Annotated in this window: 61 protein-coding genes and 1 riboswitch (2 of these 62 only partly in view); of the genes, 14 read left to right on the plus strand and 47 right to left on the minus strand. The window is 52.4% G+C overall.

Features of this window, described 5'->3' with window-relative positions; all coding sequences use genetic code 11:
• The 4 genes from Q8O77_RS17765 to Q8O77_RS17780 form a co-directional block, all read right to left on the minus strand.
• On the minus strand, positions 1–189 hold the beginning of the coding sequence (locus Q8O77_RS17765; protein ID WP_305556449.1) for a TonB-dependent receptor. Its footprint begins 2,850 nt before the window's first position; 189 of the gene's 3,039 nt are visible here — the first part of the coding sequence; the start codon lies at positions 187–189; the stop codon falls past the left edge of the window.
• 14 nt (positions 190–203) lie between these two features.
• Positions 204–1,184 carry a FecR domain-containing protein gene (locus Q8O77_RS17770; protein WP_305556451.1) on the minus strand — a complete coding sequence of 327 codons (981 nt, stop codon included), beginning with the start codon at positions 1,182–1,184 and terminating at the stop codon, positions 204–206.
• An 18-nt stretch (positions 1,185–1,202) separates the two neighbouring features.
• Complete coding sequence (locus tag Q8O77_RS17775; RefSeq protein WP_305556453.1) at positions 1,203–1,694, minus strand: RNA polymerase sigma factor; 492 nt, start codon at positions 1,692–1,694, stop codon at positions 1,203–1,205.
• Positions 1,695–1,828: 134 nt separating this feature from the next.
• A complete protein-coding gene (locus tag Q8O77_RS17780; protein WP_305556455.1) occupies positions 1,829–2,161 on the minus strand; it encodes a hypothetical protein in 333 nt (110 codons plus the stop codon).
• 247 nt (positions 2,162–2,408) lie between these two features.
• Between Q8O77_RS17780 and Q8O77_RS17785 the strand changes: the two genes are divergently transcribed.
• Both Q8O77_RS17785 and Q8O77_RS17790 read left to right on the plus strand, forming a co-directional pair.
• Positions 2,409–3,689 carry a hypothetical protein gene (locus tag Q8O77_RS17785; RefSeq protein WP_305556457.1) on the plus strand — a complete coding sequence of 427 codons (1,281 nt, stop codon included), beginning with the start codon at positions 2,409–2,411 and terminating at the stop codon, positions 3,687–3,689.
• Positions 3,690–3,697: 8 nt separating this feature from the next.
• Complete coding sequence (locus Q8O77_RS17790; RefSeq protein ID WP_305556459.1) at positions 3,698–4,171, plus strand: hypothetical protein; 474 nt, start codon at positions 3,698–3,700, stop codon at positions 4,169–4,171.
• A gap of 101 nt (positions 4,172–4,272) precedes the next feature.
• On the opposite strand, the gene Q8O77_RS17795 is transcribed toward Q8O77_RS17790, so the two are convergent.
• Entirely contained in the window at positions 4,273–5,697 is a 1,425-nt protein-coding gene (locus tag Q8O77_RS17795; protein WP_305556462.1) for a M14 metallopeptidase family protein, read from the minus strand.
• 214 nt (positions 5,698–5,911) lie between these two features.
• On the opposite strand from Q8O77_RS17795, the gene Q8O77_RS17800 reads away from it, so the two are divergent.
• Together Q8O77_RS17800 and Q8O77_RS17805 are read left to right on the plus strand one after the other, a co-directional pair.
• The gene (locus Q8O77_RS17800; RefSeq protein WP_305556464.1) at positions 5,912–7,300 is read left to right on the plus strand and encodes a Na+/H+ antiporter NhaC family protein; all 1,389 of its coding nucleotides are present in this window, start codon (positions 5,912–5,914) and stop codon (positions 7,298–7,300) included.
• Complete coding sequence (locus tag Q8O77_RS17805; protein ID WP_305556466.1) at positions 7,297–7,998, plus strand: M15 family metallopeptidase; 702 nt, start codon at positions 7,297–7,299, stop codon at positions 7,996–7,998. Before Q8O77_RS17800 ends, Q8O77_RS17805 begins: the two co-directional genes overlap by 4 nt.
• Before the next feature lie 22 nt (positions 7,999–8,020).
• Here Q8O77_RS17805 and Q8O77_RS17810 read toward each other — a convergent pair whose 3' ends face one another.
• The 39 genes from Q8O77_RS17810 to flgB form a co-directional block, all read right to left on the minus strand.
• A complete protein-coding gene (locus tag Q8O77_RS17810; protein WP_305556468.1) occupies positions 8,021–8,440 on the minus strand; it encodes a hypothetical protein in 420 nt (139 codons plus the stop codon).
• Positions 8,433–9,761 carry a FliI/YscN family ATPase gene (locus Q8O77_RS17815; protein ID WP_305556471.1) on the minus strand — a complete coding sequence of 443 codons (1,329 nt, stop codon included), beginning with the start codon at positions 9,759–9,761 and terminating at the stop codon, positions 8,433–8,435. The genes Q8O77_RS17810 and Q8O77_RS17815 overlap by 8 nt, the downstream gene beginning before the upstream one ends.
• The gene (locus Q8O77_RS17820) at positions 9,748–10,386 is read right to left on the minus strand and encodes a FliH/SctL family protein (RefSeq protein WP_305556474.1); all 639 of its coding nucleotides are present in this window, start codon (positions 10,384–10,386) and stop codon (positions 9,748–9,750) included. The genes Q8O77_RS17815 and Q8O77_RS17820 overlap by 14 nt, the downstream gene beginning before the upstream one ends.
• Positions 10,387–10,389: 3 nt before the next feature.
• Positions 10,390–11,409 carry a FliG C-terminal domain-containing protein gene (locus Q8O77_RS17825; RefSeq protein ID WP_305556477.1) on the minus strand — a complete coding sequence of 340 codons (1,020 nt, stop codon included), beginning with the start codon at positions 11,407–11,409 and terminating at the stop codon, positions 10,390–10,392.
• Positions 11,390–13,123, minus strand: a complete 1,734-nt coding sequence (fliF, locus tag Q8O77_RS17830) for a flagellar basal-body MS-ring/collar protein FliF (protein WP_305556479.1) — start codon at positions 13,121–13,123, stop codon at positions 11,390–11,392. Before fliF ends, Q8O77_RS17825 begins: the two co-directional genes overlap by 20 nt.
• Before the next feature lie 10 nt (positions 13,124–13,133).
• A complete protein-coding gene (locus tag Q8O77_RS17835) occupies positions 13,134–13,451 on the minus strand; it encodes a flagellar hook-basal body complex protein FliE (protein ID WP_305556481.1) in 318 nt (105 codons plus the stop codon).
• Between the two features lie 11 nt (positions 13,452–13,462).
• Entirely contained in the window at positions 13,463–14,779 is a 1,317-nt protein-coding gene (locus tag Q8O77_RS17840) for a sigma-54 dependent transcriptional regulator (protein ID WP_305556483.1), read from the minus strand.
• Positions 14,779–15,651, minus strand: a complete 873-nt coding sequence (locus tag Q8O77_RS17845; RefSeq protein ID WP_305556485.1) for an OmpA family protein — start codon at positions 15,649–15,651, stop codon at positions 14,779–14,781. The genes Q8O77_RS17840 and Q8O77_RS17845 overlap by 1 nt, the downstream gene beginning before the upstream one ends.
• 149 nt (positions 15,652–15,800) lie before the next feature.
• Positions 15,801–15,895, minus strand: a riboswitch (cyclic di-GMP riboswitch).
• A 338-nt stretch (positions 15,896–16,233) separates the two neighbouring features.
• Positions 16,234–18,306 carry a flagellar biosynthesis protein FlhA gene (gene flhA, locus Q8O77_RS17850; protein WP_305556487.1) on the minus strand — a complete coding sequence of 691 codons (2,073 nt, stop codon included), beginning with the start codon at positions 18,304–18,306 and terminating at the stop codon, positions 16,234–16,236.
• Positions 18,307–18,309: 3 nt separating this feature from the next.
• The gene (gene flhB / locus Q8O77_RS17855; RefSeq protein WP_305556489.1) at positions 18,310–19,461 is read right to left on the minus strand and encodes a flagellar biosynthesis protein FlhB; all 1,152 of its coding nucleotides are present in this window, start codon (positions 19,459–19,461) and stop codon (positions 18,310–18,312) included.
• Between the two features lie 3 nt (positions 19,462–19,464).
• A complete protein-coding gene (gene fliR / locus Q8O77_RS17860; protein ID WP_305556491.1) occupies positions 19,465–20,244 on the minus strand; it encodes a flagellar biosynthetic protein FliR in 780 nt (259 codons plus the stop codon).
• Positions 20,241–20,510, minus strand: coding sequence for a flagellar biosynthetic protein FliQ (locus Q8O77_RS17865; RefSeq protein ID WP_305556494.1), 270 nt, complete (start codon positions 20,508–20,510; stop codon positions 20,241–20,243). Before Q8O77_RS17865 ends, fliR begins: the two co-directional genes overlap by 4 nt.
• Positions 20,507–21,265, minus strand: coding sequence for a flagellar type III secretion system pore protein FliP (gene fliP / locus Q8O77_RS17870; RefSeq protein WP_305556496.1), 759 nt, complete (start codon positions 21,263–21,265; stop codon positions 20,507–20,509). Before fliP ends, Q8O77_RS17865 begins: the two co-directional genes overlap by 4 nt.
• Positions 21,258–21,620, minus strand: a complete 363-nt coding sequence (locus Q8O77_RS17875) for a FliM/FliN family flagellar motor switch protein (protein ID WP_305556498.1) — start codon at positions 21,618–21,620, stop codon at positions 21,258–21,260. Before Q8O77_RS17875 ends, fliP begins: the two co-directional genes overlap by 8 nt.
• Positions 21,621–21,625: 5 nt before the next feature.
• A complete protein-coding gene (locus Q8O77_RS17880; protein ID WP_305556501.1) occupies positions 21,626–22,495 on the minus strand; it encodes a FliM/FliN family flagellar motor switch protein in 870 nt (289 codons plus the stop codon).
• A gap of 1 nt (position 22,496) precedes the next feature.
• Positions 22,497–22,916, minus strand: a complete 420-nt coding sequence (locus Q8O77_RS17885) for a PilZ domain-containing protein (protein WP_305556503.1) — start codon at positions 22,914–22,916, stop codon at positions 22,497–22,499.
• Positions 22,903–23,904 (minus strand): flagellar motor protein MotB, encoded by a 1,002-nt coding sequence (locus Q8O77_RS17890; protein WP_305556506.1) that lies wholly within the window; start codon positions 23,902–23,904, stop codon positions 22,903–22,905. Before Q8O77_RS17890 ends, Q8O77_RS17885 begins: the two co-directional genes overlap by 14 nt.
• Positions 23,904–24,761, minus strand: coding sequence for a flagellar motor stator protein MotA (gene motA / locus Q8O77_RS17895; RefSeq protein ID WP_305556508.1), 858 nt, complete (start codon positions 24,759–24,761; stop codon positions 23,904–23,906). Before motA ends, Q8O77_RS17890 begins: the two co-directional genes overlap by 1 nt.
• Before the next feature lie 19 nt (positions 24,762–24,780).
• Positions 24,781–25,500 carry a FliA/WhiG family RNA polymerase sigma factor gene (locus Q8O77_RS17900; RefSeq protein ID WP_305556510.1) on the minus strand — a complete coding sequence of 240 codons (720 nt, stop codon included), beginning with the start codon at positions 25,498–25,500 and terminating at the stop codon, positions 24,781–24,783.
• A gap of 10 nt (positions 25,501–25,510) precedes the next feature.
• Complete coding sequence (fliL, locus tag Q8O77_RS17905; RefSeq protein ID WP_305556512.1) at positions 25,511–25,933, minus strand: flagellar basal body-associated protein FliL; 423 nt, start codon at positions 25,931–25,933, stop codon at positions 25,511–25,513.
• Between the two features lie 14 nt (positions 25,934–25,947).
• Positions 25,948–27,150: a flagellar hook-length control protein FliK gene (locus tag Q8O77_RS17910; RefSeq protein WP_305556514.1), complete on the minus strand. Its 1,203-nt coding sequence runs from the start codon at positions 27,148–27,150 to the stop codon at positions 25,948–25,950.
• Complete coding sequence (locus tag Q8O77_RS17915; protein WP_305556516.1) at positions 27,147–27,443, minus strand: hypothetical protein; 297 nt, start codon at positions 27,441–27,443, stop codon at positions 27,147–27,149. Before Q8O77_RS17915 ends, Q8O77_RS17910 begins: the two co-directional genes overlap by 4 nt.
• Positions 27,444–27,780: 337 nt before the next feature.
• Positions 27,781–28,173 (minus strand): flagellar export chaperone FliS, encoded by a 393-nt coding sequence (gene fliS, locus Q8O77_RS17920; protein ID WP_305556518.1) that lies wholly within the window; start codon positions 28,171–28,173, stop codon positions 27,781–27,783.
• A gap of 17 nt (positions 28,174–28,190) precedes the next feature.
• Entirely contained in the window at positions 28,191–29,483 is a 1,293-nt protein-coding gene (gene fliD / locus Q8O77_RS17925; RefSeq protein WP_305556521.1) for a flagellar filament capping protein FliD, read from the minus strand.
• A gap of 89 nt (positions 29,484–29,572) precedes the next feature.
• A complete protein-coding gene (locus tag Q8O77_RS17930) occupies positions 29,573–30,412 on the minus strand; it encodes a flagellin (RefSeq protein ID WP_305556523.1) in 840 nt (279 codons plus the stop codon).
• An 89-nt stretch (positions 30,413–30,501) separates the two neighbouring features.
• Complete coding sequence (locus Q8O77_RS17935) at positions 30,502–30,756, minus strand: hypothetical protein (RefSeq protein WP_305556525.1); 255 nt, start codon at positions 30,754–30,756, stop codon at positions 30,502–30,504.
• Complete coding sequence (locus Q8O77_RS17940) at positions 30,756–32,066, minus strand: motility associated factor glycosyltransferase family protein (protein ID WP_305556527.1); 1,311 nt, start codon at positions 32,064–32,066, stop codon at positions 30,756–30,758. The genes Q8O77_RS17935 and Q8O77_RS17940 overlap by 1 nt, the downstream gene beginning before the upstream one ends.
• A gap of 4 nt (positions 32,067–32,070) precedes the next feature.
• Positions 32,071–33,096, minus strand: coding sequence for a hypothetical protein (locus tag Q8O77_RS17945; RefSeq protein WP_305556529.1), 1,026 nt, complete (start codon positions 33,094–33,096; stop codon positions 32,071–32,073).
• A 13-nt stretch (positions 33,097–33,109) separates the two neighbouring features.
• On the minus strand, positions 33,110–34,006 hold the full coding sequence (gene flgL / locus Q8O77_RS17950; protein WP_305556532.1) for a flagellar hook-associated protein FlgL: 897 nt from the start codon (positions 34,004–34,006) through the stop codon (positions 33,110–33,112).
• 10 nt (positions 34,007–34,016) lie between these two features.
• Positions 34,017–35,339, minus strand: coding sequence for a flagellar hook-associated protein FlgK (gene flgK, locus Q8O77_RS17955; protein WP_305556535.1), 1,323 nt, complete (start codon positions 35,337–35,339; stop codon positions 34,017–34,019).
• The gene (locus tag Q8O77_RS17960; protein WP_305556538.1) at positions 35,336–35,827 is read right to left on the minus strand and encodes a rod-binding protein; all 492 of its coding nucleotides are present in this window, start codon (positions 35,825–35,827) and stop codon (positions 35,336–35,338) included. The genes flgK and Q8O77_RS17960 overlap by 4 nt, the downstream gene beginning before the upstream one ends.
• Positions 35,828–36,916 carry a flagellar basal body P-ring protein FlgI gene (locus Q8O77_RS17965; RefSeq protein ID WP_305556540.1) on the minus strand — a complete coding sequence of 363 codons (1,089 nt, stop codon included), beginning with the start codon at positions 36,914–36,916 and terminating at the stop codon, positions 35,828–35,830.
• Between the two features lie 15 nt (positions 36,917–36,931).
• Positions 36,932–37,609, minus strand: a complete 678-nt coding sequence (flgH, locus tag Q8O77_RS17970) for a flagellar basal body L-ring protein FlgH (protein ID WP_305556542.1) — start codon at positions 37,607–37,609, stop codon at positions 36,932–36,934.
• A 4-nt stretch (positions 37,610–37,613) separates the two neighbouring features.
• Positions 37,614–38,393, minus strand: coding sequence for a flagellar basal-body rod protein FlgG (gene flgG, locus Q8O77_RS17975; RefSeq protein WP_305556545.1), 780 nt, complete (start codon positions 38,391–38,393; stop codon positions 37,614–37,616).
• Positions 38,394–38,406: 13 nt separating this feature from the next.
• On the minus strand, positions 38,407–39,141 hold the full coding sequence (locus Q8O77_RS17980) for a flagellar basal body rod protein FlgF (protein ID WP_305556547.1): 735 nt from the start codon (positions 39,139–39,141) through the stop codon (positions 38,407–38,409).
• A gap of 11 nt (positions 39,142–39,152) precedes the next feature.
• Positions 39,153–40,349: a flagellar hook protein FlgE gene (gene flgE / locus Q8O77_RS17985; protein ID WP_305556549.1), complete on the minus strand. Its 1,197-nt coding sequence runs from the start codon at positions 40,347–40,349 to the stop codon at positions 39,153–39,155.
• 12 nt (positions 40,350–40,361) lie between these two features.
• Positions 40,362–41,033: a flagellar hook assembly protein FlgD gene (locus Q8O77_RS17990; protein ID WP_305556552.1), complete on the minus strand. Its 672-nt coding sequence runs from the start codon at positions 41,031–41,033 to the stop codon at positions 40,362–40,364.
• Between the two features lie 12 nt (positions 41,034–41,045).
• Positions 41,046–41,462, minus strand: a complete 417-nt coding sequence (flgC, locus tag Q8O77_RS17995; protein WP_305556554.1) for a flagellar basal body rod protein FlgC — start codon at positions 41,460–41,462, stop codon at positions 41,046–41,048.
• 2 nt (positions 41,463–41,464) lie between these two features.
• Positions 41,465–41,833 (minus strand): flagellar basal body rod protein FlgB, encoded by a 369-nt coding sequence (gene flgB, locus Q8O77_RS18000; protein ID WP_305556556.1) that lies wholly within the window; start codon positions 41,831–41,833, stop codon positions 41,465–41,467.
• An 87-nt stretch (positions 41,834–41,920) separates the two neighbouring features.
• Between flgB and flgA the strand changes: the two genes are divergently transcribed.
• From flgA to Q8O77_RS18035, 7 genes are all read left to right on the plus strand, one after another.
• Complete coding sequence (gene flgA, locus Q8O77_RS18005; RefSeq protein ID WP_305556558.1) at positions 41,921–42,694, plus strand: flagellar basal body P-ring formation chaperone FlgA; 774 nt, start codon at positions 41,921–41,923, stop codon at positions 42,692–42,694.
• A 64-nt stretch (positions 42,695–42,758) separates the two neighbouring features.
• Positions 42,759–43,052: a flagellar biosynthesis anti-sigma factor FlgM gene (gene flgM / locus Q8O77_RS18010; protein ID WP_305556560.1), complete on the plus strand. Its 294-nt coding sequence runs from the start codon at positions 42,759–42,761 to the stop codon at positions 43,050–43,052.
• Positions 43,049–43,480 carry a flagellar export chaperone FlgN gene (flgN, locus tag Q8O77_RS18015; protein WP_305556563.1) on the plus strand — a complete coding sequence of 144 codons (432 nt, stop codon included), beginning with the start codon at positions 43,049–43,051 and terminating at the stop codon, positions 43,478–43,480. Before flgM ends, flgN begins: the two co-directional genes overlap by 4 nt.
• A gap of 36 nt (positions 43,481–43,516) precedes the next feature.
• Complete coding sequence (locus Q8O77_RS18020) at positions 43,517–43,966, plus strand: polymer-forming cytoskeletal protein (RefSeq protein ID WP_305556566.1); 450 nt, start codon at positions 43,517–43,519, stop codon at positions 43,964–43,966.
• Positions 43,967–43,990: 24 nt separating this feature from the next.
• Complete coding sequence (locus tag Q8O77_RS18025) at positions 43,991–45,190, plus strand: diguanylate cyclase (RefSeq protein WP_305556568.1); 1,200 nt, start codon at positions 43,991–43,993, stop codon at positions 45,188–45,190.
• A 101-nt stretch (positions 45,191–45,291) separates the two neighbouring features.
• Entirely contained in the window at positions 45,292–45,909 is a 618-nt protein-coding gene (locus Q8O77_RS18030; protein WP_305556570.1) for a TetR family transcriptional regulator, read from the plus strand.
• 182 nt (positions 45,910–46,091) lie between these two features.
• Positions 46,092–48,779, plus strand: coding sequence for an Ig-like domain-containing protein (locus Q8O77_RS18035; RefSeq protein WP_305556572.1), 2,688 nt, complete (start codon positions 46,092–46,094; stop codon positions 48,777–48,779).
• A gap of 102 nt (positions 48,780–48,881) precedes the next feature.
• Here the strand turns inward: Q8O77_RS18035 and Q8O77_RS18040 are convergent, their stop codons facing one another.
• Together Q8O77_RS18040 and Q8O77_RS18045 are read right to left on the minus strand one after the other, a co-directional pair.
• Positions 48,882–51,998, minus strand: a complete 3,117-nt coding sequence (locus Q8O77_RS18040) for an efflux RND transporter permease subunit (RefSeq protein ID WP_305556574.1) — start codon at positions 51,996–51,998, stop codon at positions 48,882–48,884.
• 12 nt (positions 51,999–52,010) lie between these two features.
• Positions 52,011–53,156 carry an efflux RND transporter periplasmic adaptor subunit gene (locus Q8O77_RS18045; RefSeq protein ID WP_305556577.1) on the minus strand — a complete coding sequence of 382 codons (1,146 nt, stop codon included), beginning with the start codon at positions 53,154–53,156 and terminating at the stop codon, positions 52,011–52,013.
• Between the two features lie 201 nt (positions 53,157–53,357).
• On the opposite strand from Q8O77_RS18045, the gene Q8O77_RS18050 reads away from it, so the two are divergent.
• Complete coding sequence (locus tag Q8O77_RS18050; protein WP_305556579.1) at positions 53,358–53,756, plus strand: OsmC family protein; 399 nt, start codon at positions 53,358–53,360, stop codon at positions 53,754–53,756.
• Here Q8O77_RS18050 and Q8O77_RS18055 read toward each other — a convergent pair.
• Positions 53,753–54,391, minus strand: coding sequence for a DUF642 domain-containing protein (locus Q8O77_RS18055; RefSeq protein ID WP_305556581.1), 639 nt, complete (start codon positions 54,389–54,391; stop codon positions 53,753–53,755). The genes Q8O77_RS18050 and Q8O77_RS18055 overlap by 4 nt on opposite strands.
• A gap of 390 nt (positions 54,392–54,781) precedes the next feature.
• On the opposite strand from Q8O77_RS18055, the gene Q8O77_RS18060 reads away from it, so the two are divergent.
• Together Q8O77_RS18060 and Q8O77_RS18065 are read left to right on the plus strand one after the other, a co-directional pair.
• Positions 54,782–55,378: a bifunctional 2-polyprenyl-6-hydroxyphenol methylase/3-demethylubiquinol 3-O-methyltransferase UbiG gene (locus Q8O77_RS18060; RefSeq protein WP_305556583.1), complete on the plus strand. Its 597-nt coding sequence runs from the start codon at positions 54,782–54,784 to the stop codon at positions 55,376–55,378.
• 2 nt (positions 55,379–55,380) lie between these two features.
• Positions 55,381–56,482, plus strand: the 5' portion of a protein-coding gene (locus Q8O77_RS18065) for an HNH endonuclease (RefSeq protein WP_305556585.1). The gene runs 431 nt beyond the window's last position; 1,102 of the gene's 1,533 nt are visible here — the first part of the coding sequence; the start codon lies at positions 55,381–55,383; the stop codon falls past the right edge of the window.

The following is a 56,482-nucleotide window of genomic DNA, read 5'->3' on the forward strand; positions in this document are numbered from 1 at the left end:
CAGCTTTGCCGGGTCGTACAATATGGGTTGATTAACTTGACGGGCAAACTGCAACAAAGCATCAGCCAGCGGCTGTTTGGGCAAGCTGTAAAACTGACGCGGCAGCGCGTCAGCTTGCTGCGCCGTAGCCCGGCTACAGCAAACTGCCAGCAGTAAACACACTATACAAAGCTCAGGTCGTAACAACACAACCTGCACCGCTGTTAAGGTGCCCGGCTAAGCCGGATACCGCTGCTGTCTTGCTGCAGCGTTAAATTATAAGCGTCACTTAATGCCTGTACTGTTTGTTGCGTATTGGCCAGCTCAAAACGGCCGGCCACTCTTAATTGCGCGACTTCTGCACTGGCAGTCACCGGTAACGCCGCCGAGCGGTTTAACCGGTGCAGCAAATAGGCTAAAGGTTCGTTTTCAATTTCAATCCAGCCGGAGCGCCAATCAACCAATTGCTGTAAATCAACTTTTTCTACCGCCGATAACCTGTTTTGTACAATACGCACCCGCTCACCGGCTTTAAGCAGCTGGCGTGGCCCGGTAGCGCTCGCCTGCACCTGCACCGCCCCTTCGTACACGGTGATATCTATCAGATCCGGGTCGCGGTCAATATTAAATTCGGTGCCTACCGCCACTACTGTTGCTTGATCAAGCCGCACTTCAAACGGCCGTTGTTTATCTTTTGCCACCGCAAAATAGGCCGCGCCCTGGCCCTGTACCACCTGGCGTTTATTGGCGCTGAATAATACCGTTAGTTGGCTGGCGGCAGCGATATCGACCACAGAGCCATCATCCAGCGCCTTGTGCATAGTGCTGGCGCGGGCAGTTTTCAACTCGTAGGCCGCCGTCGGCTGAAACATACTGCTGTTGCCCAGATACAGTGCTACTGCCAACACGGCACTGCAGGCCACCGCGGTTAACGATACTGCGGCAGTGGCAAAACGCCAACGCGGCAGTGAAAGCTGCCAGCGTTTTAACGGATGAGGCTGATACGCCGCCAGCGCCTGAGTTAATGCCGGGTCTTGCCAGGTTTGCAGCATCGACGACAGCACCGTGCAGTGCCTGGGATCAGCCTCCAGCCAATGACTGAAGCGCCTTTTGCTCAGGCTGTCCAGCTCACCGGCGGCGAGTTTTTCCACCCAGGCCGCGGCTTGTATATACAGATCCTGCTCTGCTTGTTCTGCTGTACTCAACGTATTTTGTCCACTCAATTACCCGGCCCGCTGCCGGTCCAGCCGGCGCTGAATATCTGCCAGCGCCCTGCTGACATGCTTAGCTACGGCCTCTTCACTGATTTGCAGTAAGGCCGCTATGCTGCTGCGGCTTTTGCCTTCCATGCGGTATAACACAAACACCTGACGGCGTAACGCCGGCATAGCGGCCAGCGTCTGGCTAACCAGCTCCACCGTTTGCTGCATACTGGCCATTTCTTCCGGATTGGCGCTTTGGCAGGCTAACTCGTCCGGCTGTTCTGCCGGCAGCGCTTTTAGCCGCAGCAACATATGCCGCGCTACGGTAAAGGCATACGCCAGCGGGTTAAGCACAGGTTTTTGCCTGGCCTGCTCCAGTACCCTGACAATAGATTCCTGAAAAATATCAGCTGCATCGGCACTGCTGGCGTTCTTTTGCAGATAACGGGCCAGCGGCGCAGCATTTTTCAGCAGATGGTGCAGCTTGTGCTCCGGCTTTTCCAGGCTAGACATAATGCCTCGTTGCTTAGGGTTAAGCCAAAAGCATAAGGCAAACATATGACACTGTGTTGACAGGGAAATGCGGGGGCGTAAACAGCCGGATGCGGTATTAGCCCGGCATCAGCAGCTGTTACGCTAACGGCAGCTTAGTTCTGCGGCTGATCTTCTGTCTCAGGCTGATCGTCTGTATCGGTTTGAGCTTTACCGGCGGTAGCAACACATTGCCAACCCCAGCCACGCTGCTTTTCGGCAAACTGTGCCGCTTTATCTTCACAGTAACCGGCTTCTGCGCTGGCACGCCACAGCACCTGGGTTGCACCGTCTTTGGTGTACTGTACTTCGCACGGCAGTTCGGTACCCTGCGGATAGGCGACTTCGATTACCCGTACCGCCTCGCCTGATTGGCAATGTATTACCTGATTATCCGCTGCCAGCAGCGAAACAGGCAGTAACGTTAGCAACAATGCAGCAAATTTCATGTTGTTCTCCAAAGTGTTAGTGTAAAGCTTGCTCAGTATAGCAAAGTAGCCGGACTCGTATAGCCCGTACAATATTTCAGCAGTAATTACTGCTGCAAACAGCAAAACAATAATAAAAAAATCAATATATGCAGCATTAAATTGACAATATATTTACCGGCGATAGAATCCTTATTTTCTGAGTTTTTAAACTTTTCGGTACTGAGAAGGTGGCAGGATGCTGGACAGACACTACGACGGCGTAATATTGGCAGACAAATGGGGCAAAACCTATTTGTGCAGTAATTGTTTACTGGCTTACGCTGATTTGGGTGAAGATTGCCTCAGTGAAGTAAAAGATATGCAGTTTGGCCGCTATTTTCTGCACGACCTGGAACCGCATTGGAACCACCGTGCAATTTGGGCGCAAATGTATCAACACGCCAAGCCGTGGCAGTTTGATTTATCCAAACTAAGCAATTTCCAACTACGCGATGCGTTAATAAAAATGTTCGCCGCCGATGAAATGCGCATCTGGCAACTCACCGAAGGCTGGGGCCAGCCACCGGAAGATAACGGCATAGGCGAAGGCGGCTTAGCCGCAGAAACCGGCGGCGCTGGCACCGCTCCTGCACCGGTAACCAGAACGGCCAAACCAGGCGGTGGCGCAGCGCCAGAGGAAACCACAACAGCCAAAGCAGCAACGCATGAGGCGAAAAGCCCGCCAGCTAAGAAACCTGCCAGCCCGCCGCAGAGTTTGGAAGATTGCGAAACTTTGCTGAAAAAGGCCGCTGACGATTTAGCCGTTAACGGTTATGTGCCTAAGTACTCAGATGCTGAGCTTCGCGCTATGGCTGCAGCGGGAACATTACCAAATGACCGTTTCATGGTGCGCTTTAGTCCTTCAGCAGACTCTATTGATAAACCTATCGGACATATGCGCTCATCTGGTCGCCATCCTTTATGGATGTCGACTTTTGATATGATTGAGCGTGCTGATACCGACCCAGCTTTGATTGCTGATCTATTTGGTACTAAATACGATCCAAACAAAGAGTACACTCTATATATCGTCGACCGCGGAGAGAATTATTTGACCGATGGGCCAGATACATTTGTGCCAACTTTCGACAATATGCAGTCAAAACTAAAAGATGAATTTTCTGGCGACATCAGGCCTGAATTGATTGAACAAGTCATGACGCCAGAATATTCCGAAGAGTTTAGAGCACACTGGGATGCATTTAATAAAGATGTGGTTGGTAACGGACAGGATTGGCGCGATACGTTCGAAACAAAGGAAGCCGAGAGATTTGCATCCGAGTATTTTTCTGACAAGGCTGAGCAGGATAAATTTATAGCTCGGCAAAAAATCCTATCAGAAATAGGCGCTTGGGAAGTATTTACAGGTGACGGACTGACTGAAAGATATAGCAAGAAAGGCTCGCCAGGAGCACTGGAAGTGTTGGAAATTCAACACAAACCGGAGTCTCTTAGAGAACTGGAGTCTCGTAAATCAGTTAAAGCAATTAAGCTTTCAGGGAAATAATTAGCATCATGAAAGACATAAATCTTTTAAACAATGCAACTGAAATGGCATTGTACAAATTTTTGGGTAACGAATTACTCGATGAAACAGGTAGCAAAGAAGTTAAGTATTTCTGTAGCGACAAGTTGCTGATAATTTATGAGATTTCCCGTGGGAAAATTAGAAATACCGAGTATCAGACCGAACTACCACTGTCTGCTTTGAGTTGGCTTAAAGACACTATTTTAAACGGGTTTTGGAAGTTACCTTCTGAAGGAGGTTTACCTAAAGACCAGCATCGGTGCATGGCGCATTTTAACAATGAAGAAATTATTATCGGTAGAAGTATGAATGCCGGTAACTACGACAAATCGGGGTTTAAGATCGTAAACAAGTCCCGAAAGTCTCACATCTTATCTTCCTGGCCACAAGAGTTTCAAATAACTGACGAGCGTGTCGAGAAGGTATTATTGCCATTGTTTGAACGATTAGGTGCTAATTAATGTTAGTTTTAGTTACTGCCGGACTGGGTTAACTCTGACCAGCTCATTGACTACAAATCCCGGATAACGGCGGCAGATAACGTTATTGCCGCCTATTCGTCTTAAATCTTCGCCGGCTGTAGTAACTTGCCGCTGCGTAAATCCAGCAATTGGCCGTTTAATACGGCTATTTGCACGCCCTGGTCATTGGCCAGCAAAAAAGTAGCGTTGCGGTATCGGGCCGGGGTTGGCCCGGTTAAACCTTGTGGATTAACTAACAGCGGTAAATCGCTGTGGTTGCTTAGCAGGCTCTCGTCACCGCTGAAGTGGCTGTAGCCTTCGCGCAGCAGCGCCAGGTAGCCGGCGTTATCCAGCGTGAGCGGTTTGGTTAGCGCGTAGGCTTTGGCCGCCTGATACTGCAGGCCGCCGGCGTCAAATTTGTGGTAGGCAGCATAAATAGATAGATCGCCGATATCACGAATACGCGCCCGGCGGTTGCCGTCGATATCCAAATCCAGCGCTACATCAATCAGCGCCTGATTGCCGTTTACATTAAGGCTAATATTATCCAGCAGCAAATCTTTAATGCCGTCATCGCGGTTAAAAGGTATTGCCTGATAGGCGCTGAGCGGCTGTTGCTGATAGGCGCCACTGCCAATACTTTCAATGCTCATTATCAGCAGTTGGGTATTCAGCCGCCGTGCCACCTGGCGGGTATCGTCGAGTGGGTGGCCGCCGGATTCAATTAATACCGTACTGATGCCCATGCCGGCGAAGGTATCGCCAAAAGAGCGCCAGGAAAAGGTATCATCGTACTTTGCCAGGTAGCCCGGTAATTCAGTTTCCAGCAGATCGCGCATGTCACCAATAAGCTGCATGGCTTTTTTACGCGCGGCATCAATATCTTTTGCCTCGTTAAAGGCCGGTGCCAGCAGTGAAATAGTCGCAGGTTTGGCGCTGTCGCCAACGGTATAAAAGCGGTTTTGGTCGTGCAGGTTTAAGCCAAAATCCGGTTTAAATGCTTTGGCCACCTGCATCAGCACGCGCCCTTCCGGCGTCTGTAAGGCTTTGGCGTCACGGTTAATATCAATGCCCATACTGTTAAAGCGTGAATGCGCGGCCGCACCATCCGGGTTAACCATCGGCAACAGCCGCAGTGTTACCTTGCTTAACCATTTTTCGCGCCAGCTGCGGTTTTGCTCAGCAGCAATAAAATTCAGCAAATCCATCAAGGCGGCAGTGGCGGTAGATTCATCACCGTGCATTTGCGACCAGGCCAGTATTTTTACCGGCCCGCGGCCAATATCAATTTGCCAAATGGCCGTACCTTGCGCCGACTCGCCGGCCCGGGTAAAGCGGAATAACGGATTTTGCTGATGCTGTTGCAGCACAGGGGCAATGTCGCTGTGCACCAGTTGCAGCTTATCCAGCCCGGCTTGTTTAATGTTGTTATACTGCTGTGCCGATAAACTGCTGAATGTCATTGCTTGTACCACCGTGGATAAACTGAAGAAACCGGCCAGAAACCAGATTACTATGCGCTGCATACTGCACCTTTACGCTAACATCTTGTGTGACTAAGCATGGCGCAACTTTGTTAACAAAAGCAAGTTATTCAGCCACGGCCAAACCTGTTGCCGGCCCCATCCAACGCAAGCGCCGCTTTATCGCAAAAGCGACAGCAAGGCTTGCGGCAAAACCTGACAACCGGTATAAATTATTCAGCTGTAACGCAAACAATAATAATAACAGGAGGCCATTTTGGCTGATTGGTTAACCCTGGTACCGGCGCTGGTAGCCATTATCATCGTACTGTGGCGCAAAGAAGTGATCCTCGCGCTATTGCTGTCATTATGCAGTGCGGAATTACTGATTTTTTTGCAGGCCGGTGGCGCAGGCCCGGGTTTGCTGCTCGATGGCAGCATTAACACGCTGGAGCGCATAGTGGCGGTGACCAAAGACGGTGATAACGCCCGTATTTTAATGTTTTCCTTGTTAGTCGGCGGCTTGCTGGCCTATATGCGCGACTCCGGCGGCGTGTCGGCCACAGTAAAAATGCTGGTGGAAAAAGGCATTGCCAAAACGCCGCGTCAGGCCGGTTTGCTGACCTTCTTTATCAGCTCAGTGACTTTTATTGAATCTAACCTCAGCTCGCTTACTGCCGGTATCAGCTCACGCGGTTTATTCGACAAGTTTAAAATGAGCCGCGCCCGGCTGGCCTATATTATCGACAGTACCAGCGCGCCTATCTGCATCATTATTCTGCTTAACGGCTGGGGCGCTTATATTCTGGGCCTGCTTAGCACTTACTCATTGGGCGATAACGCGGTATCGGTGCTGATTGGCACTATACCGCTGAACTTTTATGCGTTGTTTACGCTAACAGTAGTGTTGTACACCATTATAACCGGCAAGGTGTATGGCCCGATGCGTAATTCCGAACAACAACTGCATACGCTGGCCGCCCATACCGAAATTGACGTTAAACCCAGCCATCCGTCTTTTATGCTGGTGCCGCTGCTAACCCTGGTAGCGTCGATGCTGGGCTTTATGCTGATGACCGGTAATGGCCGGCTGGTAGAAGGCTCCGGTTCGCAATCGGTGCTGTATGCCACTACGCTGGCCTGTTTAGTCGCCTATTGCATGATGTTACTGAGCAAACGTTTTAAACATCAGCAACTGGTGGATATCGGCTTTAAAGGTATGAGCGAACTGCTGCCGCTGGTTACCATAGTGCTGTTATCGCTGGCGCTGGGCAGCAGTTTAAAACTGCTGGGCACCGGCACTTTTATTGCGTCTATTGTTAATGACAGCCTGCCGCTGGTGTTGATCCCGGCCTTGCTGTTTTTGGCCGGCGCGCTGATTTCCTTTACCACCGGCACCAGTTGGGGCACCTTTGCTATTTTGATCCCCATCGGCATGCCGATGGTTGAGCTGCTCGGCCTGCCGCCTTCGTTGGTGCTGGCCGCCATTTTAAGCGGCGGCGTGTTCGGCGATCACTGCTCACCAATATCCGACAGCACCGCGGTCAGCTCAGTCGCCTCCGGCTGCGACTTACTCGAACACGTAAAAACCCAGCTACCCTATGCGCTGTTTTGCGGTGTGTTGGCGCTGCTGGCATTCCTGCTGGCCGGAGTGCTGATGATATGAAAATATTACCACTAACGGCCCTGCTGCTAAGCGGTTGCGCGGCTGTAACACCAGCAACGGTTACACCAACACCGGCGTCAGAAGTTCCGGCTGATTTTATTGATATTGCCACCCTGGTGCCGCAGGCTCAGGTGCGTATGGCCTACCTTGCTTCAGAGAATTTTGTTGGCAGTAAAGTAGACGGTTATGAAGCGAATAAATGCTATCTGCAACAGAATGCGGCTCAGGCGCTGGTACAGGTACAGCAAGCCGCTGCGGCTCAAGGCTATACGTTGTGGATTTTTGATTGTTACCGGCCACAGCGGGCGGTAAACCATTTTATGCGCTGGGCCGGTGATTTAAGCGATACCGGCACTAAAGCGCAGTACTACCCTAACCTGGGCAAAGATAAACTGGTGGGCGAATATATTGCCGAAAAGTCCGGCCACAGCCGTGGCAGCACTATAGATTTAACCCTGGCAGCGCAAGATAACAGTGGCAACTGGCGGCCGCTTGATATGGGCTCACCCTTTGATATGTTTGACCCGGTATCTAACGTGGGCGCGCCCGGCATCAGCGCAGCGCAACAGGCCAACCGGCAACTGCTGGAAAGCCTGATGCACTCAGCCGGCTTTAAGGTATACAACATGGAATGGTGGCATTTTACCCACCAGCCGCCGGTATACACCGACCGCTATTTTGATTTTATTGTGCGCTAACGCCCGGCCAACGTAACGCCGTTTAACTGCCGGTACGGCGGCGCAAATGCATTTGCATCGCCAACTCGTCCTGTTGCTTTTGTTCGCGGCGCTGCTGTTGTAACTGCTGACGCTGCTGGCGCTGTTGCAGCAACTGTTCTATCGCCAGATTGTAGGCAGCCTGCTTATTACAGGCCTGTTGCTGCGTCGCCGCTTCCTGCTCTGCCAGCGCACTGCGCTGCTGCTGCTCTGCTGCCAGGTCATGCATAATATGCTTTAAGCCGGATAAGTTCTGCAGGCTTAAACTGCAGAGCATTTGCTGATTATTCTCCAGGCTGCCGATATGCTGTGCCAGTAAATGGCTGCGCTGCTGCTCCTGCCCGGCCAGTTGTTGCAACCGGCTGTGCCGGCTGCGCATCGCATCGAAGTTATCTTGTTGTGTTTGCAGATATTTTTTAAGCATGCTGCGTCACCAAAGTTGCTAACTGTTGTTCGGTTTCGGCAAAATCAACTTGCTGATTTAAGCCCTGACAAAGAAATTGCTCAATTTTCGGATACAGCGCTACCGCCCTGTCCAGCTCGGTATCACGCCCGGCCTGGTAAGCGCCAAGCGGGATCAGCTCCTGCACCTGCTGATAACGGCTATACAAGCGCTTTAAGCTGTAACAGCTTTTCAGCTGCTGCTCAGAGACAATATTCGGCATCACCCGGCTGATAGAAGCGCCGATATCAATCGCCGGATAATGGCCACGCTCGGCCAGCTCGCGGCTTAATACCACGTGGCCGTCTAAAATAGCGCGGGCAGCGTCGGCTATCGGGTCCTGCTGATCGTCACCTTCGGCCAGTACGGTATAAATGGCGGTCATGCTGCCACTGCTGTCATTGCTGTTGCCGGCACGCTCTACTAACTGGGTTAACTTGCTGAACACCGACGGCGGATAACCGCGGGTGGCCGGCGGCTCGCCGACCGACAGCGCAATTTCGCGTTGCGCCTGAGCATAGCGGGTTAGCGAGTCAACCAGTAACAACACATGCAGGCCCTGGTCACGAAACCAGGCGGCCAAACGGTGCGCCAGCTCTGCACTGCGCATCCGCAGCAGCGGTGATTGATCCGCCGGTGCCGCTACCACTATGGCTTTTTTCATGCCATCCGGGCCCAGGCTGTGTTCTATAAAATCTTTTACTTCCCAGCCGCGCTCGCCTACCAGGCCAACTATCACCACGTCTGCCGCAGTAAAGCGTGTCATCATGCCAAGCAGTTTACTTTTACCCACGCCGGAGCCGGCAAATAGCCCCAGCCGCTGGCCCCGGCCGACAGTAAATAAGCCGTTGATGGCTTTAATACCGACATCCAGCGGCGTGGTAACGCCTTTTTTCTGCATTGGATTCACCGCCGCCAGTTGCGCGGAAATATGCTCACCTTTGACTAAGGCCGGACCACCATCCAGCGGCTGCATTAAGCCATCCACCACGCGGCCGAGTAAGGCATGGCTCACGGTTAACGCCTGATCATGGGTTAACGGCCGCACTTTGGCGCCGGTGGTCAGGGCGCTGGCATCCGTTAACGGCATTAAAAACGCCTGGTCGCGATCAAAGCCGACGACTTCGGCTTCAATCCAGCGGCCATTGTGACCTTCCACCTGATAACGCTGGCCCAGCGTGTACTGGCCACCGGCCACGGTTAAGATCATGCCGTTTACCCGCACCAGGGTGCCAAAGCTCTGGCACAGCGGGCCGGGCTGCAGTTGCTCTGCCGCCTGCTGCAGACGCTTAAGCACTGACATCGTCGGCGGCCTGTAATTGCTGTTGCACCTGCGGCAACATGGCGGTTAAACGCTGGCGAAAATCCACCAGATGCAGTTGCGCCGCGCCAACAAAGGCTGCACTACCCGGTGCCAGGCCGTGGTCTGCCTGGAGTTGCACTTCGCCCAGCGCGATAACATCTAACTGTTGCCACACTGCCCAGTCTTGTGGCGCTAAGCGCACTGCGCTTATCTGCTCATTAACCTGCAGCAGCGGTAGCAGGCTGTTGACCGCCTGCTGCAAATGCGCTGGCTGCAAGCTGAGTTCGGCTTCCAGCGTGCTTTGTGCCAGTTGGCTTACCAGCTCGAATACACCCAGCGCCAATTGTTGTTCCTGTTGCTGCTGTTGCCCGGTCAGTTGCTGCTGTAACTGCGTTAACTGCTGCTCAAACTGCTGGCGCAATGCGCGTACCGCCTGCTTTAACTGTTCTTCGGCCCCGGCCTGCGCTTGCTGCTGAGCAAGTTGCTGCGCCTGTTGTTTGCCCTCTTCAGCGCCCAGCCGCTTGCCATCCGTTAAGCCACGCTCATACGCCAGCTGCAGTTGCTGTTCAATGCTCTGCTGTGACAGATCACGCTGTACACCGGGAAAACGATACGGGTCCGCCATAAATTACCCCAGGGTCGCCTCTTCGTATAAGCGGTAGTCCACTTCACCTTTGGCCATCATCTGGCGGATCATTTGCATAATCTCAGCGCGGGCTGATTCTACCTTGGTGACGGTTTGCGCCTTGGTGCCTTCAATTTGCTGGCGGTAAACCTGGGCCAGACGTTTTGGTAACGCAGCCATAATGTTGTTCAGCAGTTCCGGCTCGCAGCCTTTTAATGCCACTACCCAGAGCTCGTCCGGAATTTCGTTCAGCAGATAAGCCAGTACATCTTCGCTTTGCCGTGCCAGCGAGCCAAAATCGTACATTTTGTCCTGTACCGCTTCGGCCGTTACCGCATTGTGCTGCTTTAACAAATCCATAATCTCGGCTTTATTACCGCTGTAACGGTTCATGATTTCCGCCACTTTTTCCACGCCGTTAACCCGGGCGCCTACCTGCTCGCCAACAAAGGCAATACAGGCTTCCAACGTGTGGCGTAAATCGTCCATCACGTGCTCGCTGACTTCGCGCAGGCTGGCAATACGGTACAAAATGTCGTCATGCTTCTGCTTGGGAAACAACGAAATAACCGCGGATGCCTGCTCTGCCGGTAAAAACGCCAGCAGCAAGGCCTGCATCTGAATATGTTCCTGCTCTAAAAAGCGCGCCAGCAGTTCTGCCGGTACCCATTCCAGCCGGCGAATGTCATCGGCCAGGGCGCCGCCGTAGATATCGTCCAGCATGCCGCGCGCTAGTTTGCGGCCTACGGCCCGGTCCAGTGCCCGCTCCAGATAAACCCGCGATGCACCACTAACGCCGCTTTCGTTGCGGTAGCAGTCAAAAAAATCCTGCAGGATCAGCGCGACATCGTCCTGGGTAACATTGGCAATTTTTGCCATCCGCTCAGACAGCGCCTTTACCTCCTGCCGGTTTAATTTTTTAATGATGCCGGCGGCGTTCTCTTCGCCCATGCTCAGCAACAAAATGGCCGCCCGATCCAGGTCGGTAATGGTGCGGCCGGCTTCAGACCTTAGTTGATTCAATGCTGACTCCCCGCTCTACCCAATATTTAATCACTGCCGTTACCCGCTCAGATTCTTTGCTGGCTAACAGCTGCATATGCGTAATTTGCTCGGCAAACTCAGAGCCAACCTGGGGTAAATTAATGGCATTAAAGCCCGGCTGCGGCATGGCGCTGCTGTCTGCAGCGACAATGTCATCTGCATCAGCACTGCGCTTAGTTGTGCTTTGCGCTGACAGCGCGGCTACCGCGGCATCGCTATCTTCGCCATACAGCGCATCCGGCTCTGCAGCGCGCTGCTTTTTGCCGCTAACCAGGTGATTAACCAGCGGCCGCACACCAAACAGGATCAACGCCAAACCAATTAAGCTGGCAAACAGGTAACGGGCATACTCTTTGACTTCCGGCAGTTGCCACCATGGCAAGCCGGCCAGCGGTGCACCAACCGGCGCGGCCGCAACAAAACCAAAGCTGGTGATATTAAACTGATCGCCGCGCTCAGCCTGAAAGCCGGTGGCGGTTTTGACCATGTCACCCAGTTGCTGCAATTGCGCCTGAGTCCAGCCGGCGTCACCGGCAGCACCTTCGTTTACCAGTACCGACACACTCATCGACTTTAACCGGCCCACTTCAAACCGCGTGTGGGTAACGGCACGGCCGCTATCAAACTGCCGGCTGCTTTCATTGCGCTCTGAGGTACGCTGATTATTGTCTTCGGCTTGTTGATCGGCCGGTAACGGTGGTTGGTTGGCCAATGCGCCCGGAATACCCATCGCCAGTTGGTCCAGCATGGTATCGGTTTTGATGGATTCAGACCGCACCACAGAGTCCGGGTCTATTGCCTCGCGGGTTTCTTCTACCACACTGAAATCAACATCTGATGACACCTGAATGCGGTAGTTACCATCACCTAAAATCGGCAACAGCATAATAGAAGCGCGCTGTTCGATATTGCGTTCCAGCTTTTGCACAAAGGCCAGCTTTTTATCGGTTTCTTTACCTACCGGTGTCTCGTCGTACAATTCACCGGTCAGCAGTTTACCGCGCTGGTCCACTACCGATATTTTGCGCGGGTCTAAACCCGGCACACTGCCGGCAATCAGGCTGACAATGGCTTCTACCTGGTTTGGCTTTAGCTCGTAGCCCGGGGCTAAATCAACCATCACTGAAGCGGCAGATTTCTCTTCCTGGCGGCCAACAAATAAATTGCGTTTTGGCACTGCCAAATGCACGCGGCTGTTGCGAATGCCGTCCATGGTAATAATGGTGCGGGCCAGCTCACCTTCCAGCGCATGCTGGTACTGCATAGACTCCATAAACTGGCTGGTACCCATAGTGACTTTTTCACCTATGGTTGACAGCCCTTCCGGCATCGCCGCTTTAATGCCGCGCGCGGCCAGCGTAATACGCGCATCCGCTAAACGGTCTTGCGGCACCATAATGTTGCCGCTGTCGGTGTCGATACGAAACGCCACCTTTTCTTTATCCAGGATCTCCAGAATACCGGCTTTGTCGTAGTGCTCCTGGTTGCCATACAACGGCACATAGTTTTTTGCCGAGGTCCACAGGATCAGCACTATAGTCGCCGCCACCAGGGTTGCCAGCAGCGCAATAGACGCTATGCTGCGATCACCGCCCGGTAACCAGCTGAACCGGTTAGACAAATTAATGACTTTCTCCCGAAAGTTGCCCTCGATACTGACCGGGGGCATAGTTTTAACCACTTCGCCTTTCATTGCATTGTCCTTACAGTGACATTCGCATCACGTCATCAATGCCGCTCAGTACCTTGTTGCGTACCTGCATCAGCATGGAGAAACTTAAATCCGCTTTCTGGCTGGCTACCATGGCGCCAACCACATCGTCACTACGGCCGGTATCGACTGCCGTCATCAGATCGGCAGAGATATTTTGCTGCTGGTTCACCGAGCGGATAACCTGGCTAAAATCACTGCTGATGCCGCTATCGTTGCTGGCCGGAGCAATCTGTTCGCTGCCGGCAACCTGTTGCATCCGGGTCATCATTTGCAGCATCTGGCTCTGACTGTCTATTGGTGAAATCATACTGGTTATCCTTAAGAAGCTAATGCGTCTATGTCGACACCATGCTCGCGCATGGCAGCTATTTTGTAACGCAAAGCGCGGGTGCTGACACCCAACGCCTGCGCCGTGCGGGTACGGTGGCCGTTAAACTTATTCAGTACATTTAAAATGTAATCAAATTCGGCATCTTTCTTACTTTGCTTGAGCAAGCTGGCGCAAATTGCCGCCGCTTGCGGGTGGCACTGCGGTAAATTTAAATCGGCTATTTGCAGTTCAATACCACGCGCCATCACTAAAGCACGCTGCATAATGTTTTCCAGCTCGCGTACATTGCCCGGCCAGTTGTATTGCAACATCACATCGGCCGCACCACGGCTTAAGCGGTATTTGCCGTTGCCGTACTTATTAATAAAGAACTCTGCCAGTGGCAAAATATCGTCGCGCCGCTCGCGCAGCGCCGGCCAGCTCAGTGGCAACACATCCAGCCGGTAGAATAAATCTTCGCGGAACTGGCCTTGCTCTACCTGGCTGCGCAGGTTCTTGTTGCTGGCAGCAATCACGCGAATATCCAGCTTAATGCGGCTGTTGCTGCCCAGTCGTTCTACTTCACGCTCCTGCAATACCCGCAGCAATTTGGCCTGCAGCGCCAGTGGCAACTCAGATATTTCATCGAGCAAAATAGTGCCGCCGTTGGCCGCTTCAAACTTACCAATCTGTTGGTTTACCGCACCGGTAAAAGCACCTTTGTTGTGGCCAAATAACATGGCCTCCAGCATATGCTCCGGAATAGCGGCACAGTTCACGGCAATAAACGGCTTGTCAGCACGATCTGAGGCCTGATGAATAAACTGCGCCAGCCGCTCTTTGCCGGTGCCCGACTCACCGAGGATCAGCACGCTGGCTTCGGTTTGCGCAGCGCGGTTAGCCAACTGCAGGATCTGCCGGCTGGCGTGCGATACCGCTACCAAATCTTTTAAGCCGCGGCTCATCGCACTGGCATTACGGATTGAAGTTTTTAACTGCGAGCAGAAAAAAGGCTTTAGTAAATAATCAATTGCGCCGCTTTGTAAGGTATCGGACGCCAACGCGCTTTGATCGTTACCGACCATACTGATAATTTGCGCTGCCGGCAGCTTGCGGCACACCAGGCTAACCAGGTCCGGTAACGCCATTTGCGGCAGGTCGCAGTCAATAAAGGCCAGCGCCGGTTGGTAGTCATGGCACAGGCCGACAATCCCGGTAACATCGGCAGTGTGCAGCAGCTGATAACCTTCGCTTTGGATACATTGGCGTACTTCAGCATCAGGCTGTTGCGGCGCTATCCACAGTACATAAGCAGCATTTTTCATTATTCGGCCTCCTGCTGAGTGCCGCTACGGACTAACCGCACTGATACGCGGCGGTTAGCTTGCTCCGGCTTACCCTGGCTGTTCAACAGCGGATAACGGTTACCATGAGCACGGATTTCTAACTTAGACGCACTCACGCCCAACTCAATTAACTGCGCGGCAACTTCATCAGCCCTCTCCTGCGACAGCAGGCGGTTAGCCAATACAGTGCCGACATCATCGGTATGACCATCAATAAGAATTTTGCTGACAGAGCTATCCAGTTGCAGATAGCGCGCCAGTTTTTGCAGCTGTGGCAGCTGTTGCCGTGTCAGGGTGCGCTGGCCATCAGCAAACTGAATTTCACTGTCTCTGGCCTGTTGCCAGGATAACGGTGACATTTGTGCCACACAGCCACGAAACTGCTCAACCGCGCCGGAACCGCTGACACTGGTAAGCAGTATTTGTTGCTTATGTTGTTTGTCACTCAGCTCAAATTGCAGCCAGTTACCAAACTGAATTTGCTGTAGTAAAGGCAAGGCACCTGCGATAAAGCTTACTTTGCTATCGTGATATAGCTCGGCGCTGTAGGGGAAATCTGCTGTGGCTGTCGCGGCGCCGGGTTGCCAATCGGCAGGTCGGGCGGCCACATTGGCTTGCGCTAAGGCATAGTAAGGTTGGGCTAATGCCAGATCCAAGCGCAGTGAATGGCCCGGTTCTGCCAGAAAGCTGACATCACCCACGCCATTAACCACCTGCTGTAACCGACAATGAAAAGCGCTGCTGTGCAACTGCCAGTCTGCCTGTTCTGCCGGTTGCACCAGCAACGCAGCCGCCAGTGCACCGCCGGCGGCAGAGGCACTAAGCCAGAGACTCAGAGATAACAATGACACATCAATATCCTTTTAATTAACCACAACCGTTACTGCCGGGCAGTAACACCAAAAGTTGAAGAAAATAAAAGGAAAACCGCATAGAAAGCGCTCTGTTCTGACACGGACAGCCGTGCAGGCAGAGGCATACCCGAAGGATGCCGCTAAGCTAATGCAACCCCGCTATCGTAGCGTTTTTTAACAAAACGTCGTAGACCGGAGGCTTTGCGTCCTGCCCTTTCGGTGCAGTTTGCCTTTTAATTGTCTTAACCTGTTCATAAAAAGCTATGCTATTTATGAACTGAAACTGAATAAATTAAAAGATAACTAAATTAGCACTGCAAGGCAAGCATCTTTTTTCACAAGATCTTATTAGATCTTTAGGATCATCAACTTGCAACTGCATATTTTTGCGCCAATCGTTACATTACACTTACAACTGCTCTGACCAGCCAGGCTGATTTTTGACTAACTATGTACAATTAACTGCACAACTATCTAAACAGAGCCCTTTATATCCGCTGTATATTAGCTACAGCCTGTTACATCAACATGACAGCTGTAGCCGGATCCGCCAACGCTGCGCTTGCTTGTCAGCTGCAATTAGCCCAGAGCACCAATCACATTTACCCGCACCGTTTCCGGAATTTCGTTATACGACAACACCGCCAGCGAGTTCTGCGTAAAAGTACGCGCATAGCGGGCCAACAATGGCCGTAACTGCGGCACCACGACCAGCGCCGGCGTTAAGCCCTGCTGCTGCATCTGGCTGCTGATCAGCGGCATATTGCGCTGGAACTGGCTTAACAGGTTAGGTGCCACCGGAAAACTGTCCAGTGCTACTTTACCGGCCTGCATCGCCTGGTTCAGTGCACTTTGTAAGGTTTGCTCCAGCTTTTCATCCAGCGTAAAGGCGCTCAGCTCTTCTTTATCGCCGCTGATCTGCCGCACTAAGGCGCGTTGCAAGGCACAGCGCACATCCGATGTTAGTAAGATAGGATCTTTGGTCACTTCACTGCTGTCGAGCAAGGTGCTGGCGATGCTCAAAATATCGCCCAGGCTGACCTGCTCGCGCAGTAACAGGCGATACACTTTGAGCTGTACTGTGGCGGTCAGCGCTTTATCCAGTGCCTCAGCCAATACCGGTGCTACAGTAGCCAGCCGCTTGTTCAGCTGTTTTACATCTTCATATACAAACAGCTCAGATAAATGCTCTTTAATCACTTTACCGGCATGGGTAGCAATTACAGTGGCCAGATCCACCACTGAATAACCTAAATTCAACGCTTTGGCCCGGCTGTTGTTATCTATCCACACCGCTTCCAGGCCATAGGCCGGGTCCCGCGTGATCTCACCGTCTAACTGACCATAAATATCGCCGGTATTCAGTGCCAGCAATTGCTGCGGATTTAACCGGCCGGTAGCCAGCGGCACCCCGGCTAACTTAATACGGTACTCTTGCGGGTTAAGCTGCAAATTGTCGCGCACCCGCACTTCCGGTAATAAAAAGCCGCTTTGCTCCGACAAGGTTTTGCGAATACCACGCAGGGTTTGCACCAGCTCTTCGCCTTTGTCTTTATCGGCCAGATACACCAGCCGGAAACCCAATTCGATAGAAATGCGGTCAACATGCGGAATATCTTCCCAGCGCAGCGCCGACGGCGTTTGCGCTATGCTCTCGGTCAGCAGCTCAGCTTCGGCCAAATCACCTTTATCAACCCGCTGTTGCAAGCGCCAGGCAACATACACCAACGGTAAGCCAAAGCCGATAAACGCCAGTCCGGGCATACCCGGCACCAGGCCCAGTATCAGCATAATACCGCCGGTGGTCAGCAGTACCCTCGGTGACGCCAGCAACTGCCGGCCCACTTCGTCTGACATTTCGCCTTCATCGTTCATCCGTGTGACGATAATGGCGGCGGCAACGGCCAGCAGCAACGACGGAATTTGGGCTACTAAGCCATCACCTATGGTTAACAGCGCAAAGCGCTGGAAGGCTTCGCCCATGCTCAGGCCATGCTGGAACACCCCTATGCTGATACCGCCAAGCAGGTTAATCACCAGAATAATTAACCCGGCAATAGCATCACCACGGACAAACTTGGAAGCACCGTCCATCGAACCGTAAAAATCAGCTTCGCGCGACACTTCACTGCGCCGCTCTTTGGCTTGCTCCGGGCCAATTAAGCCGGCGTTTAAGTCGGCATCTATCGCCATCTGCTTGCCGGGTAAGGCATCGAGAGTAAAACGGGCGGCAACTTCAGAAATACGTTCGCCACCTTTGGTGATCACCACAAAGTTGATCACCATCAGAATAATAAACACCACCATACCGACAACATAGTTGCCGCCAATAACCACTTCACCAAAGGCCTGGATCACGCGGCCGGCCACGTCCGAGCCTTCATGGCCATGCAGCAACACCACCCGGGTGGAGGCAATATTCAGCGTTAACCGCATTAAGGTAGCCACCAGCAATACCGTGGGGAACACCGAGAAGTCCAGCGGCTTTTTACTCGATACCGCCACCAGCAGTACGATCACCGACAGCACTATGTTAAAGGTAAACAACGCATCCAGCATCCAGGCCGGCAGTGGCAATACCACCATCGCCAAAATAGCCAGCAGCAATACGGGAATTGCGGTATAGGGTTGGGTAAAAGTACGCCAGTTCACTGTTTAACTACCTCGGACATTAGCTTGGTCTAACAAACTTTTCGGGATCTCCAACGCCGGTAACGGCGCCGGTTGCTGGCCACGGCCATTCTTGTAAGCTTTTAACTGCATAACGTAAGTCAGCACGTAAGCTACCGCCGTGTATAAACCTTTTGGTACTTCCTGGTCGACGCGGGTGGAGTAATAAATGGCCCGCGCCAGTACCGGAACTTCCAATATTTCTATCTGATGACGCTGGCCTACGGCTTTAATCCGCAGCGCCATCTCATCTATACCCTTGGCCACCACATAGGGTGCTCTGGCATCTTTTTCGCTGTAGCGGATCGCCACCGCATAGTGTGTCGGGTTCATCACAATGACATCGGCTTTGGGCACCCGCTCTTCAATTTTGCGGTTGGCCATCTGAAACTGGATTTGGCGGATACGGCCTTTAATCTCGGGGCTGCCGTCAGACGATTTACGCTCTTCTTTTACTTCCTGCTTGGTCATCTTCACTTTAGACGAGATGGTGTACTGCTGATACGGCACATCTATCGCCGCTACCAGCAACAACAAGGTGACGGTAATCATTAAACTCAGCGCCAGCAGGGCAAAACCTTCCTGCAAAGCGGTGGTTAAATCCAGCCGTTGTAAAAACAGCATCCGCGTCCAGAGCTGGCTGAGAAAACCGTATAAACAGCCGCCCAGCAACAGCACTTTAATAATCGATTTAACCAATTCGACCAGCGCATTGGCACTAAACATCCGCGCCAATCCGGTTAGCGGATTTAACTTATTAAACTTCGGTGCGGCCAAAGAGCCGGAAAAAATAAAGCCGCCCGGCATGGCTCCGATAATCCACATCGCCAAAAATAATAACAGCAGAAACGGCAGCATGGCGCTAAGCATATCCAGAAAGGCCTGGCCGATAGCCAGCGGCATCAGCTTATTGTTTGCCAGCATCTCTTTGTTCAGCTGCATGCTGCTTTGCATCAGCTGCATAAACAAGGTAAACAGTAACTGGGCGAACCACAGCAAACCGCCCACGCCCAGCATTAACAACACCGCGGTATTGAGCTCCTTCGAGCGCGCGACCTGGCCGTCCTTACGGGCTTTTTTCAGCCGTTTTTCCGTTGGCTGTTCGGTTTTTTCCTGCGAACTGTTCTGCTCAGACATGGCTTACTCCATTACCAGCCGCATCTGCTCCAGCACATGGCTGGCCAGAGTAGCAAACTGCAGCCCGGTTTGGCTTAAGGTTAAAAACACACAGACAAAACCCAGCAATAAGGTCATCGGAAAACCCAGCACAAACAGGTTAAGTGACGGTGCCGAGCGCGTGGCCACACCAAAGGTCAGGTTAACCAGCAGCATGGCAATCACGGCCGGCAAGGCTACCAGCAAGGCGGCGCCAAACATCCAGCCAAACAATTGCAGCAGCACAGTAATATTCAATTGATACAAACCGCTGCCTACCGGCCACAGCGTAAAGCTGTCAACCAGGATCGCCAGCGTAACAAGATGGCCGTTGAGCGAGAAAAACAACAAGGCCGACATCAGCCAAAACAAATGGCCTAACAAAGAGGTGGAATCGCCGCTACCGGGGTCCATCATCATCGCCATCGACAAGCCCATCTGCATCGATAAAATAAGCCCGGTCAGTGCCAACACTTCAAACAAAATACGTACCGCCAGCCCCATCATGATGCCAAAGCCGATTTGCTCGAAGGTCATCACTATCGCATCCAGCGAAAAAGGGTCTACCTGTGGCATCGCCGGCAAGGTTGGGCCGACCAGAAAGCTTAAAAACATAGCCAGAATAATGCGCGAGCGTGGTGTTACCCCGGGGTTATCAAACACCGGCATCGCCCACAACAGCGCTGAAAACCGGACAAAAGGCCACCATACGGTGCCAATCCAGCTCATCAGCTCGCCACTGCTCAGCGATATTAACGAGTTCACCCGAACACTCCAGGGATAATCTGCGCCAAATTAGCAAACCAGGTCAGCAGGGTTTTAATCAGCCAATGGCCGGCAAATACCACCATTAACAGCGTTAATAACATCCGCGGTAAAAACGTCAGCGTTTGTTCCTGAATAGACGTCGCCGCCTGAAACACCGCTACTATAATGCCGAGAATCAAACCCGGCACAATCAGCACCAGCAGCATCTGAATAATGGTGTACACCGCCTGGGCGATAAGCTCTGTTGCCTGTTCCGGACTCATGGTGACGCTCCGAAGGTGGCAGCCAGAGTACCGGCTACCATAGACCAGCCGTCGGCCAGCACAAAAATCATTAACTTAAACGGTAAACTGATGATCAGCGGTGACAACATCATCATACCCATCGACATCAGCACGCTGGCCACCACCAGGTCGATAATTAAAAACGGGATAAACAGCATAAAGCCGATTTGAAAGGCGGTAGTCAGCTCGCTTAGCACAAAGGCCGGCATTAACACTTCCAGCGGCACATCCGCTGCCGCCATAGTGGTCGGCTCTTTAGCAATTAACAGCACCTGGTGTAATTCGTTTTCGCGCGTTTGCGCCAGCATAAATTGCCGTATCGGTTGCTCTGCCCGCGCTAACGCTTGCTCCAGCGTCATCTCTTCAGCCTGATACGGCTTAAAGGCGTTTTGATACACGTCCTGCCATACCGGACGCATAATAAGCAAGGTCAGCATCAGCGAGATGCCAATTAACACGCGGTTTGGCGGGCTTTGCTGCAAGCCCAGCGCCTGGCGCAATATTGCCAGCACTATAATGATGCGGGTAAAAGAGGTTAACACCATCAGCATGCCGGGGATTAAACTCAGTGCTGTCATCAGCAGCAGAATTTGCAGCTTAACGCTGTAATCCTGGCCACCGTCGGCATCGCGCACCGACAGCAGGGTTAAGTCATTACCAAACGCCAGCGCCGGCATCAGCAGGGCAAATAGCGGCAACAGCCATGTCAGGCCGCGCAGCAGCGTGTTACTCATGATGCTCCGCCACGGCTTTACGGTTAACAAACTTCAGGCCGTACTTGCCATCAACCATCACCACTTCGGCTTTGGCAAACAGCACGCCGTTCACTTTTACATCCAGCGGCTCGCCTACAGCTTTTTCCAGCGGCAGTACATCGCCGACACTGGCGCGGCTCAGCTCACCTAAGGTGACTTCGGCACTGGCCACTTCCAGCGTTACCGTTAACGGCACATCGCGGAACATGGATAAACCATCGGCTTTGGTGGCTGCCGCCTGGCCTTCCTGTTCAAAAATGTCATCCATATCCATCATATCCAGCCCGGCCAGGGCCGCATCAAGGCCATTAGTGTTGTTCAGGTTGTCGCTCATTGTCATTACTCCCGGGTGACGATATCAGTGATTTGGAACACCAGGCTGTTGGCTTCTTCTGCTACTTTGCCGAAAAACAGCCGTTCTTTGTTCAGTTGCAGCGACATAGCGCTGTGTAATTCAATCGGCAGCACGGCGCCGTCAAGGCATTCCCGTAACTGGCGCAGGCTAACTTTTTTCCGTGCCATTTCAATGCGGCACAGTACCGGCACCTGCGGCCATTGCGCCACATCAACAGCCGGTAGCTGCACCTTGCTGTCGCTGTCGTCCTGCTCAACAAAAAAGGCCAACGGCAGCCACAGGTACCAACTGATGGCTTCGCTATCGAGTACCAGCCGCACTTTTAACGGTAAGTACTGAAACTTCGCCGGCTCCAACTGCTGTTTCACTGCCGTAGCCGGCAGCGCAGATTGCTCTTTAAACAGTAACTGCTGCATTGCCAGTAACTGACGCTGCGCCACCCGGCCGCATACCCGCAGTTCGGACGCGCTCAGTTCAGTTTTATCTTCGGTTGGCAGCACTTTGCTCAGTTGGCCACCCAGGGCTAAATCGGCCAGGTGATGCACACCGGTGAAATCCAGCGCAAAAAAACAGTAGCCGTCGGTCGGTACCAGTACCGGGCATTGCAACAACAAGCGGCCGGGCTCTGCCAGCCAGCTGTCCAGCCCGGTGCCCTGGCACAGGTTCATCTCAATACTGAACTCGACATCGTGCAGCAGCCGGCCCAACTCAATTTCTACCGCCTGTGCCAGCTCCGGCAGCCGCTGTTTCGCCGCCAGTAAGGCTTTACTGAAGCGACGTTGGTCCAGCGTCAGCGCAAACGGCTGACAAGCTGTGGCCGAAGCCGCAGGGATAATGCTTGAACGTATGGTCATATTATTCATCTGCTGTTGCGTGTTGTGTCGTACCGCTGTCTCGCGACACGCGGTAAGCTTTTTTACTTAAGCGACGGAGTAAATTCAGTCGTTGCTCGCGTTTGGCATCTAACCAACTCAGGCCAAGAAACACTAACTTGTCACTGACCTGGCGGCGGTACACTACTTCGGCTTTAATCCGCGTTTGCCCGTCGTACTGCACTACAATCAGATCCGGCACCGTTTTACTGACCGGCGCCAACAAGCCGGCACCGCCCAAACTCATATCCTTGACCACCGCCAAACAAATCTGGCTGCCAAACAAGCCGGTTTGCAACAGCTTTACCGGCACACCTTTGGTTTGGCTTTCATGTGGCTCGTTAGCGGTACAGAAGTACCAACGCAAATACTTGCGCGAAATATCCGGCTTAGTTAATGGCATCTTGCACCTGTACGCCTGAGCGGCCGACCGGTTGATTACGTTGTGCTTCACGGGCAGCTTGCTGTACGGCGTTATTATTATTGTCAGGGGAAAACAGTTGGTTCAGCTCCGCTTCGGCGGCGCTGGTTAAAATCAGCAGTTCAATGCGGCGGTTTTCACTGCTGCCCTGGTCTGCTTCGTTCAGTGGCCGCGTAGCAGAAAATGCCGCCACCTGGGCTACGCGCTGCACCGGCATACCACCGGCGGCCAATACCTGGCGGGCTTGCAACGCCCGGTCACCGGACAACTCCCAGTTACTGTATTGGCTACCGCTGAATGCAGTAATGTCGGTATGGCCGGAAATAATCAGTTTGTTCTGCACTTTAACGAACACCGGCCCCAGGCTTAGCAGCAGATCTTCAAAAAACGGTGTCATACGGATTTGGCCACGGACAAACATCTGCCGATCTTTGCTGTCACGGATAATCACCCGTAAGCCGGACGGCACTATATCCAACTGAATATGGCCCTGGGCCATTTGCTCTGCGGCCAGTTGTTCAAATGCCTGCAGCAATAAGCTCAGCTGCTCCGGCGTATCAAACTGGCCGTCTACCAGCGAGTTCAGCTTATCGCCTTTGCCGGCCAAAGGCCTCTCATCACCGGACGGTACCTGCAGGTATTCCGCCATCCCCGGCAAGGGGTTATCCGGTGGCAACATATTGGCCGAATTTTTATCCACTACCGATGGCGTGCCGCCCAAGTTCACCGGGAACGGGCTGTTTTCCGGATCAAACGGGTGCGGGCTGCCATCAAAAATGGAATGGGTGCGCATATAGTTGGCAATCTCGGTGCGCTCTTTCACGTTGGATACTTCCAAAATCCACAGCACCATAAAAAAAGCCATCATTGCCAGGGTAAAGTCGGCAAAAGCTACCTTCCAGGCGCCGCCGGCTTTGGTTTTACCAGCCGCTCGCGGACCACGCTTAACTATTATCGGCGTACTGTTCATCAGGCGGCCCTGTCGTTAATCCACTGTTCCATCGTGGTAAAAGATGGCTTTTGTTCTTCATTGATCATGCGCCGGCCGGAGTCGGTCGCCACTATGGCAACATGGCCCTTGGCGTGCGCCACCAAAATAGCGCGTACACATTCCAGTAAGGCAACCTGCTTTTTCACATACTGCTCCATCGCCGAACTCAGCGGTGCCATAAAGCAGTAACAGCCAAAAATACCGATAAAGGTACCTACCAACGCGGCCGCAACGTGATAACCGATATTGCTCAGCGGCCCGTCAAGGTGTTGCATAGTAATAATAATGCCGCCTACTGCGGCCAAAATACCAAAGCCCGGCATAGCTTCAGCAATCACCGCCATGGCGGCAGACGGCTTCAGCTTTTGTAGCTCTATGGTATAAATTTCCTGTTCCAGCAGGTTGTCAAAATCGTGTGCACTCAGCTTGCCCATACTCATCAAACGCAGGTTGTCACAGACAAACACCACCAGGGCTTCGTGCTCTAACACCAACGGGTAAGCCAGAAAAACCGAACTGGTGTGCGGGTTTTCCACATGGTCGTCCAGTTCGCGCAGGCCTTTGCTTTTAGCCAGGTCTAACAAGGTGTGCATTAATAACAGCAGTTCGCGATACAGCTCAGTGCTGTCTTTTTGCTTAACAAACTGCGACCGCACCTGAGCCCACATTTCTTTTAAAACATAGGTAGAATTTCCCACTACCAGGGCACCAAAGCCGGCGCCGAAAATAATCAGAAACTCAGCCGGCTGCCACAAAGTGGCGGGGTTGCCACCGGCAAACATATAACCGCCTACCACTGCACCCAGCACTATGGCGAAACCTAAAATTTTCTGCATTGTTCTGCTTCCTGTACCGTTACCACTGCGCCAGCTTTTTGCTGAGCATTTCCACTGATTGTTTATGCAACTGACACACTCTGGACTCAGTCAGCTCCAGCACCAGTGCAATCTCCTTCATATTCAGCTCATGGCTGTAATACAACTGCAGCAACAACTTGTTGCGATCCGGCAGTGTCGACATGGCCTTTTTCAGTGACAATTTCAGCTCCAGCTGGCTCAGATTACTGCTACCCAGCTGGGCTTCAGATTGCTGCTCCATAATGAGATCCAGGCTTTCCATCGCTTCCGCCTGGCCAACGTATTGCAGCTCCAGCAAGGTTTTCAGCTCAATACCCAGGGCTTCACATAACTCTTCGTCGGTGGGAATGCGTCCCAGTTGCCTGGTTAATTCACGGGTTTTGTCACGCAGCTGATGCGATTGCTGACGTAACTGGCGCGGACGCCAGTCGGTACGGCGAAACTCGTCCAGCATGGCACCGCGAATACGCTTGAAGGCATAGGACTCAAACTGCTCATCGGCTTCACGGCCATAACGGCGCAGCGCACTTAACAAGCCCATCAGGCCTATTTGCTGTAAATCGTCTTTATCTACCATACTGCCGACCAGGCTGCGTAAGTGCGCGGCGGCGCGCTTAACCAGATGGCTGTAGCGGTTTAGCGCAGCAGTTTCCTGCGCCGGGGTCAGCTTAAAGCTGCCGGGTTGTTCCGGGTCTGCCCACTGTTTGGTTGCCAGCATTATCAATGCCCTACTGAATAAACACGTTAGTAACCAGCACCTGTTCAATCTGATGACTGAATTTATGCTGACGTAAGGTGAGGTTGAATTTTTCCAGCAGCTGTTGCTGTACCTGCGGAATATCTTTAAAGCCGGTTTTCACATCAACATGGTTGCTGTTGGAAAAATGCTGTACCAGGGTGTTACGCAACAGCGGTGCAGCATCCTGCAGCATCGCCAGCACCAGTTGATCATGGCTGACTAATGTCAGCTCTAATACCAGGTAACGTGAATGCTGCGGACTGTCGACGCTGATCACAAAGCGCTCTAACGGGTAAAACAGTGGCTTGCTTTGCTCCACCACCGGCGGGTTTTTCTGGCTGTACCAATAACTGCCACCGACGCCGGCGGCAACTAATAAGGCTGCTACTACGATTAACACTAAGGCTTTCATCTGCTTTGTTTCTCCTATACCAGCCGGTCCAGCCAGCCTGTTGTCTGCTGCACGGCAGCAGCGCTGTTTAGTTCAGCCGCGTCATCGGCCAGCTGTGCAGCAATTTGTGTTGCTACTGCACTGTGTTGTTTACTCTGTTGCTGTGCCTGGTCGCGTACATCCAGCTGCAGGCTTTGTTCTGCGCCAAGCCGCTGAGCCAGTTGCTGGCGCAGTTGGTCAAGGTTTTGCTGCATGGCTTCACGTACCTGGCTATTCGCCGCATACAGCTGCACGCTGGTACGATCGCCATCCACGCTGACGCTCAGTTCAATCACACCCAGTTGTGGCGGATCGAGACGGATTTGCGCCCGCTGAATTTGCTGGCCCAGCTGTAAATTGATTTTGTCTGACAATAAATGCACCAGCTTCTGGCCCCACTGGCTGCTTTGCAGGCCGGCTAAATCGGCCTTCCAACTCAAGGCCGCTTCCGCGCCGGCGGCTGTGCTGCCGCTTGCTGCTGCGGTTGCTGTTACGCCGCTGACTGCGGCGCTGCTACTATCTTGCTGTTGCACCGACCCCAGCGCCTGGCGGATAAACTGCTGTAAACTGGTGCCTTGCAGCGGTAATACCGTTTGCGGGGCTAAACCGGCTTGCTGTGCTGCGGTGTTTTGCTGTGCCTGTTGCGTCAACAGCGTTTGCTCTGTCACGGCCTGGCGTTGTGCTTCTGTTGCCGTCGCTGTAGCCGCAGAAGCTGCCAGCGCCGCCATGGCAGCCGTTTGCCCGGTTGCAGCTACGCTGTTATGTTGCGCCACTGCATTCAGGCCGGCGGCTGTGTCCGTTGGTATATTGCTGTAAAACACACTGCGTTCTGCCGCAAAGCTGTACGACAAATTCAGTGCAGCGACAGTATTAGTTTGGCTATCAGCATGGCTCTGCTGCGTCGTTGCGTTGTCCGTTAAGGGCACCGGCAGCAGCTCAGCCGTGACAATATCTGTGATATCAAACAATGCGGCGTCGGCCACTGCAACTTCAATTGCTGCACCGTCTGATGGCAATGCTGTATCCGCAACCTCAGATGGTTCGCTTTGTTGCGTACTCTGTTGTGTTATGCCAGCCAACAAGTCTGCATAGTTTTCTGCAGCGCTATCCTGCTGCGGCGCCGTAGCATAATTACCTTGCACCGCCGCCGTCTTTGCCTGTGATTGTGCCTTGTTAAGTGCCGGCATTAATTGCGTCACAGCGATTTCCCTTCTGTCGTTTGCCGGTAGGCCACTAAACCCTCACGTTTTTGATTAAACTGTTTCATCTGAATTTCGGTGCGGCTCAGTTCACTTTTGGCCAGCTTTAACACATGCTGATAGTTCTGCCGCAGCGCATTAAGCTGAGAAGCAAATTGCTCTTTGGCACCGGCTTGCTCCAACTGCTGCACCAGAGCTAACAGTTGCCGGTCCAGGCCACGCAATTGCTGCCAGTCTTGCGCCCGCGCGGCCAACAATAAGTTGTGCTGCAGCAGCGATAACTGCTTTGCCATATCTGTTGCCTGTAGATGGTTTAATGCCACATTCAGCCCCGGTTCAATTTTGTTGTTAAAGTGTGTTCGCTAACAAGGTTTAGCAAATCGCGGGCCATAAATTATATTTATGATTTATAAGGATTTTTAAGAAAGAGGAAGCAAAATGCGGAAGTGTTGCTTCCGCTGATCGGAAGCGGTAACCGTGCCGCTTGCCGCCGGTAAGTAAACCGGAGGACAAACTCGTATCGCAGTGAAATGCCGGGCGTTAAATAAAAAAACCGCTGCAAAAGCAGCGGTAAAAGGTCACATCAGGGTACAAATGCAACATTGCAGGAACGCGGTAAACCAGCTTGGATCAGGCGGCGTGTTGCGCCAGGCCCTGCCAGCCTTCTTGTAAATTGGTCATAATCACCCGAACGGTATCCAGTTCGGTTAAATCGTTTTTCAGGCTGGCATTAAGTAATGCCTGGCCACAGTGCTGATACAGCTTTTGCATATTGGCCGCTACTTCGCCGCCGTTTTGCTGGTCCAGCGACGCATCCAGGCCGCCAATAATTTTCAGCATCCGCTCAATGCCGGCGGCTTTTTTATCAAAGCGTTTGGCCTGAATATGGCCTTCTACCCGGGCTAACTCATCGAGGAAACCGTCGAATAACATCAGCACCAGTTTATGAATATCGGCGCCGGCGGCTTTGCCTTCCACTGACGTATTCTGGTACGCCTGGTAACCGTTGGAAAAATCTAACATAAGCTGTCTCTCACTAATTAAAACTGACCCATAGAACTTTCAAGCTGCGCTATCGTCACCTGCATCTGGGTAAACTGGCCCAAATAGCGTTTGTAGGTTAACTCCATGGAATAATCGTGCCGCTTTTGCTTTTCGGTGACTAAATCCAGGCTGGCCTGAATGGTTTTTTGCTTATCGCCCAACAAACCAAAGTTTTTGCTGTAAGGCTCTATGGTAGTTTCCAGCTTTGCCAGCATACCGGCGTCGCCGGACAACATGGCCTCAAGCTTGGCCGGATCTTCCGCCAATGCTTGTTCAAAACGCTTGTCGTTAATGCTCAGCACGCCGTTACGGTCGAATTCTATACCCACGCTGTACAGGGTGCTGCCTTCAAAAGTGCCCTGGAATACGGCACGGAACTGGTTTTGCACGCTGCGCGCCATACTGTCGTTTTTCAGGTTGGCATCTTTACTGATACTGCCCACTACACTGTTGTAGCCATCAATAAATTTTTTCAGGTTATCTTTTATTGCTTGTTCATCCTGACCAATTTTAACGCTGACCGGACTATCGGTGCCGGTTTGCACTTTTAATAAATCAATGGTGACGCCTTCAATAACATCGGTCAGGGTATTGCTGGCGCTGGTCACGCTGATAGCAGTATCGCTACCGAGGCGCACTATGGCGTCCTGCGCCGTTTTCAGCTCCTGCTTCGCAGCCAGGGCGGCGGTAATATCAGCGCCGGCGGCATCAGCGCCCGGGGTAAAGCCCAACGTAAGCTGATTAGCAGCACCGCTTTCTTCGCTGGAGATCACCAGGAAGGTTTCAGCGCCACTGCGCATCAAAGTAGCTTTAACGCCTTCGTTATCGGCATGGTTGTTAATCGCCGCGGCCAGGTCGCTTAATTTAGCATTGGCCGGTAAGCCTGCCATATCGACCGAAAAGCTATTGCCGGCTAAGTCGATACTAAACTCACCGTCTGTTGCCAGCGCAGCATCTGGGTCAAACGACATCGCCAACTGATGGTTTTGCGCCAGCTGCTCCACAAAAATCTCATAACTGCCGGCTACGGCATTGCCGCCTGCTTTAACGCTGAGCGTCGACTCGCTGCTGCTACTGGCGGTGTTAGCCAGAATGCTGTTGTCGCCGCTGCGGAAATCTTTAATCTGGGTAGAAAAGTCTTTCAGAGCTGTTTGCAGCTTTTTAATCGCATTAAGCTGGCTGCTAAATTGGTTCGCTTTAGTCGATAACAATTTGTCTTTCCCCGCACGTTCAATTTGCGTGTATTGGCTGGCCAGATACTGCGGATCAATACTTAAATACGACGACATAATGCTTACCTTTTGCCAGTTAATGACGCTTTGAAAATACCCTGCCAGCCGCGGCCGGCAGGGTTATGACACGATTACTATGCTGTGAATTAACGCAGCAGTGAACCAATCATCTGTGTAGTGCTGTTAGATGCGCTCAGTACAGAAATACCTGAGTTCATCAGTAACTGTTGCTTAGTCATGCTTGAGGTTTCTTTAGCGAAATCAGCATCCATTAACTGAGAAGCAGAAGCTTGAGTGTTTTCAGCCATGTTGGTCACGTTGTTGATAGTGTGATCCAAACGGTTCATCGTAGCACCCAGGTTAGCACGGGCGGCACCGATAGAATCGATCAGGGTATCTACGTCGCCCATAGCGGTAGAAGAAGTAGCTTGGTCAGTTAAACCACCGGCAAAAGCGCCAATAGCGGTAGTTACATCACCCAGCTCGGCTGAAATATCTACATCTAAAGTTTCAGCAGCTGAAGAACCGATTTGGAACGTCACAGCAGCAGAGAACTTACCGGCTGCATCTAACAAAGTAGTGCCTGAACCGTAAGAGGTGTTGTCCATGATGTTAGTTAATTCAGCAGACAGTGCTTCGAATTCACCGCTTATTGCAGTGTATTCAGAAGTATTGTTCGTGCCGTTGGCGCCTTGCGTTGCCAGCTCTTTCATCCGGAAAGCAATGTTAGTCATCTCTTCAAACGCGCCTTCAGCGGTTTGCAGCATTGAGTTTGCATTGTTGGCGTTGTAAATAGCCGCTTCCTGACCACGCACCTGAGCGTTCAGACGGTTTGCAATTTGCAGACCGGCAGCATCATCTTTCGCAGAGTTAATTTTGAAGCCAGAACCTAAACGCTCCAGCGCTACAGATAAATCGTTGTTAGTACGACCCAGTTGGTTTTGGATCGACTTTGAAGCTGCATTAGATTGAATTGATAAAGCCATCGTTGGATCTCCTGTGATTGATTGCTCAGGGATATAAAGCGACGACGGCGAAAAAGAACTGAAATTATTTTTTTGAAATTTTTAGCGGATTATTGCAGCAGATCGGCCAGTTCATATTCCAGGTAATCGGCCAGGCCTAACCAATCACGTTGCTGCTGACACTGTAACACCGCTGTCAGGATCTGTTGCAACTGGCCATACTGCTGAGGTGTCGCCTGGCAAAATAAGCTAATCAGCTTTTCAGCCAAAGCGGCAAGTTCAAGCGCCGGCCCGGTGGTAATACCAAGCCGGAACTGCAGCGCCAGCTTAGCGGCGTGCTGCCGGCATTGAGTAATAGTGGCCATTATGCTGTTAACTCCGGATGATATTCGGTACCGGCTATTACCGCACCGGCTTTAGAAGTATTAAAAAACCTTACGTTGGGCTGGCCGGCAATATAGCGCTCCAACCCGGTCAGATAGGTCAGTAAATTGCGCAGCGTGGGCACTTTAGCGCCAAAGCCGTTAACCACCTGCGCGGTAGCGTGTTGATAAGCCGGGCCTATGCTGCCATTTTGCCAGTTCGCATGGGTTTTATTGTGGCTAAAGGCAAAGTCGGCACCAAACAGCACAACACGTTTGGCGCCCATTTTTACCGCTAAATCCACAGCGGGGTGGATAACGCTGCCATAGCTGAATAATGACGCCGCCGGCAGTTGCTTACGCAGCGGTGCAAAAACTGCACTGTCGCTCAAGGCAACATAGCGCGGACCGGGAAACTGCTGTAACAGCTCCGCGTTAGCCAGCGGAAAATACACCAGGCTGCTGGCCGCGGTTAAGGCGCTGCAGGGTAAATGTTCTGAGGTTATTTTATGGTCGCGGCTGACAATAATATCCGGCCGGATCTGCTGTGCCAGCAACCCCGGCACGGCGGTATCCAGGCAAATAAACAATGGTGCCGCCGGCTGCTGTTGTACCTTTTGAAGATGAGCGTAATGCGGCTCCAGCGATGGCCCGGTAGCAATAACATACACCTCACGGTTGGCTGCGAGGCTGTTAAATAAGCTTTGTACCGGCTTATCTTGCTGCCAAAAGCGCTGATTCTGCTGCAAGCGGGGTAAAAATGCACTGATATCCTGCTGCAGACGCTGCGCCGCATAACCGGCTTCCAGCTCAGCATACAGCCGGTCGCAGATTTTTAAACTGCCGTCACTGGCCAGCACTAATTCCGACGGCAGTAAGGCATAGGGCAGTTGCAAATCTTGCTGTTGCGCAGCCCATTGCAGCGTTACTCTGGGGTCGTTCAGCCAATGGCGCTGATCTAACAGCTGCAGCACCAGGGCAAAAATATATTCATTTAAAATGCAGACGCTCAGTTGTTGCAGCTGCTCTCTGGCAAGCAACTGCTGTTGCAGGTCGCCAAGGCCGGTGCCGTATAGGGTGATCTGCCGGTAATGCCGCGGTAATTTACTGATTTGTTGTAAGGCTTCACGTTGCCGGTCATGCCGGCTGGTAAGCTGGATACCGTTAATAACCAGGGTGCTGTCGCGGCCTTCGGCCAGCCGCACCGCCGGCCTGTGTTGCTCTGCAGTGGCGGCCTGCTGCAGCACAGTGGCCAGTGCCGGCCAGCGCCGGCTAATCACTGCTAAATTTTGTTTGAAACAGTCATTACTCATCCGCTCAACCCAAGCCGAACTCGACCAGGCTGCGGGTAATATTGGCTTGCGACATCACCACCGACACCGCACTTTTACTGCCGCCCTGCATACCAAGCTGCAGCTGTTCACTCAGCGCATTAAGCTCAGCATTGCTGCCCTGGCTTTGCTGAATGGCCGCCAACTGGGCCTGCAATGCTGCGCGTTGTGCCTGCACCTTTGCCAGCGCATCTTTTAATTGCTGCTGCGCCTGCTGAATTTGTTGCTGATACGCCTGCACATTGTCGGCAGTTGCCGCCGCTTTACCTAACTGCGCTAAGCTGCTGTCGGCCGGTTGTAATTTTACACTGACCGGATTACCGGCCGCGACACGCACGCCCTGGCCGGTGATAAGCCAGGGTTCCTGCAGCTTACGGGCGTCGCGCGCTTCGGCAGAGAAATACAGCTGTTGCTGCTGGTTTATCCCTACGCTGATTTGCTGGCGGCTGAATGCCTGTTGCATCGTATGCAGGTTTTGCTCCGCCGTTTGGCCGGCTTCCAGCACTAAGCTTACCGCACCACCGCTTCTGCCCAGCAGTATTTGTACCTGCTCGGTTTGGCGCCGTTCTGTCAATAAATCAATGCTGTGGCTTAAGCTGGCTTTTACCGGCGCAGGGCCAGGCCCGGTCAGGGCTAAATCGGCGTTTATACCGGCGGCGGGCTTTTGCAGCTTTTGTTCCAGCTGTTGCAGTTGTTGCTGTGCCGTCTGCTGTTGCTCGGCCGACAATTTACTGTACGCCGGCGAGTTAAGTTGGCGTTTTAAATTTTCCAGTGCCTGGTAAGCCTGGCGAATGCTGCGCTCGGTTTGGTCGGTTTGGCTTAGCTGTTTGCTGACATCCGCCGCCTGTGCCCATTTGCTTAATACCTGAATTTGCCGCGCCTGGCGTGACACCGGTACTTTACGACCATTATCATCAGCGCTGACTGCTTTGATCACGGCAGCACGGTCTGTTGCACTTAGCGGGCTGAGTGCACTGGTAGTGACCTTATCGAGCGTAGCGGATACCTGCATAGCCTTACCTTATTCAGACGTAGGAAAACAGCGTCATTTTAGTCACGCTGGAATACACTTTCAGAGACGACTCGTATGCCGCCATCGCCTGGTTCATTTGCACATAAGCTTCCGGGTAATCAACTTCTTTAATGTCGTCGCGCAGCGTTTCGGTAAACAGCGCAATATCATCGTTACCCAGTTCCATTTCGTCCAGCGACGCCAATGTGCCACCAATGCGGGTAATTTCGCCGCTTATGGTGCCAAGAAAGGTGCTGATATGGTTCAACATATCGCGCGACTCATTGCCGACACCGGCGGCCGGTGCGGTGGAAATCAGATCGAGGTAGGTTTGCATTTCATTTAAAAAATTCACCCCGGGGTCCAGCTCACTGCCAACAATATTCGCCGGCACACTGGAATTGTCCGATACGGCCACATCGCGCACGCGGTCATCACCGTTGTATTGAAACACCCCGGCGCCATCGCGTTCAAACGGCATTACGTCGGTTAAGCTGCCGGAAAAATAATAGTTATCGTTGCCGTCTTTCGCATTTAACAGGTCCACGATGGCCGGAAACAGCACCGACAATTCCTGGCTAAAGGCTTCCAGCTCTGCCTGGCCCATAGAACCATCGGCAGCGGTAGTAACTATTTCCTGTACCGAGTTCAGTGTATTTACAATGCTGCTAAGCTGGGTTTCCTGCTGGCCCAAATTAAAGTGCACCGCATCCATATTCTTTTTGTACTGCTCCAGCTTGGTCAACTCGCTGTTCAGTGTCAGCAACATTACCGAGCCCAGCGGATCATCCGACGGCTTTTGAATGCGCTGGTTGGTGGCCAGCTGGGTAGAGAGTTTGCTGTACTCCGCAGTAGACTGCTGAATATTGCGAATAGTGGTTAAATGATACTGATTGCTGCTAACGCGCATGGCCACTACCTCAGAAGATATTAATCAGGGTTTTAAACAATTGATCGGCAGTGCTGATCACCCGGGCGTTAGCGTCATACAACTGCTGATAATACATCAGGTTAGCCGCTTCTTCGTCCAGGTTTACGCCACTTACGCTATCGCGTGCGGCTACGGCATCGTTGTTCAGCACCTGTGCTGTTTTAACGCTGCTTTGCACTTGCTTGCTTTGAATGGCCAGGTCGCCGATTAGGGTATCGTAGCCGGCCGTACCACCGTTAAGTGACGCCACCAGGTTCGCTATGTTGCCGTTGTCACCACGGCCACCGGTCGGGTTACCAAAACCGTCATTACCGATAAAGGCCAGGTCATCCGGTTGCAGCGCAGGGTTAACGCTGATGGTGCCCAGTACGTCGGCAGGGTTGTACTGAAACAGTGGCTCGCCGGGCAAGCCGTTTAAATCAAAGCCCTCTGACAAGGCCGTATTGACCGAGTCGGCAATATTAGTGACGATTTGTTCCAATTCCAGTTTAGCCGGCTGCAACACATTAACATCGACATTCAGTAAGCCACCAATGCGGCCGCCGACAGATTCATTTAACGGAAAAGTCTGGCCGTTAAAGTTCACCTCTACCGTGGTGCCGGTAACCGTTGCCGCAGCGGCTTTGGATCCCACCACCAGCGGCGCACCGTTTTTGCTGCTGATATTAATATTACCATCACCCGGATCAACAATGTCGACGCCCATATAAGCGGATAATTCCGTTACCAGCACTTCGCGCGCATCCGACAGTTCAGAGGTAGGCTGGCCCAGCGCCTGTGCCTTGCTGATTTTGCTGTTCAGTTCAGCTATCTGTTCAAACAACGAACTGCTGTTATCTGCCAGGTTACTTAATTCTTTGCCCAGCTTATCCTGTTGATCGGATAAGGCGCCGTTGATTTGCGATAAGTCCTGCACCAACGCCTGTGCCGATGACAACACCTGCTGACGGTAGGCATTGGAATCAGGCGCTGACATGGCAGCATTAAAGGCCGCGCTGATATCGGCCACGGCATCATTCAGGTTCAGTGATTCAGTACCGAGAATTTGTTCCAGATAGCCAAGGTAACTTTGAAAACCGTCGTAGAAGCCAACATCTGAGCCGGTACGCCAAATATCATCGTTTAAAAAGTCATTAACGATGCGATCTACCTTGGTTACTTTAACGCCGTTTAAACTGCCGCCGGCAGTTTCCAGGTACACCGTCTGGCGGCTGTAACCTTTTACCGCAGCATTAGCTACGTTCTGGCCTACCACATTCAGCGCATTGTTGGCAGCATTAAGCCCCGACACACCGTTTAAAAGCATACTCATAAGCTGGATTTCCCACCGTTTTCAACCGGCCACAATGGCTGGTTAAACGCGCTGTTGTTGTATTCCGGCACCGCTGGCGTCAGCGCCCCCTTATCGGGTAAAGCGACGGCGTCGGCCAGCTGCTTGAATTTATTTTCCGTTTGCGCCAGGCCATCACCTAACTGGCGCACTATGGCTTCGGCCAGACCCAGTTGCTGATTGGCCGCTAAGGATTGCGCCAGTTGAGCGTCGTGCATATCGCGAAAGGTGCCCGCCTCTTTGCTGCTGAACATGCCGTTTTCACCGGCCATCGCCTCGGTACCGGCGTGCATGTTTTTTAATACCAGTTGCAAAAATATCGCTTCAAACTGTTCAGCTGCTTTGCTTAACCGCTCTGCCGGTGCCTGATTTGCCGCGATATTGCCGGCGGCGCGCGGGTCTATAGCCAGCCCTGCGCCGGATAAAGCCTGGTTGGTTGAAAAGTGGCCGGACAATGAGGTAATAGTCATTCAGATCACCAGTAAATCAGCATCCAGTGCACCGGCGTTATCCAGCGCAATCAGGATTGACATCAGTTCTGCCGGGGTTGCCCCCAACGCATTAATCGCCTGTACTATGGCATCCAGCGAGCTGCCTTCCGGCCACAACATCATATTGGCCGTGCGCTCCTGCACATCGACACCGCTGTTTTGCAGCGGCGTAGTAGTGCCGTTAGAAAAGGGTAACGGCTGGCTTACGCCCTGCTGCTCGGTAATGGTAATGGTTAAGCTGCCGTGACTTACCGCGGCACGTTTTACCCGCACTATGTCGTTCATCACCACAGTGCCGGTGCGGCTGTTAAACACTACCCGCGGCCGCTGGCTGCCTTCTGTCACTTCTATATCCTGTAACAGCGACATAAAAGTAATGCGGCTGTTGGCATCCTGCGGCGCGCTCAGCACCAACTTGCCTTTATGCTCGGCGCGGGCCACATCGGGGCCAAATACCGCATTCACAGCAGTAACTACATTGCGTGCGGTTTGATAATTCGGTTGTTTTAAGTTCAGTACCACTTCGTGTGGCTGATGAAACTGTGGTATGGCGCGCTCCACAATAGCGCCGGACGGAATAATACCGGCGGTTGGCACGTTAACGGTAACGGAAGAACCATTCTGGCCGCTGGCATTTAAGCCACCCACCACCAGGTTGCCCTGGGCCAGCGCGTACACTTTACCGTCTACGCCACGCAGCGGGGTCAGCATTAAGCTGCCGCCATGCAGGCTTTTGGCATCGCCCAGCGACATAATAGTCACATCCAGCACCTGACCCGGGCTGGCGTTAGCCGGTAAGGTGGCGGTAACGGCAACGGCGGCAACGTTTTTTGATTTTGGCAGGCTGTTTTCATCCAGCTGCACACCAAACTGCTTCAGCATATTGTTCAGCGACTGGGCGGCAAATTTAATTTGCGCCTTATCGCCGGAACCGGGCAAACCCACTACCAGGCCATAACCCACCAGTTGGTTGTCGCGCACGCCCTGAATATCAACTAAATCCAGTAGCGGCCTGGCCTGCAGCGCCAGCGGCAACAATAACACCAGCGCACTTATAAAAGCTTTCATAACACCTCAGCTGCGTTAAAACGGGTTCAGGAAGCGGTTAAATAACCGCGTAAACCAACCGGGCTGGCTGGCATTGGCTAAATCGCCTTTGCCGGAGTAGCTGATCCGCGCATCGGCAATGCGCTGTGACGATACGCGGTTGGTCACATCGATATCTTCCGGCCGCACCAAGCCCTGCAGGCGGATATATTCGTCGCCCTGGTTTAACTTAATCCACTTTTCGCCGCGAATAGCCAGAGCACCGTTAGCCAGTACATCGGTTACCCGCACGGTAATAGAGCCGCGTAAAAAGTTCTGCTGGCTGGCGGCACTTTCGCCGTCAAACTGTGAGCGCGAGTTCAGCTCCATCGCCAGTTCCGCCACATTTAAGTTACCCACCAGCGGCACACCAACATTAATGCCGGTATTTTTGTCGATACTGCTGTCGGCACTTTTGCTCGACTGGGTGCGCTCGTTCAGCTCTACAGTAAGAATGTCGCCGACGCGATAAGCACGCTTATCTTCGTACAAGGTGAACATATAGCGGTCGTTGTACAGGCTGCCTTGCTGTTGTGATGGCAAGGCCTCTTCGGTGCTGCGCTCTGCCACCACCTGCTCCCAGTCTGCCTGATGTACCGGCTCCGGCTGGCTGGCGCAACCGCTCAGCACGACAATACTCAACAGCGTACACAACAGTAAGTAAAGGCTTTTCATTGGCTTACAGGCTCTGATTAATAAAGCGCAGCATTTCATCGGCTGCCGACACCACTTTGGCGTTCATTTCGTAGGCACGTTGCACCGCTATCATGCTGACCATTTCATCCACTACGCTGACGTTGGAGCCTTCAATAGCACCTTGTTGCAAGGCCCCCAGCGCATCCTCACCCGGTATGCCCTCTATCGCTTCGCCGGAAGCCGCCGTGGCGCGGAATAAGTTACCGCCCAGCGCTTCTAACCCGGCCGGATTAACAAAGTTCACCGTTAAAATCTGCCCCAGTTCTACCTGCTCGCCTTCCACCACCGCCGTAACAATACCGTCGCGGCCAATGGTCACGCTCATGGCGTTTTCCGGGATAGCAATATTCTGCAACAGCGGTAAGCCATTGGCATTCACCATTAACGACTCGGCATTAGGCTGAAACTGGCCGTTACGGCTGTACAGAATTTCGCCGTCCGGGTTTTCAATCTGGAAGAAGCCCTGACCGGTAATGGCGATATCCAGCGGATTAGCGCTGGTTTCATAGTTACCTTCGGTAAAGATTTTCTGCGTACCGTTTATCCGCACCCCGGTACCCACCTGAATACCTGAGGGTACCTGGTTCAGCTCATCGGCCTGGGCGCCGGGCTGGCGCTGCACCTGATAGAACAAATCTTCAAATACCACGCGGTCTCTCTTAAAACCGGCGGTACTTACGTTGGCGAGGTTGTTGGAGATAGTGGTCATGCGCATATCTTGCGCGGCTAACCCGGTTTTGCTGACCCATAAGGCTGAATTCATTGTGCTGCTCCTGTTAGCTGTTGCCGCTAATTAATTTATTACCGGCTGTTGCCAGCTCGTCGGCGGTTTTCATCATGCGGATATTCATTTCAAACTGACGGCTTATCGTCATGGTGCTGACCATTTCTTCCACCGCATTGACGTTAGAGCCTTCCAGCGCCCCGGTACGCAGCGTAATGTTCAGATCCGCCGCCAGTTGTTCCTGCTGCTGTGGCCGCAGTAAACCGTCGAGGCCTTTGGTTAAGGTGTCATCACCGACGCTGACCAGTTTCAGCCGGCCTTCCTGCTCTATTACGCCGCCGCCTACCGGCAGCAGGTTAATAGTGCCGTCGGCGCCAATATCGATATCACCGAATTCCGGCAACACGATGTCGCCTTGCTCACCCTGCACGGCATAGCCGTTCAGCATTAAGCGGCCGTCAGCGTCGACATGCAGGTTACCGGCGCGGGTATAGGCTTCATTGCCATCGGCGTCGGCCACGGCTAAAAAACCGCCTTCGCTCAGCACTATGTCCAGGTCACGGCCGGTTTGTTGCACCGGGCCTTCGCTCAGGCTGGTAAACACCGGCATTAACTGCGCCTGATAGCGGGTGCGAAAGCCGTCACCGGCAATCATCATCGCCTGCGCCTGCTCAATATCGGCTTTAAAGCCCGGCGTATTAACGTTGGCCAGGTTGTTAGCACTTACCCGCAGCGCGGTTTGATTTAACTCAGCGCCGGATACAGCGGTATAAATTAAGCGTTCCATAATGCGTTACCTTAGGTGGCGCTAAACAGAATTTGCATCATTTCATCAGCACTACTGATGGTTTTGGCATTGGCCTGGTAGTTTTGCTGAAACGCCATTAAATCCACCAACTGTTCACTGATATCGACGTTCGAGCCGGCATAGGCACCGGATAACAGCGCGCCAAAACTGCCGGCATCGGGCGTACCATATAAGGCGGCACCGGATTCATTAGTGGCATACCACACGGTTTTATTACCGGTTTCCAGGCCATTCACGTTGGCAAAGTTGGCCAGTACTACCTGGCCCTGTAACTTGGTTTCACCGTTGGTAAAGGTGGCAAACACTTCACCGGTTTCGGCTACTGCCACCCCGGCAAACTCACCGGCGGTAAAGCCGTCAGCATCGTTTTCGTAAATATTAAAACCGCTGCCAAACTGAGTACTGTTAGTCAGGTTAACGCCAAAGTTCATTGGATCTGCGCCTGTGGTGGGGTTATAAGCCAGTGCAACAGTGGCCGGTGCGGCAGGGGCTATCAGCTCGCCGCTGCCGTCAAAGGTCAGGGTTGATGGTGTGGCTAAGTCTGCGCCGTCAACAAAATAGTGTGTATCCCAGGTATTGGGACCGGTATGGACAAAATACTGGGTTAAGGTATGGCTGTTACCCAGCGAGTCGAATATTTCGCTCGACTGTGAATAGTTATAACTGTTGCCCACTGCAGGGTCGAACGCGGCCGCCGGCAGCACATCGCTGGCCGAGCTTAAGTTCAGTGAAAATGCTACCTCAGTAGAGGCTTCGGCCGGAATATTGGCGGCTTCAATTTTCAGATCGGTTAAAATACCCGGTACCAGGTTGCCATCAGCATCAATGCCGTAGCCCTGCAGGCGGTTACCGCTGGCGTTGATAATGTTTTGATCTTTATCCAGATCAAAGCGGCCGGCCTGGGTGTAAGCCATACGGCCGTTTTCCGACACGACAAAAAAGCCTTTGCCGGTAATGGCTAAATCCAGCGCTGAGCCGGTGTTTACCACACCGCCTTCACGGGTAAAGTTCTCTTTAATGTCGCTAACGTCAACGCCGCCGCGCTGGCCACCGTTATACACAGAGGCAAATTCTGCACTGCCGCTTTTAAAACCGGCGGTAGAGGAGTTAGCAATGTTATGGCTGGTAACTTCCAGGGCTTTCTGCGTGGTTTTTAACCCACTTAAACCGATATTAAACATAGACATAAGACTGATTCCTTAACTGTTGCCGCCAAAGGCCAGCTGATTGGTATCTAACAGAGCGTGGTTACCCAGGCCGTTGACTTGCAAAATAATGTCGTCTTTATTGCTGCCCACCGACACCCGCTCTACTTCACCGCTAAGCAAGGTGGTTAACGGCTGTGGCTTGCCGTTTATATTGGCGTCGGCCTGCACGTAATAACCGCCGGCATCCTGCTGCTCAAAGGCAAAGCGTAAAGTACCGATACCGGTAAACGGCAGCTCTTGCTGCTGCATCAACTGGCCTTGGGCGTTATATAAACGCACGGTTACGCTTTGCGCTTCCACACCCAGGTTTACCGCGCCTTTCACTTCTGCCGCTTGCTCCAGCAAAATAGTGTCGGCGGCCACATCTACCTGTTGGCCAATTAATGCCGTGGCTTGCAGTGCTTGCTGGCTGGCTTGCAGTTCAAGATTTTTGCCGGAATCAATGCGCAGACTTTGCAGGCTTTCTACGTTGGCAAACTCGGCCAACTGGCTGACATACTGGGTGCCGTCCATCGGATCCAGCGGGTTTTGGTGGCTGATTTGCGCCACCAGCAAGTCTAAAAACATGGTAGATAAGCCTTCAGCGCCGGTGGCACCGTTTTTGGCTACTGCGTTGTCGTTGCTTGTATTAGTACCGGCACCCAGGCCGCTGATTGCACTCACGCTCTAACTCCTTTACTGGCCAAGCCGCAGCACACTTTGCTGCATGCTGGATACCCGGCCCATAACTTCTACCGACGTTTGGTAACTGCGCGACGCGGACATCATGTCAGCCATCTCTTCGAGCACATTAACGTTGGAATAAAAAACATAACCATCTTGGTTAGCCAGCGGGTTATTTGGCTCAAAACGCTGCTCAACCGGCTTGTCGGACGACGTAACCCCCAGCATCTGTACTTCTGCCGATAAACTTTGTTGCTCGGCGGTTTGCTTATATAAGGCAGCAAACACCGGCTTTAAGGCGCGATAAGCGGTGGCTTCGGTTGGCGCAGCAGTGTTGGCATTGGCCAGATTCGACGCTATGGTATCCAGCCGCATCACTTGTGCGCGCATCGCGCTGCCGCTGACGTCGTAAATACTGTTAAATGACATCCTTACTCTCCTTTAATGGCTTTATGTAAGCCACTTACTTTCATGTTCATAAAGGTCAGGCTGGTTTGAAAATCCATGCTGTTGGCAGCAAAGTTGGCCTGCTCTATATTCAGCTCGGCGGTATTGCCATCAGCCGCCGGTTGGTACGGCGTGCGGTACATTAACTGATGGCCGCTTTCGGCCGCCGCATAGGGCCGCGCCTTGCCCTGCTCAACACCGTAGGCCACATCCTGCATCACTTGCTTATAGTCGATGTCACGTGCCTTAAAGCCCGGCGTATCGACATTGGCCAGATTGCCTGCAATAATTTCTGCTCTGTCCAGCCGCAGCTGCAACGAAAAAGGGTGTACACCGAGCGCTTTATCAAACATATTCCGGATGACCTCATAACACAGGTTGTCATTAGCTACGGTTGCTATTACAAGCTCTGTGCCACAATTAAAAAGCGATATTTATTAATGATTTACAATATAAACAGCCTGTTTTTCCGCCATAAAGCGGAAGCAACACTTCCGCAGCGGAAGCGCGGCACTTTCCCGGCCCTGCTGCTGCTTCCGCTGTTAGCCTGGTTCAGCACCGGCACGGTTGCCGCCGCCGGCATTGAGCAACAATTGCAGCAGCATATTGAGCAAGAGTTAGCGCAGTATCTGCAGCAGTTGGGCGTGCGCGCGCAGCAGCAGGATATTCAGCTGATGCTGCCGGGTGGCCTGGCAGATAACCACTGCGATAATGTGCAAATCTCCAGACGGCAACAGCAAGAGCCGCCGTTGGGCCGCGTAAGTTACACCCTGAGTTGCGACAGCCCGCAGCGCTGGCAAAGCCGCGCCACTGCCAAAGTCGCCTTGTGGCTGGAACTGGTGGTAGCCAGCCGCACGCTGGAGCGCGATGAAGTGCTGAACGACACTATGCTGACCACGAAAAGCCTGGATATTGCCAGCCTGCGCCATGGCCTGGAGTTTGACAGCAGCGCGCTGTTTGGTATGACGGTAAAGCGCCGCATTGATGCCGGCAGCCCGGTAAGCCGGCATTTGCTGCAAGCGGCCTGGTTGGTGCAAAAAGGCGCGCAGGTAACGCTGCAATTCAGCGGTGACGGCTTTGCTGTCAGCACCAAAGGGCTGGCGCTGAGCAATGGCCAATTGGGTGAAAAAATCAGTGTGCAGAACCTCAGCTCCGGCAAGGTGATTGACGCCATTGTCATAGCGGAAGATTTAGTTGAAACCGGGCATAAATAAATTTAAGTCGGCGGGCGTTACTGCCGCTTTAGATCAATAAGAGTAAGTTAGCGGAACTACAGCCATGCAAATTGAACCCAAAAACACCCTGCAGGTAAACCCGGTTAACCGGCTGCAGAACGAGCAACAACCCACTGCGCAAACCACGCCCACCGTGGTTAGCGCTAACAGCGATGCGCCGGTAAGCCAGGTCAGTGCTTTTAGCCACGCCATGGCCGAAAGCTATAAGTCCTTGTCTGAGCACGATAGTGTCGATATGGCCAAAGTGCAGCAGTTAAAACTGGCCATTGCCAACGGCGAGCTGAAACTGGATGACGACGCCATTGTCAGTGCCATGCTGGAAATGCATAAACGATGAGTGCGCAGCTGCTGAAGCAATTTATCAGCAGCCTGCAACAGGACGTGCAGCGGCTGGACCAGCTGAGTCAGTTGCTTGATCAGCAATACGAGCTGATGAGCCGGCGCAGTACTGAACAGCTGGAGCAGCTGAATCAACACACCCTGCAACTGATGGCGGCGCTGGAGCTAAACCATGCTGAACGTGACCAACTGTTGCAGCAGTTTGGTCTGCAGCACAACCGCGACGGCATGCACAGCTTAGTTAGACGGCTGCCGGCCAGTGTGCAACAAGGTACACGCCAGTTGTTGCAAGAGCTGACACTAAAAGCACGGCTCTGCCATGCCCAGAATGAAAAAAGCGGTAAACTGCTGGCATCACAGCGCCAGTTAATGCAAAAACTTACCGGGATGCACAGCCGTACCAGCTACCCCGCCATGCCGCTGTAACTGCAGCGCGCGGTTTATTACAGGAAGCCAAAAGCTATGTTCTCTGCCAAAACAGACGGCGTAAAAGCCAGTCCGAAAAATGCTACCTTAATTTCCCAGGGTTGTGAGCTCGAAGGCGAGCTGATCCTCGATTGTCATATGCAAATTGATGGCCAGCTGCTGGGGCAAATCCGCTGCAGCCATTCGGTTACCGTAAGCCAACCGGGCCGGGTAAAGGGCAAAATTTACGCCGACCATATTATTATTAAAGGCCGCGCTGAAGGTGAGTTTTATGCCGACCGTGTCGAGATCCTGCAATCCGGTCTGGTCAGTGGCACCATTTACAGCGATAATCTCAGCATTGAGCAAGGCGGCCGCTTTATCGGCGAAATTCATGCGGCCGACAGCCAAAAAGAACTGCGGCTAAAGGATAAGGCTGCCGCTGTTGGCAACAACCGTGATGTAAAGGCGTTAAATGTCGCCCCTGCAACAGGCGCTGCCGGCTAAACCCTTCCCGCTATTGAGGTTCAGGTGCATCTTTTTGTTTTATTGCCGCTATTGCTGCTGATGTTACTGCAATGGATGCTGCCTGAACTGATGCTCACGTTCAGCGCGGCTTTTCCGCTACTTATTTACGCCATGTTATGCCTTACCGGCTTGCTCGCCAGCCTGATGCGGCAATGGAACTGGCTGTACACCCTCAGCTTATTAACCAGCCACTATTGGGTGGTACAAAGCGCACTGCAACAATCGCTGAGCAACGCCGACACTGCTGCCATTGCCGTGGTGCTGCCGTTGGCGTTTACGGCGATAATGCTGTTACTGCAACTGCAAAATAAACCCCAGCTGCCTACCGCACGCGGCATTATGTTACTGCTGCTTACCCTGCTGGCACCGGTGGCCATACTGCTGCTGCCATTGGCCGGCTTTTTAGCCAGCTCCGGCTTACCGGCGGCATTTTTACAACCGGTAAGCCCAACATTGCTGTTTAGCTGGGGCCAGTTATGGTGGATGGCGGTGGTCGCCGCCTGCTGGCTTGGCCTGCTGAACTTTTACTCTGCCGGCAGCCAGCGTTGGGGCCAGTTTGCCGCCTGGTTGGCCATTATGCTGTTTTACCTGACGATACAACAATCGCATATGTCCGGCTGGATGACCCTGGCCGCCTGCTTTGCTTTGTTATTCAGCTTAGCCAGCCAAATGCTGCAACTGGCTTACATCGACGAGCTAACCCAATTGCCGCAACGCCGCGCTTTGTTAAGCCACTTAAGCCGGCTGGGCCGGCGCAGTGCCGTGGTGATGCTGGATGTGGATCACTTTAAAAAGTTTAACGACACCTGGGGCCACGATGTCGGCGACCAGGTATTAAAGCTGCTGGGCGCAGTGCTGGGCAGCGAGCGCGGCGTAAAAGCCTATCGCTACGGCGGCGAAGAATTTACCCTGGTGTTTAGCCACAACAACAAAGACACCCTGGCAGAAAAGCTGGAGCAGGTACGCGCCGCAGTAGCGGGCTATCCGCTGGTGATCCGCCAGCAAACGCGGCCAAAAGACAGCAGCGAAGGCAAGCAACAACGCGGTAAAGACGCCGGCAGCAAAACCGTGCACATTACCATTAGCCTGGGCTGTGCCATCCGCCAAAGCGGCGAAAGCACCACGGCCCTGCTGAAACGCGCCGACGAAGCGCTGTATAGCGCGAAAAAAGCCGGCCGTAATCAGGTAGCTTTTGCACGCTGAACCGGCCGTTAGCAACGGCCAGATTAGGTTAGGCCGAAGCTGTTAAGTTATGTTAAAATTGCTGCCGTATTAAGCAGATAACATGGTTAAGAGACAGCAAGATGGTTAGACGTACTAAAGCCGAAGCCGAGAGCACCCGGGCAGCTATTTTAGATGCGGCAGAGGTGTTGTTTTTTCAGCATGGTGTGTCGCGCACGACGTTGGAAAAAATTGCTGTGGCGGCCAATGTTACCCGCGGTGCCATTTACTGGCATTTTCAAAATAAAGCGGATTTATTCAATGCCATGCTGGAGCGGGTGCGCTTGCCGTTTCAAACTATGTTAACTGAAATAGATAACGACACCAGCGCAGAGCCATTTGCGCAGTTGCAGCAGTTATTTACCAATGGCCTGCAACTGATTGCCGCCAGTGAACAAAAACAACGCGTGCTGACTATAGTGTTTCACCGCTGTGAATATATCGACGAGCTAAACCCCGCCGTAACCAAACAAGATGAATTAGACGAACAAACGGTAGCTGTGATGCAGCGCGCCTTTGAACGTGCCGCCGCGGCCGGTACCTTACGTGACGGTGTGTCGCCAAGGTTAGCGGCAAACGCTATGCATATGTATGTTGGCGGTATTATCAGCACCTTCTTATTACGGCCACAGCAGTGCGACCTGCAACAACACGCGGCCGCCTTGATTAATACCATGCTGCAGGGCCTGATGAAAGCCTGACGCCTTTATGCGCCGGGTAAGCACTGTTTCTATTTACTTAGTTTTATCAGATTGCTAAGATTCGCCCGCTTTTTAATCATATAACTCAACATACAATGGATTGTCTTCCTGTTACCCGCAGCGGTAACAATATATTTCCCTGACTTTCCGAATACAATTACCCCCATTAGGAACTTACATTGATGCGTAAAACGTTTCTGGCTGGTGTATTTCTGGCAGTATCATCTGTACAGGCAGAGCAACTTGTAACGCCACTTTATGACAGCAGCTCTTATCTGCCGTCAAAAGAGTATCTGAGTGAGCCAATCAGTTTTCAAACTGCAGCTCAACTTGATGAAGGCATTTTGGCCTATGCCCATAATGTAGCGCGCGGCGACAAGGTTACTGCGGTAGCCAGTTATCAGGGCATTGCTATCTACGCAACGAAAGATGGTCAATATCAGTTGGTACGCGAAGTAAGTCATGCTGAACTTGGCCTGGATACACAAACCTCTGTGGAACAGCTGGAAGTTTCCGCAACAGACAGCTGGGTGCTAATGCTCACTAATGGTGTGGTAACCCTTATCCCGCTGGATCAACAGTACCAACCTGATCTAACAGCATTAAGCAGTGTAAATACCGGTTATGGCCGCATAGTCATTTCAAATAGCGGCCTTGTAGTGCTGAACAGCGGCTATAACATTACGACTTATATCGTAGCCCCGAACAACGGCAAGCTGACGTTGCTCAGCACTTTGCAGCTGGCTGAGTATGCAGAAAATATTGCCCTGGCAAATAACCTGCTGTTGGTGAGCAAATCAAGCTGGCAAAATGCCAACGAAAACCTGGTGGTGTATAAGTTGGATAATGGCCAGTGGCAGTATGCCGACGGGCATAATATGACTCACAATAGTACCAGCTATCAATCTGTCAGTTATATGGCCGTCAACCCAAGCGGTAACCGCATTGTTTACGGTGGCAACAACGTCAGTTATGTGTTGAACCTCGACCTTGCCAGTATGCAACTGAGCGAGGAGAACAGTGGTAATAACTTATTCAGCAGCTATTTCGACCAACTGTATTTTGTCGATGATACTACTTTGTTGCTGAGAAACTACAACCAGCTTCGCTTGCATAACAGTAGCGACCTGCAACAACTAGCCATCGCTGACTTTAACAATGAAATCAATAATATAAACAATGTTTCAGTAAGTAGAAACGCAATAACGCTGTTAACTGATACCGGCTTATTACAGTTAGATACTGACACCTTAGCGGTGCAAACCCGCCTGCTGCCAGGTGAGCAAGATGTGGTGCTGGCGTTTGATCAGTCCAACGGTGTTATACCATTGGACAACGATTACCTGCTGCAGCGTCATAATCAACTGTTCAGGCTGTATAAACTTAATCAACAAGGTATACCTGAACTGGTGCAGCTTGCTACTGCGTCAGAATTACTCGGCTACGACGATCACCAATCAACAATAATCAGCCGCAAGCTGGCAGATGGTCTGTTCGCTATCTTCCAGAGTCACCGATATTCAGTGCTGCAACTGAACAGCCAAACTGATCAGTTGCAATGGCTGAGCAGCGGCATCCTGACGGACTACAACGGTTCTTCGCTGTACACCAATTCCCGCAATCTGGCCAGCGTCGGCACTGATCTGCTGATTTCCCGCAATAACACCCTTAATCTGTTCCGGCTGGGGCAAAATAATCAGTTCAGCTTAGTTAATACTGTGGCCGACGGTGTATCAGGCGTATCAGGTATTGCTCGCATCCAGCTGCTGTTGGCGATAGAAAACAATATTTATACCGTAAATTCGCAAGAGCAAATTATCAGCCACTTTACTATTGTGGATGCTAACTTACAGCAAAACCGGCAGTATCACGGCTTCTCTTTACCTGCACCGGACAGCTACTACCTGCATAACGATCTGTTGACATTAAGCAACGGCAACTATCTGCAAAGCTACCGCGTAGCGCCAAGCGGTGAGCTGACACTGCTGTCAAACCAGTATCTGCAAACCGATTTCGCCCGCGCAGTTCGTGTGGGTGAACGCTTTGCCGCATCATACGACGGGCATGGGCTGCACCTTATTGAGCAAGACAGCAACAGCGGTATCTGGTCTGACAGTCTGGATATCAGCAGCCAACAGCTGTATGACGACTACCAGCTGAGCAGTATCATGCTGCTGCCGTTGGCCGGTAATCTTGGTATCTATGATGCGCAGAACCGCCGCTTAATACGCTTTGCACATAACAGTGCGCCTTATGTCAGCGATGCTGCACAGCTGCAACTTTTGTTGAATCAAGGCCAACCTTATCAGCTGACGCTGAGCACTGTGGTGCGTGACGAAGAAGATGCGACACTGTCATTCAGCCTGCAAAACGCAGTACCTGGCGTAAGCATAAGCGATGACGGGCAACTAACCGTTAATGAACAGCAAAGTGCACCCGGTAGCTTTGACGTATTAGCCGCCGACCCTGCCGGCCTGGTATCGCGCGCCAGCTTTAACTTCAGTTTGAACATGGCGCCGGTGGCCAAAGCCACACTACCGGTATTCAGCACCACAGCAGGCGATGCTATCCAGTTCGAACTGGCACAGCATTTTACCGACCCTGAAGGCCAGGCATTGCAATTTGCCCTGGCCTCAACCCAAGCCGGGTTAACCTTGTCCAGCACCGGCTTGCTTACCGGTACCCTGAGCAGCGCCGGCGAGTTTAGCTTAAGCGTTAACATCAGCGACTCTACCGGAGCAGTTAGCAACCATACGGTGCAAATCTCAGTAGCCGCTAAGCCTGAGCAGAGTTCAGGCGGCAGCTTACATTGGTTGTTATTGAGCTTGCTGGCGTGCACTGCGCTTTGCAGAGTAACCAGCCGGCGCTAAGCCTGCGGGTATAAAAAAACCGGCAAGTCAGCGTGGGACTGAAATGCCGGTAAGGTACAAACTGTCGGGCAGCGTAGCTGCCCGTAATTTTTCAATAGCCTGTTATTGCTCTGCCTGCGGTTTCGCCGCTGTCTTTTCACCAAAAAAGCGCATTATCACCAGATAAAACACCGGCACTAAAAACACTGCTAATACCGTGGCGGAGATCATGCCGCCCAGTACTCCGGTACCAATAGCATTGCGGCTGGCCGAGCCGGCACCGCTGCTGATCACCAGTGGCAGTACGCCAAGCGAAAATGCCATAGATGTCATAATAATCGGCCGCAAGCGCAGGCGTACTGCTTCGAGTATCGCAGCGGTCAGCTCTTTACCCTGCTGTTGCAGCTCGCGGGCAAACTCGACAATTAAGATGGCGTTTTTCGACGCTAAGCCCATAGTGGTTAACAGCCCCACCTGGAAGTAGACATCGTTACCCAAACCGCGCATATAGGCGGCAATTAAGGCGCCGATAATGCCCAGCGGCACCACCAGGATTACCGCAAACGGCACGCTCCAGCTTTCATACAACGCCGCTAAACACAAGAACACTACTAAGATTGACAGTGCATATAACGCCGGTGCCTGAGAGCCGGATAACTTTTCCTGGTAAGAGGTAGCCGTCCACTCAAAGCCGATACCGGTCGGTAACTGGCTGATTAACTGCTCCATCGTCGCCATGGCATCGCCTGAGCTGGTGCCGGGCGCCGGCTCGCCCTGAATCTCCATTGCCGATACGCCGTTATAGCGCTCCAGCCGCTGCGGGCCATATACCCAGTCGCTGCTGGCAAAAGAGGCAAAACTGACCATCTCGCCGCTGCTGTTACGCACATGCCAACGGTTGATATCTTCCGGTGTCATGCGAAACTGTGGCTCAGCCTGCACATACACCTTCTTCACGCGGCCGCGCTCGACAAAGTCGTTAACGTAAGTAGAGCCCCAGCCAATAGATAAGGTTTGGTTAATATCGCCCAATGCCACGCCCAGCGCCCGCGCTTTAAGCTGATCTACTGCTATCTGCAGTTGCGGCGCATCTTCCATGCCGTTCGGCCGCACACCTACCAGATTTTTTTGCTGTGCCGCCATACCCAGTAATTGGTTGCGGGCATTAAGCAGCGCTTCGTGGCCTACTCCGCCGCGGTCTTGTAAAAACAACGAGAAGCCGGTAGCCCGGCCCAGCTCGGCTATCGGCGGCAGGTTAAAGGCAAATATCTGCGCTTCTTTTACCGTAGCGAAAAAGCCCCAGGCGCGGCCAATCACGGCCTGCACGCTGTCGGCATCGCCGCGATCATCCCAGTTAGCCAGCCGCACAAAGGCCAGGCCCATATTCTGGCCACGGCCGGCAAAGCTAAAACCGGATACGGTAAACACCGACTGCACCGCATCTTCGCTAAGATAGTGGGCCGACACTTTATCTAATACCGCTTCAGTACGCTCCTGGCTGGCACCGGTGGGCAGCTGCACCATAGATAAAAACACGCCCTGATCTTCTTCCGGTAAAAACGAGGTAGGTAAGCGCATAAACATCACTGCCATTACCAGCACTATAGCGCCATACACCAGCATCGAGCGCTTTGGCCTGGCAAGCATGCCGGCCACACCGCGCTGATAATTGCGGTTGGTGCTGTCAAAGCCGCGGTTAAACCAGCCGAAAAAGCCGCCCTTAGCATGGTGGTCGCCGTTAATCGGTTTAAGCAAAGTGGCGCACAGCGCCGGGGTAAAAATAAGTGCCACCAGCACCGACAACGCCATGGCAGTAACAATGGTAATAGAGAACTGTTGGTAAATGGCACCGGTGGCGCCACCAAAGAACGCCATAGGCACAAATACCGCCGACAGCACCAAACCAATACCCACCAGCGCGCCGGTGATCTGGCCCATCGATTTACGCGTGGCTTCTACCGGGCCCAGGCCTTCTTCCGACATAACCCGTTCCACGTTTTCTACTACCACTATGGCGTCATCTACCAGCAAGCCAATCGCCAGTACCATGCCAAACATGGTTAGGGTATTAATGGTAAAGCCAAACAGCGACATAATGCCAAAGGTACCCAGCAATACTACCGGCACCGCCAGCGTAGGAATAAGCGTAGCGCGGAAGTTCTGTAAAAACAGATACATCACCAGAAACACCAGAATAATGGCTTCTATCAGGGTTTGTACTACCGAGCTTATCGACACCTCCACAAAGGGCGTGGTGTCATACGGGATCACCGTGGTTAAACCTTCGGGGAAATACGGTTTAAGCTCTTCCAGCTTGGCTTTTACCGCGGCGGCGGTATCCAGTGCATTGGCGCCGGTGGCCAGCTCTATCGCTAAACCGGTGGCCATCTTGCCGTTGTAGCGCGCTATTACCGAGTAGTCTTCACCACCCAGCTCTATCCGTGCCACATCAGACAGCTTTACCATAGCGCCGTCGGCATTAACTTTCAGTAAAATCTGGCCAAATTCTTCTGCCGACGTCAGCCGGGTTTGCGCCAAAATAGCGGCATTAAACTGCTGGCCTGGTAAGGCCGGTGCTCCGCCTAACTGGCCGGCGGTTACCTGATTATTCTGCACCTGAATAGCCGACGTTACATCAGCCGGGGTCAGTTGATACTGGTTCAGCTTGTCGGCATCTAACCACACCCGCATCGCATACTGGCTGCCAAACACCTGCACATTGCCCACACCTGTGGTGCGGCTGAGCGGATCTTTAACATTGGCCACAACAAAATCGGCAATGTCGTCGCGTGCCAGGCTGCCGTCTTCGGAGATAAAGCCCACTACCATCAGGAAGCCGCCGCTGGATTTGGCTACCCGTACGCCGTTTTGCTGCACTTCCTGCGGCAATAACGGCAACGCCTGCTGCAGTTTGTTTTGCACCTGCACCTGGGCAATATCGGCATCGGTGCCGGTTTCAAAGGTCAGGGTCAGGCTAACGTTACCGGACGAGTCCGAGTTGGCCGACATATACATCAGGTTATCCAGGCCATTCATCGCCTGCTCTATTACCTGGGTTACCGCATCTTCTGCCGTTTGCGCCGAGGCACCACGGTAAGAGGCGCTGATACTGATTGCCGGCGGCGCAATACGCGGGTATTGCTCTATCGGCAGTTGTTTAATTGATAACAACCCGGCCAGCATAATCACTATTGCGATTACCCAGGCAAAAATGGGCCTGTTTATAAAGAAATTCGCCATCTGCTACCCCTGTTATTCTGTCGCAGTCTGGCTGATGGCAGCCGGTGCGTCTACTACCCGCACCGCAGCGCCCGGCCGTACTTTTTGCAAACCTGCCACTATTACTTTGTCACCGGCTTGCAGGCCGGACAGCACCTGCCAGCTTTGCTCAACCGAGCGGCCGGTTTCAATTACGCGGGCTTCCACTTTATTTTCACTGTTCACCAGCATTACCGAGGCCTGGCCTTTTGGCGTGCGGCTTACCGCAGCCTGCGGCACTAACAGTGCATTATCATCGGTACCATGGTGCAAGCGTGCCCGCACAAACATGCCCGGCAGTAAGTCGCCGGTTTCATTCGGAAATACCGCCCGCAGCGTTACCATACCGGTGCCCGGGTCTACATTAACTTCAGAAAACTGCAGGCTGCCTTTATGGCCATATTCGCTGCCATCATCCAGCAGCAAATCCACGCTGACCTTGCCGCTGGTATCACCGCGCATCTGTTTTTTCAGCTTTAACAGCTCAGAGCTGGACTGGGTTAAATCAACATAAATCGGGTCTAACTGGCGAATAGTCGCCATTACCTGGGTTTGGTTGGCGGTTAACAGCGCGCCCTCAGTTACCAGCGAGCGGCCAATTTGGCCGGCAATCGGCGCGGTAATCTCGGTGTAGTCCAGGTTTATTTGTGCGCTTTGCAGTGCTGCTGCACTGCTGGCTACCGCGGCATCGGCTTGCATTAACGTAGCCTGAGCATCGTCAAAATCCTGCTGGCTTACTGCCTTGCCGCCTAACAAGCCCTTAAAACGCTCGGCTTTTAACTTAGCGTTATGCTGCACCGCCTTGCTGCTGGCCAGGTTGGCTTTGGCATTGGCTAATGCCGCCTGATACGGCGCGGCATCAATTTTGTACAGCACCTGGCCGGCTTCTACCAGCTGGCCTTCGGTAAATAAGCGCTGCTTTAAAATACCGTTTACCTGCGGCCGGATTTCCGCCTGGCGGTAATCGGTAGTACGGCCGGGTAATTCAGTGGTTAATGCCAACGCCGTGGTGGCAACTGTTACTACTTCTACTTCTGTCGCAGCGGCCGCTCCTTGCGCAGCGCCCTGTTGTGGCTCACTGCAGGCCGCCAGTACCAATGCCGCCAGCGCAACAGTGAACAGTTTTACATTTACACGCATACAAACTCCTGTGAGACACTGCCCGAACAAGCCGTGCACAGCTTAGGCAGAATAAGAACGGCAATATACATACAAGCTTGTATGTATTCAATAAGGCACCGGCCTGGCCGCGACCAACGGCAGAAAAAAGCTGACCAACAACCATCAGTGCAGTATAGACTGTCAGGATCCGGATACCGTTTTTACAACCACAGGTGATATATGAGTATTGAACTGCGTAAAAGTGACAGCGGCATTTACCGCCAAACCATTCGTATTAACCAGCACACAGTGTTTGCCGATGTCGCCAAAGATTTAGGCGGCGATAACAGCGCACCCGACCCGCACGACTACTACGACGCCGCCCTGGCCGCCTGCAAAGCCATCACGGTAATGATGTACGCCAAACGTAAACAACTGCCGCTGGATTATATAGATGTAGTAATAGAGCGCGACAACAGCCGCGAAGCGCAGGGGGTATATGTGTTAAACGTGCAGCTAAAACTGTTGGGTAGTCTAACCGACGAGCAAAAAAGCCAGCTGACAACCATCGCCGGCAAATGTCCGATACATAAGCTGATGACAGAAGTCAGTACAGAGATTAATACCAGCTATAGCTAACCGGCTTGTAGCTTACGCTGGCGCCGGCGGCCAGCCATTAATGCCGCCAGGCCCAGGCTAAAAGCAGCAATACCGGCAGGCGCGGGCACTTCAGCTGCAACTTGAATGGGTGCAGCACTAACCTGAACCGCATCCAGCAGGTTACCCATAGTGCCTTGATTTAACGAAGTAAAACGTAAAGTGGTATTGCTTGTTTCGGCAATAAAATAGTTGTTGTAGTGCGCCCAACCCTGCGTCGTATGGTCATCAAACAACCAGCTGGTATCGCCTAACGACAGCTCAAACTGCTCATTATTATTACTGCGGGCGCGATAGTAAAAACTAAACTGATACTGCTGGCCAATGTCAGTGGCAAAGCTTTGGAAAATAGACCAGGCCCCCTGGTTATCACCATGGGCATTGAGTTCAATAAAATACTGACCACTCATAGCCTGCACGCCGTTCATGTCGTGCCAGATTTCCATGTTACTACCTTGCCAACCATCTATCTGGCTACTGGACATCCAGCTCCAGCTGCCTGCATTAACGGTATTGGCTTCAAAATCGCCGTTTACGATCAGCCCGGCATGGCTGCTGAAACTGCCTAACATCAGTGCCGCAGCACCAACTACCCGACCAGCTGCTTGAGATAACATATTGATCCCTCAACTTTTTAGTATCAAACCGGCAAATCCGGCCGGCACAGCAATATGAAACACGCTGCTATCATACAATGTGACAAACACAAATACGAACAAATAATAACCAATATGCAGACGCCAACATGTGCGGAAGCACACATAAGCCGCAGCAAAATAGCAAGAAGCATTATTTCCTGTGTACAGCATCAATTGCGACCCGGCTAAAAAAGGTCTTAAATAAGGCCGTTATAGCATCGATCATTCTGGAACAACCAAACGCGAAAACTCTGCGAACACTTAACTTATACACTGATCCTGCATCAGCAATACAAAAATGTACCGCTTTGAAATAATAAAGAACACAGGTAGTATCAAGGCGTTTGTAGCGAAATCGCGGCCAGATAAATGTCATTTGAAACAATAGATTATTACAACCGGCATGCAGCGGAATATGCAGAGGAGACAGTTAACGTCGACATAGCTGCACTGTATGCTGAGTTTCTGCCTATGGTAAAACCCGGCGGCCATATTCTTGATGCCGGTTGCGGCAGTGGCCGTGATGCCGGTTATTTTAAGCAGCAAGGTTTTACCGTCAGTGCTTTTGATGCCAGTGCCGCAATGGCGAAAATTGCCAGTGAGCGTTTACACCAAACTGTTGCAGTGCATAGCTTTGAGCAACTGGATAAAAAAGAAACCTTTGATGGCATTTGGTGTTGCGCCAGCTTGCTTCATGTCGCAGACAAAGCCTTGCCTGATGTTTTTTCCCGTTTACAACGCGCGCTTAAACCCAATGCAGTGCTGTATGCATCCTTTAAATATGGCGATGGTGAGCGTAGTAAAGACGGCCGCAACTTTACCGATATGAACGAGCCAAAACTGGCTAAATTAGTCGCAGATATAGCCGGACTGACGCTCAGCAAAACCTGGTTGACGCAGGATAAGCGTCCACAGCGTAGTGATGAAATGTGGTTTAATGCACTGCTGAAGAAGGACGCTGTTTAGCTATGGCCGGCATGCAAGAGCAACTGGACTTTATTGCCTATATTCAGCGTATGTTGGCTGAAGGCGACTTCAGTGCAACATACAAGTTTGCTCTGCTGCACGCTATTGCCGATGTCTGCGTCGAGCATCCGCTGCAACAACCAGACAGTGAACTGGTGATTACATTGGATCAACTGGTGGATAAGTTGATCCTGCTGTACTGGCATCATGCGGTACCTTTTGCCCCCGCTGCCAATGGTGATGCCGCGCTGCTCAAGCAAAACTCAGGCAAGCAGTCCAAAGTTATCAGCGTGTTGTATCAGTGTCAGCAAAACAATATCCGTAATATCCGCCAGTTAAAACTCAGCCAGTACTGGCCTGCTATTTATCGCGCAACGCTGGCGACATTGAAAGACGGCCCGTTATGGCGGCTGCAAATTTTGTCCAAGCAGGCGGAATGTTTTTTATATCCGCATAGCAACAGTAATAAGTTTATCAAGCTGAACCCCGGCATTGCCTATTCGTTCCGCCGCTTTTACGATCTGGTGGTGTATCTGGCAAAAAATGCCTGGCTGCAAAAAATTCAGAGTATTAAAGACAATCAGCAATTGTTGGGCTCACAAAGTCAGCTGCAGCAGTTTTTGTTTGGTGTAGACAGAAATGCGCTAAACAAAGCACGACCAGTACTTATCGAGATCCAGCGTGGGCTATGTTTTTACTGCCATAAACCGTTAAAAGACCAAAGCAGCGCCGACGTTGATCACTTTATTCCATTCGCCCGCTACTCTACCGATCTGGGCCATAACTTTGTTGCCGCTCACAGCAGTTGTAATAACAGCAAGCGTGATTATCTGGCGGCGCAGGTACATCGCGATAACTGGCAGGAACAAAACCTGGTGCAACATGCAGCAGTGCTGAGTACAGAACTGGCGGCCTATTTTTTCTGCGATGCAGCGAAATCGCTGGCAGTCAGTGACTGGGCCTACGGCGTTGCGCAGGCCAATGGTGCCAAACTATGGCTGAACAAAGATGAATTTGTCGTTGCCGGCGCTGCTCAGCTTGTCCAGACTAACCCCGAGACAATGCGCATTGCGCCAGTTGCCGCTAATGATGCGCCGGCAATAA

The sequence above is a fragment of the Rheinheimera sp. genome, assembly GCF_030690345.1.
Lineage (GTDB): Bacteria > Pseudomonadota > Gammaproteobacteria > Enterobacterales > Alteromonadaceae > Alishewanella.

What these genes read in the sequence shown, in the direction of transcription:
- flgK (WP_305556535.1), bottom strand. Translation starts at nt 35,339, where the DNA reads ATGAGTATGCTTTTAAACGGTGTGTCGGGGCTTAATGCTGCCAACAAT.
- Q8O77_RS18040 (WP_305556574.1), bottom strand. Translation starts at nt 51,998, where the DNA reads ATGGCGAATTTCTTTATAAACAGGCCCATTTTTGCCTGGGTAATCGCA.
- flgL (WP_305556532.1), bottom strand. Translation starts at nt 34,006, where the DNA reads ATGCGCGTTAGCAGCAATCAGTATCATTTAACCACTATTCGCAATATT.
- Q8O77_RS17930 (WP_305556523.1), bottom strand. Translation starts at nt 30,412, where the DNA reads ATGGCTTTATCAATTCAATCTAATGCAGCTTCAAAGTCGATCCAAAAC.
- flgN (WP_305556563.1), top strand. Translation starts at nt 43,049, where the DNA reads ATGAGTGCGCAGCTGCTGAAGCAATTTATCAGCAGCCTGCAACAGGAC.
- Q8O77_RS17965 (WP_305556540.1), bottom strand. Translation starts at nt 36,916, where the DNA reads ATGAAAGCTTTTATAAGTGCGCTGGTGTTATTGTTGCCGCTGGCGCTG.
- Q8O77_RS17820 (WP_305556474.1), bottom strand. Translation starts at nt 10,386, where the DNA reads ATGGCGGACCCGTATCGTTTTCCCGGTGTACAGCGTGATCTGTCACAG.
- Q8O77_RS17840 (WP_305556483.1), bottom strand. Translation starts at nt 14,779, where the DNA reads ATGAAAAATGCTGCTTATGTACTGTGGATAGCGCCGCAACAGCCTGAT.
- flgC (WP_305556554.1), bottom strand. Translation starts at nt 41,462, where the DNA reads ATGTCATTTAACAGTATTTACGACGTCAGCGGCAGCGCGATGCGCGCA.
- Q8O77_RS18060 (WP_305556583.1), top strand. Translation starts at nt 54,782, where the DNA reads ATGTCATTTGAAACAATAGATTATTACAACCGGCATGCAGCGGAATAT.
- Q8O77_RS18050 (WP_305556579.1), top strand. Translation starts at nt 53,358, where the DNA reads ATGAGTATTGAACTGCGTAAAAGTGACAGCGGCATTTACCGCCAAACC.
- Q8O77_RS17935 (WP_305556525.1), bottom strand. Translation starts at nt 30,756, where the DNA reads ATGGCCACTATTACTCAATGCCGGCAGCACGCCGCTAAGCTGGCGCTG.
- Q8O77_RS17980 (WP_305556547.1), bottom strand. Translation starts at nt 39,141, where the DNA reads ATGGAACGCTTAATTTATACCGCTGTATCCGGCGCTGAGTTAAATCAA.
- fliF (WP_305556479.1), bottom strand. Translation starts at nt 13,123, where the DNA reads ATGAAAGGCGAAGTGGTTAAAACTATGCCCCCGGTCAGTATCGAGGGC.
- Q8O77_RS17940 (WP_305556527.1), bottom strand. Translation starts at nt 32,066, where the DNA reads ATGAGTAATGACTGTTTCAAACAAAATTTAGCAGTGATTAGCCGGCGC.
- Q8O77_RS18045 (WP_305556577.1), bottom strand. Translation starts at nt 53,156, where the DNA reads ATGCGTGTAAATGTAAAACTGTTCACTGTTGCGCTGGCGGCATTGGTA.
- Q8O77_RS17880 (WP_305556501.1), bottom strand. Translation starts at nt 22,495, where the DNA reads ATGACCATACGTTCAAGCATTATCCCTGCGGCTTCGGCCACAGCTTGT.
- flgG (WP_305556545.1), bottom strand. Translation starts at nt 38,393, where the DNA reads ATGAATTCAGCCTTATGGGTCAGCAAAACCGGGTTAGCCGCGCAAGAT.
- fliS (WP_305556518.1), bottom strand. Translation starts at nt 28,173, where the DNA reads ATGTTAGATTTTTCCAACGGTTACCAGGCGTACCAGAATACGTCAGTG.
- Q8O77_RS17915 (WP_305556516.1), bottom strand. Translation starts at nt 27,443, where the DNA reads ATGGCAAAGCAGTTATCGCTGCTGCAGCACAACTTATTGTTGGCCGCG.
- Q8O77_RS17865 (WP_305556494.1), bottom strand. Translation starts at nt 20,510, where the DNA reads ATGAGTCCGGAACAGGCAACAGAGCTTATCGCCCAGGCGGTGTACACC.
- fliD (WP_305556521.1), bottom strand. Translation starts at nt 29,483, where the DNA reads ATGTCGTCGTATTTAAGTATTGATCCGCAGTATCTGGCCAGCCAATAC.
- flhB (WP_305556489.1), bottom strand. Translation starts at nt 19,461, where the DNA reads ATGTCTGAGCAGAACAGTTCGCAGGAAAAAACCGAACAGCCAACGGAA.
- Q8O77_RS17945 (WP_305556529.1), bottom strand. Translation starts at nt 33,096, where the DNA reads ATGCAGGTATCCGCTACGCTCGATAAGGTCACTACCAGTGCACTCAGC.
- fliP (WP_305556496.1), bottom strand. Translation starts at nt 21,265, where the DNA reads ATGAGTAACACGCTGCTGCGCGGCCTGACATGGCTGTTGCCGCTATTT.
- flgA (WP_305556558.1), top strand. Translation starts at nt 41,921, where the DNA reads ATGATTTACAATATAAACAGCCTGTTTTTCCGCCATAAAGCGGAAGCA.
- fliL (WP_305556512.1), bottom strand. Translation starts at nt 25,933, where the DNA reads ATGAAAGCCTTAGTGTTAATCGTAGTAGCAGCCTTATTAGTTGCCGCC.
- Q8O77_RS17835 (WP_305556481.1), bottom strand. Translation starts at nt 13,451, where the DNA reads ATGATTTCACCAATAGACAGTCAGAGCCAGATGCTGCAAATGATGACC.
- Q8O77_RS18035 (WP_305556572.1), top strand. Translation starts at nt 46,092, where the DNA reads ATGCGTAAAACGTTTCTGGCTGGTGTATTTCTGGCAGTATCATCTGTA.
- flgM (WP_305556560.1), top strand. Translation starts at nt 42,759, where the DNA reads ATGCAAATTGAACCCAAAAACACCCTGCAGGTAAACCCGGTTAACCGG.
- Q8O77_RS17815 (WP_305556471.1), bottom strand. Translation starts at nt 9,761, where the DNA reads ATGTCAGTGCTTAAGCGTCTGCAGCAGGCGGCAGAGCAACTGCAGCCC.
- Q8O77_RS17960 (WP_305556538.1), bottom strand. Translation starts at nt 35,827, where the DNA reads ATGACTATTACCTCATTGTCCGGCCACTTTTCAACCAACCAGGCTTTA.
- motA (WP_305556508.1), bottom strand. Translation starts at nt 24,761, where the DNA reads ATGCAGAAAATTTTAGGTTTCGCCATAGTGCTGGGTGCAGTGGTAGGC.
- Q8O77_RS17805 (WP_305556466.1), top strand. Translation starts at nt 7,297, where the DNA reads ATGAAAATATTACCACTAACGGCCCTGCTGCTAAGCGGTTGCGCGGCT.
- Q8O77_RS17775 (WP_305556453.1), bottom strand. Translation starts at nt 1,694, where the DNA reads ATGTCTAGCCTGGAAAAGCCGGAGCACAAGCTGCACCATCTGCTGAAA.
- flgB (WP_305556556.1), bottom strand. Translation starts at nt 41,833, where the DNA reads ATGTTTGATAAAGCGCTCGGTGTACACCCTTTTTCGTTGCAGCTGCGG.
- Q8O77_RS17900 (WP_305556510.1), bottom strand. Translation starts at nt 25,500, where the DNA reads ATGCTGGCAACCAAACAGTGGGCAGACCCGGAACAACCCGGCAGCTTT.
- Q8O77_RS17795 (WP_305556462.1), bottom strand. Translation starts at nt 5,697, where the DNA reads ATGCAGCGCATAGTAATCTGGTTTCTGGCCGGTTTCTTCAGTTTATCC.
- Q8O77_RS17780 (WP_305556455.1), bottom strand. Translation starts at nt 2,161, where the DNA reads ATGAAATTTGCTGCATTGTTGCTAACGTTACTGCCTGTTTCGCTGCTG.
- Q8O77_RS18055 (WP_305556581.1), bottom strand. Translation starts at nt 54,391, where the DNA reads ATGTTATCTCAAGCAGCTGGTCGGGTAGTTGGTGCTGCGGCACTGATG.
- Q8O77_RS18020 (WP_305556566.1), top strand. Translation starts at nt 43,517, where the DNA reads ATGTTCTCTGCCAAAACAGACGGCGTAAAAGCCAGTCCGAAAAATGCT.
- Q8O77_RS18030 (WP_305556570.1), top strand. Translation starts at nt 45,292, where the DNA reads ATGGTTAGACGTACTAAAGCCGAAGCCGAGAGCACCCGGGCAGCTATT.
- flgE (WP_305556549.1), bottom strand. Translation starts at nt 40,349, where the DNA reads ATGTCTATGTTTAATATCGGTTTAAGTGGGTTAAAAACCACGCAGAAA.
- Q8O77_RS17790 (WP_305556459.1), top strand. Translation starts at nt 3,698, where the DNA reads ATGAAAGACATAAATCTTTTAAACAATGCAACTGAAATGGCATTGTAC.
- Q8O77_RS17885 (WP_305556503.1), bottom strand. Translation starts at nt 22,916, where the DNA reads ATGCCATTAACTAAGCCGGATATTTCGCGCAAGTATTTGCGTTGGTAC.
- flgH (WP_305556542.1), bottom strand. Translation starts at nt 37,609, where the DNA reads ATGAAAAGCCTTTACTTACTGTTGTGTACGCTGTTGAGTATTGTCGTG.
- Q8O77_RS17890 (WP_305556506.1), bottom strand. Translation starts at nt 23,904, where the DNA reads ATGAACAGTACGCCGATAATAGTTAAGCGTGGTCCGCGAGCGGCTGGT.
- Q8O77_RS17875 (WP_305556498.1), bottom strand. Translation starts at nt 21,620, where the DNA reads ATGAGCGACAACCTGAACAACACTAATGGCCTTGATGCGGCCCTGGCC.
- Q8O77_RS17810 (WP_305556468.1), bottom strand. Translation starts at nt 8,440, where the DNA reads ATGCTTAAAAAATATCTGCAAACACAACAAGATAACTTCGATGCGATG.